The sequence below is a fragment of the Gemmatimonas sp. genome, from assembly GCF_044344655.1.
Classification (GTDB): domain Bacteria; phylum Gemmatimonadota; class Gemmatimonadetes; order Gemmatimonadales; family Gemmatimonadaceae; genus Gemmatimonas.
Genome location: NZ_JBIJCN010000021.1, coordinates 1 through 50,071, shown reverse-complemented (window position 1 = coordinate 50,071; position 50,071 = coordinate 1). Strand labels below are relative to the sequence as shown.

35 protein-coding genes are annotated in these 50,071 nt (G+C 67.2%); 23 read left to right on the top strand and 12 right to left on the bottom strand.

All coding sequences use genetic code 11. The features are described from left to right. From ACIQ51_RS07700 to ACIQ51_RS07680, 5 genes are all read left to right on the top strand, one after another. Positions 1-2,356 (top strand): TonB-dependent receptor domain-containing protein (locus ACIQ51_RS07700; RefSeq protein WP_396204450.1); only part of this gene is annotated, 2,356 nt, incomplete at its 5' end. A gap of 11 nt (positions 2,357-2,367) precedes the next feature. Next, positions 2,368-3,759 (top strand): hypothetical protein, encoded by a 1,392-nt coding sequence (locus ACIQ51_RS07695; protein ID WP_396204449.1) that lies wholly within the window; start codon positions 2,368-2,370, stop codon positions 3,757-3,759. Between the two features lie 394 nt (positions 3,760-4,153). Beyond that, complete coding sequence (locus ACIQ51_RS07690; protein ID WP_396204448.1) at positions 4,154-4,687, top strand: SH3 domain-containing protein; 534 nt, start codon at positions 4,154-4,156, stop codon at positions 4,685-4,687. A 2-nt stretch (positions 4,688-4,689) separates the two neighbouring features. Continuing rightward, entirely contained in the window at positions 4,690-5,187 is a 498-nt protein-coding gene (gene gspG / locus ACIQ51_RS07685; protein ID WP_396204447.1) for a type II secretion system major pseudopilin GspG, read from the top strand. Positions 5,188-5,478: 291 nt separating this feature from the next. Further along, positions 5,479-6,432 (top strand): glutamate--tRNA ligase family protein, encoded by a 954-nt coding sequence (locus ACIQ51_RS07680; RefSeq protein ID WP_396204446.1) that lies wholly within the window; start codon positions 5,479-5,481, stop codon positions 6,430-6,432. A gap of 18 nt (positions 6,433-6,450) precedes the next feature. Here ACIQ51_RS07680 and ACIQ51_RS07675 read toward each other — a convergent pair whose 3' ends face one another. The 5 genes from ACIQ51_RS07675 to ACIQ51_RS07655 form a co-directional block, all read right to left on the bottom strand. Further along, positions 6,451-7,767, bottom strand: coding sequence for a M20/M25/M40 family metallo-hydrolase (locus ACIQ51_RS07675; protein WP_396204445.1), 1,317 nt, complete (start codon positions 7,765-7,767; stop codon positions 6,451-6,453). A gap of 5 nt (positions 7,768-7,772) precedes the next feature. Next, entirely contained in the window at positions 7,773-8,201 is a 429-nt protein-coding gene (locus tag ACIQ51_RS07670) for a Rieske (2Fe-2S) protein (RefSeq protein WP_396204444.1), read from the bottom strand. Positions 8,202-8,218: 17 nt separating this feature from the next. Next, a complete protein-coding gene (locus tag ACIQ51_RS07665; RefSeq protein WP_396204443.1) occupies positions 8,219-8,695 on the bottom strand; it encodes a ubiquinol-cytochrome c reductase iron-sulfur subunit in 477 nt (158 codons plus the stop codon). Between the two features lie 66 nt (positions 8,696-8,761). Next, positions 8,762-9,283: a hypothetical protein gene (locus tag ACIQ51_RS07660; protein WP_396204442.1), complete on the bottom strand. Its 522-nt coding sequence runs from the start codon at positions 9,281-9,283 to the stop codon at positions 8,762-8,764. Position 9,284: 1 nt separating this feature from the next. Further along, positions 9,285-9,902 (bottom strand): hypothetical protein, encoded by a 618-nt coding sequence (locus ACIQ51_RS07655; protein ID WP_396204441.1) that lies wholly within the window; start codon positions 9,900-9,902, stop codon positions 9,285-9,287. Between the two features lie 208 nt (positions 9,903-10,110). On the opposite strand from ACIQ51_RS07655, the gene ACIQ51_RS07650 reads away from it, so the two are divergent. Together ACIQ51_RS07650 and ACIQ51_RS07645 are read left to right on the top strand one after the other, a co-directional pair. Continuing rightward, positions 10,111-12,393 carry an autotransporter assembly complex family protein gene (locus ACIQ51_RS07650; RefSeq protein ID WP_396204440.1) on the top strand — a complete coding sequence of 761 codons (2,283 nt, stop codon included), beginning with the start codon at positions 10,111-10,113 and terminating at the stop codon, positions 12,391-12,393. An 11-nt stretch (positions 12,394-12,404) separates the two neighbouring features. Further along, positions 12,405-17,036 carry a translocation/assembly module TamB domain-containing protein gene (locus ACIQ51_RS07645; protein ID WP_396204439.1) on the top strand — a complete coding sequence of 1,544 codons (4,632 nt, stop codon included), beginning with the start codon at positions 12,405-12,407 and terminating at the stop codon, positions 17,034-17,036. A 23-nt stretch (positions 17,037-17,059) separates the two neighbouring features. Here the strand turns inward: ACIQ51_RS07645 and ACIQ51_RS07640 are convergent, their stop codons facing one another. Both ACIQ51_RS07640 and ACIQ51_RS07635 read right to left on the bottom strand, forming a co-directional pair. Then, complete coding sequence (locus ACIQ51_RS07640; protein WP_396204438.1) at positions 17,060-18,490, bottom strand: ABC1 kinase family protein; 1,431 nt, start codon at positions 18,488-18,490, stop codon at positions 17,060-17,062. Continuing rightward, positions 18,477-19,412 (bottom strand): SDR family NAD(P)-dependent oxidoreductase, encoded by a 936-nt coding sequence (locus ACIQ51_RS07635; RefSeq protein ID WP_396204437.1) that lies wholly within the window; start codon positions 19,410-19,412, stop codon positions 18,477-18,479. Before ACIQ51_RS07635 ends, ACIQ51_RS07640 begins: the two co-directional genes overlap by 14 nt. 175 nt (positions 19,413-19,587) lie before the next feature. On the opposite strand from ACIQ51_RS07635, the gene deoC reads away from it, so the two are divergent. The 4 genes from deoC to ACIQ51_RS07615 all read left to right on the top strand — a co-directional run bounded on the left by deoC (position 19,588) and on the right by ACIQ51_RS07615 (position 25,681). Continuing rightward, on the top strand, positions 19,588-20,637 hold the full coding sequence (gene deoC, locus ACIQ51_RS07630) for a deoxyribose-phosphate aldolase (protein WP_396204436.1): 1,050 nt from the start codon (positions 19,588-19,590) through the stop codon (positions 20,635-20,637). Between the two features lie 11 nt (positions 20,638-20,648). After that, on the top strand, positions 20,649-23,078 hold the full coding sequence (locus ACIQ51_RS07625) for an aldehyde dehydrogenase family protein (protein WP_396204435.1): 2,430 nt from the start codon (positions 20,649-20,651) through the stop codon (positions 23,076-23,078). Between the two features lie 28 nt (positions 23,079-23,106). Next, positions 23,107-24,840, top strand: a complete 1,734-nt coding sequence (locus tag ACIQ51_RS07620) for a M3 family oligoendopeptidase (protein WP_396204434.1) — start codon at positions 23,107-23,109, stop codon at positions 24,838-24,840. Positions 24,841-24,979: 139 nt separating this feature from the next. After that, positions 24,980-25,681: a hypothetical protein gene (locus ACIQ51_RS07615; protein WP_396204433.1), complete on the top strand. Its 702-nt coding sequence runs from the start codon at positions 24,980-24,982 to the stop codon at positions 25,679-25,681. A gap of 51 nt (positions 25,682-25,732) precedes the next feature. Here the strand turns inward: ACIQ51_RS07615 and ACIQ51_RS07610 are convergent, their stop codons facing one another. Genes ACIQ51_RS07610 through ACIQ51_RS07600 form a run of 3 tightly spaced genes read right to left on the bottom strand, consistent with a single transcriptional unit; the run spans position 25,733 to position 30,090 of the window. Continuing rightward, entirely contained in the window at positions 25,733-28,096 is a 2,364-nt protein-coding gene (locus ACIQ51_RS07610) for an FAD-dependent oxidoreductase (RefSeq protein WP_396204432.1), read from the bottom strand. 54 nt (positions 28,097-28,150) lie between these two features. After that, positions 28,151-29,500 carry an amidohydrolase family protein gene (locus ACIQ51_RS07605; RefSeq protein WP_396204431.1) on the bottom strand — a complete coding sequence of 450 codons (1,350 nt, stop codon included), beginning with the start codon at positions 29,498-29,500 and terminating at the stop codon, positions 28,151-28,153. Next, positions 29,497-30,090 (bottom strand): DUF502 domain-containing protein, encoded by a 594-nt coding sequence (locus ACIQ51_RS07600; protein WP_396204429.1) that lies wholly within the window; start codon positions 30,088-30,090, stop codon positions 29,497-29,499. Before ACIQ51_RS07600 ends, ACIQ51_RS07605 begins: the two co-directional genes overlap by 4 nt. A 121-nt stretch (positions 30,091-30,211) precedes the next feature. Between ACIQ51_RS07600 and ACIQ51_RS07595 the strand changes: the two genes are divergently transcribed. From ACIQ51_RS07595 to ACIQ51_RS07575, 5 genes are all read left to right on the top strand, one after another. Continuing rightward, positions 30,212-33,178 carry an alpha/beta hydrolase family protein gene (locus ACIQ51_RS07595; RefSeq protein WP_396204427.1) on the top strand — a complete coding sequence of 989 codons (2,967 nt, stop codon included), beginning with the start codon at positions 30,212-30,214 and terminating at the stop codon, positions 33,176-33,178. Continuing rightward, a complete protein-coding gene (locus tag ACIQ51_RS07590) occupies positions 33,179-33,970 on the top strand; it encodes a TIGR00266 family protein (protein ID WP_396204426.1) in 792 nt (263 codons plus the stop codon). Positions 33,971-34,085: 115 nt separating this feature from the next. Continuing rightward, positions 34,086-36,044 carry a biosynthetic arginine decarboxylase gene (gene speA, locus ACIQ51_RS07585; protein ID WP_396204425.1) on the top strand — a complete coding sequence of 653 codons (1,959 nt, stop codon included), beginning with the start codon at positions 34,086-34,088 and terminating at the stop codon, positions 36,042-36,044. Beyond that, on the top strand, positions 36,041-36,766 hold the full coding sequence (locus ACIQ51_RS07580; protein ID WP_396204424.1) for a hypothetical protein: 726 nt from the start codon (positions 36,041-36,043) through the stop codon (positions 36,764-36,766). Before speA ends, ACIQ51_RS07580 begins: the two co-directional genes overlap by 4 nt. Positions 36,767-36,857: 91 nt before the next feature. Beyond that, positions 36,858-37,733 carry a permease gene (locus ACIQ51_RS07575; protein ID WP_396204423.1) on the top strand — a complete coding sequence of 292 codons (876 nt, stop codon included), beginning with the start codon at positions 36,858-36,860 and terminating at the stop codon, positions 37,731-37,733. Between the two features lie 114 nt (positions 37,734-37,847). Here ACIQ51_RS07575 and ACIQ51_RS07570 read toward each other — a convergent pair whose 3' ends face one another. Both ACIQ51_RS07570 and ACIQ51_RS07565 read right to left on the bottom strand, forming a co-directional pair. After that, the gene (locus ACIQ51_RS07570) at positions 37,848-38,450 is read right to left on the bottom strand and encodes a superoxide dismutase (protein WP_396204422.1); all 603 of its coding nucleotides are present in this window, start codon (positions 38,448-38,450) and stop codon (positions 37,848-37,850) included. A gap of 69 nt (positions 38,451-38,519) precedes the next feature. After that, positions 38,520-39,158, bottom strand: a complete 639-nt coding sequence (locus ACIQ51_RS07565) for a VTT domain-containing protein (RefSeq protein WP_396204421.1) — start codon at positions 39,156-39,158, stop codon at positions 38,520-38,522. Between the two features lie 208 nt (positions 39,159-39,366). Here ACIQ51_RS07565 and ACIQ51_RS07560 point away from each other — a divergent pair, with 208 nt between their 5' ends. From ACIQ51_RS07560 to nrfD, 7 genes are all read left to right on the top strand, one after another. Beyond that, positions 39,367-42,306, top strand: a complete 2,940-nt coding sequence (locus ACIQ51_RS07560; RefSeq protein WP_396204420.1) for a heparinase II/III family protein — start codon at positions 39,367-39,369, stop codon at positions 42,304-42,306. Between the two features lie 27 nt (positions 42,307-42,333). Then, complete coding sequence (locus tag ACIQ51_RS07555; RefSeq protein ID WP_396204419.1) at positions 42,334-43,113, top strand: RNA methyltransferase; 780 nt, start codon at positions 42,334-42,336, stop codon at positions 43,111-43,113. Between the two features lie 127 nt (positions 43,114-43,240). Beyond that, on the top strand, positions 43,241-44,179 hold the full coding sequence (locus ACIQ51_RS07550; protein ID WP_396204418.1) for an amidohydrolase family protein: 939 nt from the start codon (positions 43,241-43,243) through the stop codon (positions 44,177-44,179). Continuing rightward, entirely contained in the window at positions 44,176-44,982 is an 807-nt protein-coding gene (locus ACIQ51_RS07545) for a hypothetical protein (protein WP_396204417.1), read from the top strand. The genes ACIQ51_RS07550 and ACIQ51_RS07545 overlap by 4 nt, the downstream gene beginning before the upstream one ends. 421 nt (positions 44,983-45,403) lie before the next feature. Continuing rightward, entirely contained in the window at positions 45,404-46,021 is a 618-nt protein-coding gene (locus tag ACIQ51_RS07540; protein ID WP_396204416.1) for a cytochrome c3 family protein, read from the top strand. A gap of 19 nt (positions 46,022-46,040) precedes the next feature. Beyond that, positions 46,041-49,082 (top strand): molybdopterin-dependent oxidoreductase, encoded by a 3,042-nt coding sequence (locus ACIQ51_RS07535; RefSeq protein ID WP_396204415.1) that lies wholly within the window; start codon positions 46,041-46,043, stop codon positions 49,080-49,082. 11 nt (positions 49,083-49,093) lie between these two features. Further along, a partial coding sequence (gene nrfD / locus ACIQ51_RS07530) for an NrfD/PsrC family molybdoenzyme membrane anchor subunit (protein WP_396204414.1) occupies positions 49,094-50,071 on the top strand: 978 nt, incomplete at its 3' end.

The window sequence follows — 50,071 nt, the reverse complement described above, 5'->3', positions numbered from 1 at the left end:
AAACGGCGTGATCCTCGTGACCACCAAGAAGGGACGCGCCGGTGCGGCGCGCTGGACCGTCTATGGCGAAGGGGGAACGGTCTACGACCGCAACTTCTATCCCGCCGCGTACTCACTCTGGGGCAAGCGTCCGGGCGAAACCGTCTCGTCGCGGACGTTCTGCAATCTCCAGCGCGTAGGGCTCGGGCAGTGCACCGCCGATTCCACCAGCTCGCTCAACATCTTCGACGAGAAGGACCTCACCCCGGTCTCCACCGGTAACCGCCGCCAGGCCGGTGTGCAGGTCTCCGGCGGGACCGAGGCCGTGCGCTACTTCCTCTCCGCCGAAGACGAAAACGAAATCGGCCTTCTCGAACTGCCCCAGTTCGAGCGCCAGCGTATGGATTCCACCGGCATCCCGATCCGCCCGTGGACGGAACGCCCCAACACCATGCTGCGTCGGTCGCTGCGCTCCAACGTCAACGCCCAGCTGAATCCCAAGCTCGACGTAGCGATGTCGACCAACTTCATCAACATCGCGCAGCGCTACTCGCTCGAGTCCAACGCCACGGCCGGTCTCGGCTCGCACCTCTTCGGTGGTCCGGGCACGCGCGACAACGGCAACGTCTCGGGCCTCGGCACGCCGCTCAACGGCTACCGCGCCTGGACGCCCGGCTACATGTGGGCGGAAAAGACGGAGCAGGCGGTCAATCGCTTCATCTGGTCGGGACAGGCCAACTATCGCCCCACGTCGTGGCTCGCCACGCGCGCGGCGGTCGGCAACGACTGGACCGGCCGCAATGACGAAAACCTGCTCTTCCGCGGTGAGGGGCCGCCGCTGACCGCCACCACCCGCTTCGGGTCGCGCGGCATCAATCGTGTCCTGCTCAACAACTTCACCGTCGACCTCGGCGCGACGGCCACGTACGAGAAGTTCGGGTTCCAGCACAAGACCACGGTCGGTGCGCAGTACATCGGCTTCCGCTCCTCGAGTGCGACGACGGGCTCGCAGCAGTTGGCCCCCGGCTCGCAGAACGTGAGCTCCGGCACGCAGCTCAGCGTGGGTGAGGGGACCACGGAAACCAAGACGTTCGGATCGTTCATCGAACAGTCGCTCGCGTGGCGTGACCGCCTGTTCCTCACGGCGGCTGTACGCAGCGATCAGAACTCCGCCTTCGGTACGAATTTCCAGAGCATCGTGTACCCCAAGGCGTCGCTGTCGTACCTGATCTCGCAGGAAGACTGGTGGAAGGCGCCGTCGTTCATCAACACCTTTCGGCTTCGCTACGCATACGGCCAGTCGGGCGTGCAGCCGGGCCCCAACGATGCCCTGTTCTTCTACAACGCGGACATCACCAGCATCGCCAACACCGAGCAGCCCACCGTGGTGCAGGGAGCGCTCGGTAATGCGAACCTCCGTCCGGAACGCTCGGCCGAACACGAGATGGGCTTCGAAACCCAGATGTTCAGCCAGCGCGTGAGCCTGGATTTCACGTACTACAACAAGATCACGACCGACGCGCTCATCAGCGCAGTGCTGCCGCCGTCGTTCGGCTCGGTGGCGTCGCAGCTGCGCAACCTCGGATCGGTGAAGAATGCCGGCGTCGAAGTCTCGCTCAATGCGCAGCTGGTGCAGCGCGAGCAGTTCGGGTGGGATGCCAACATCGCGTTCTCGTCGAACGACAACAAGGTCGTGTCGCTCGGCGACACGCCCCCTCAGCTCGGACTCCCGACCCGTACGGTGGCCGGCTATCCCATTGGCGGATACTGGGAGCGTCCGATCCTCGGATGGGACGACAAGAACGGTGACGGGCTGCTCACCTACTTCGCGGATGCCGCGCGCAACGAAGTGTTCGTGGGCGACTCGGTGATCTTCCGTGGTTACTCCACGCCGCGCTACATGACGACGCTGGTCAACGGCTTCGACCTGTTCAAGAAGCAGTTGCGCGTGCAGAGCATGTGGGACTGGCGGAGCGGCGGTCTCTGGTACAACAACACGGAGCGCATCCGGTGCACGCGCCCGAACTGCTCGGGGCGTCTCAACCTGAATGCCGAGTTCGTGGATCAGGCCACCAACATCGCCGCCAACGAACATCCGGCGCGTACGCTCGATGGGTTCCTGCAGTCCGGCGCCTTCGTGCGCCTGCGCGAAGTGTCGGCGCAGTGGACGTTCTCCAACTCGCTGGCCAAGCGCCTTGTGCGCGGCCGCTCGCTGTCGCTGGTGGTCTCCGCTCGTAACCTGAAGCTGTGGACCAACTACCGCGGGACCGATCCGGAGTCGGGCTTCAACACGACCAATGGTACCGACGCGCCAAGCGAGTTCCAGACCGTGGGCCCGCCGAGCTATTTCATCACGCGCATCAACATCGGATTCTGAGGAACCGACCCATGACACCTACACGATTCCTGGGCCGGCGCTCGCTGGGGCGTTCCGCGGCGATGCTTGCGGCTGGTGCCCTCTCGCTCACGGCATGCCAACAGGCGAATGACCGCCTGCTCGGCGTGACGGATCCCGACATCATCTTTCCCGCCGATCTCGAGCGGGCCGACGGTGCCATTGCCCTCGGCAACGGTACGATCGGCACCTTCCGGTCCATCACGGGCGGGGGTGAGAGCACCTGGCTCTTCGGCGGGCTGCTCGCGGATGAGTGGTCGACCAGTTCCACGTTCATCCAGAACGACGAGACCGATCAGCGGCAGATCCAGCTGATCAACTCGTCGGTGACGGGCATGCTGCGCAATCTGTACCGCACACGCACCCGTGCCTACGAAGCGATCGAATCACTCCGCAAGTTCAGCCCCAATTCGCGGGCGCTGATCGCGGAGATGTACCTGGCGCGTGGATTTGCTGAGATGCAGCTGGCACTCGATTTCTGCAACGGTATCCCGATCCCCAATAATCCGTTGTCGAATCCGCCGGAGAACGGTCAGCCCAAGAACACCACGCAGGTGTTCCAGCTGGCGGCGGCTTCGCTCGATAGCGGGTTGGCGTTCGCCAACGGGGCCGATGCGCAGAGCGTGCTGATGAATCGGTCGATTCGCGTCGTACGTGCACGCGTGGCGCTGGCGCTCGGCGACTTCAGCGGGGCCGGCACGCTGGTCGCGGGGCTGCCCACCAGCTTCACCTACGCGCACACCTTCTCGCTCACCACGAGCTCCAACACCCTGTGGGGACAGGGGCTCAGCTCCCGCCGCTACAGCGTGGGAGACAGTGTGGAAGGCAACTCGCGCAACATCCGCGTCACCAACGCCATTCCGTTCGCGTCGGCGCGTGATCCGCGACTGCCCGTAACGATCCCCACCAGCGGGGCGATCAACGGACAGGACGGGCAGACCTACACGCGCACGACCGGCATGTGGCAGCAGCTGACGGCGGTCGATGTGGTGAACGGCGTCGATGCGCGGATGATCGAAGCGGAAGTAGCACTGCGCGCCGGTAACGTCACACAGTGGTTGGCCATTCACAACGCGCTCCGGTTGGCGCCGCCCAAGCTCGGCGAAATTCAGCCGGTGGCGATGCCCCAGCTCACCGATCCGGGTACGGACGAGGCGCGCGTGAACCTTCATTTCCGGGAGAAGGCGTTCTGGACCTTCAGCCGTGGCCAGCGTCTTGGTGACATGCGCCGCCTCATCCGGCAGTACGGCCGGACCGAAGCGACGGTGTTTCCGCAGGGGATCCATTACAAGGGCGGCAGCTACGGCCGCGACGTGAATCTTCCGGTCACGCAGCCCGAGCAGAACAATCCGAACTTCACGGGGTGCACGGATCGCAACCCGTAAGCCCTTTGGGTCTTCGGCTGGAGTGACCACGCGCCCCTGCATCGTAACCGGTGCAGGGGCGCGTGGCTGTTTGCGGGTGGCCTGGGCCGTTGGTTTCCAAAAAAAGGAAAACCAATCGTGGCTGTTTGCTCGCTGTCACGTAGCGCAAAGCTGGACCGCCACCAATCGTTACGCATCCCCCGCAGCGCCGTCAGTCCTCTGTCGGCGTCTGTCGGCCACCGACCACCACGCTCTCCCGCCCGGCCGTCACGTCATGGCCTTCATCCGTTGCACCGCGTGTGGGGCCAAGGCACTCGTCGCGTCGACGCAGTGCCCCAAGTGCTCGCACCCGTTCGACATGAAAGATGCGCGCGGAAACCGCGTGGCGCTCAGGCGTTGCCGATCGTGCGGCATCATGCACCGTATTGATGCGTCGTGTCATTGGTGTGGCGACGTGCCAAGCGGGATCACGTGGCCGACGGTGTCGACGAGCGTGCTGCGCCGTGCCGCCGCGGTGGCCTTGATGTTCACCGCGGTTGGCGGCGCCTGGCGCTACGCCCCGAAGATGCGGGACCTCGCTGGTGCTGACGGTTTCGGTGGGTATGGTGGAGGCCGGTCACCTGCCGCCCTGGCGATTGGCGACTCGCGCGACACAGACGCTGACGCATCGCCGCGGCCCGAGGCCGCGGTCGCCCCGTCTGGCGTCGACACCAGCGTGGCGCGCGTGGACCACAGCATCACCTGGGTGCCCGCCGTCGCGCGTACGTGGGTCAACGTGCGCAACAACGCCGGCCGCGCCGGCGAGGTGGTCGGGGTTATCAAACCGGCCACGCGGGCGATGCTGGGCACTGATCGCGCCGGCTGGCGGCAGGTGAGCGCCCCCGGTGTACGCGGGTGGGTGGATCCTCGGCTCTTCGAGTCCGACAGCCTGCGCAAGAGCGGGGAATAAGCGTGGGATGTTCGCCTTCCGCGACGCCCGCCACGCGGACGCCCTCCATACGCGCGCACCGTAGGTGTGTCGGCAGACGGCGCCGGATCACCGGCTTCACGTTGCTCGAAGTCATGGTGGTAATCGTGGTGATCGCCCTGCTCGCCACGTTCGTTGCGCCCAGTCTCTTCCGCAATGTCGACGATGCGAAGGTGGCCACCGCCCGCGCCCAGATTGAAAGTCTGGCCACGTCGCTCGACGGTTATCGTCTGGACAACGGACGCTATCCCACCAGCGCGCAGGGGCTGAACGCGCTCTGGGAGAAGCCCACGATCGATCCGCCCGGCAACTGGCGTGAGCCGTACGTGCGCAAGGCGATCCCGGACGATCCGTGGGGTCGCCCCTATGTGTACGTCTCGCCGGGGAAGGCCAATCCCACCGGCTTCGATCTCGCGAGTTACGGTGCCGACGGGCAGCCCGGCGGCGACGGCGACAACACGGATATCCTGAGTTGGAAGTAGGGTCGCTCCGGGTGGCAGGCGCCGTCCGCTAGGGGAACATCGGACGCAGGTGTCGGGTGCGGAAAGGGAAGTGCCTCCGAATCCCCGACGTGCTTCGTGAAAGAACACCGCGAATCTCAGGGCGTCATGCGGTGTGGTTGAGCGTCGTTCCGACCCTGCCATGCTCTCAGCCACGGCTGAACATGCCGCGGCGCGGTTCGAGCAGACGACGATCGCCCAGCTGCTGGCAACGTCCGGTGCTGCAGGGCTGTCGACGGTTGAAGCGAATCGGTGAGCGCGCTAGCGTGAGGGATGATGCTCTCGCCGGACCGTGCTGTCCCCCATTGGCGCACCACGCTCGCGCAGTCGTTGCCCCGCCGTCGCTGGCGCACGCGGTTTGCGCCGGCGCCGACGGGGCTGCTCCACCTTGGCCACCTGGTCAACGCGATGCATGTGTGGGGGATCGCCCGCGCACACGGCGGTGAGGTATTGCTGCGTATCGAGGATCACGATCGCACGCGCTGCCGCCCCGAGTACGAGCAGGCACTCCTTGATGATCTCGATTGGCTGGGGTTCGCGCCCGACTGTTTCGAGACGGATTCCTTTCGCCGCGCGGGGCCGCACGCCGCTCGGCAGTCGGATCAGGAGGCGCGCTATGTCGCGGCACTCGGGCAGCTCGATGCCCGTGGTCTAGCGTACCCCTGCCGCTGCACCCGACGCGACATCGCGCGCCTCGTGCCCCACGCGGCCGGTGACGAGCCACGCTACCCCGGCACGTGCGCGCAGCAGTCGGTATCGCCGCTTGAGTCGTTCGCCCAGCGCGTGCGACTGGCGGAGAGCACCGTGTCGTTCCACGATCTCCGGTTGGGGGCACTGCAGCACACACCGGCACAGCAGTGCGGCGATTTGCTCGTGCGTGATCGCCATGCGCAGTGGACGTATCAGTTCGCCGTCACCGTCGACGATCTGACGCACGCGATCGACGTGGTGATTCGCGGCGAGGATCTGTTGGCCAGCACGGGGCGCCAGCTGCAGCTCGCCGCGCTGCTGGGACGTACGGAGGCGCCACAGTACCTCCATCACACGCTGCTCGTGCATCCCGACGGGAGCAAGTTGAGCAAGGCCGGGCAGGACACGGCACTGCGTGAGTTACGGGCCGCCGGGGCGACGGCTCCCGCCCTGCTGGGGGAGGCGGCGTATCGCGCCGGGCTGCAGCGCGAGCCGCGAAGCATTGCCGCCAACGACGTGGCGGCAATGTTCACGTGAGCGGGGTACTCGTGTCGCTTACTTCACACCCAGCAAGCCCATCACGACCAGCAGGACGTACTGCGGGCCCTTGTAGCCGTCTGCGCGATCATCGTACGACTCGTCGAGTGAATGCGCGCCGGTGCCGCGTCCGCCGCCGTCGAGCGTGACTGCGGGAATCCGGAGATTCATGGGCACGTTGGCGTCGGTGCTCGAGATCGTGAGCGGCGTGTAGATGCTCATCGTGCGCGCTGCCGCGAGCGACGTGCGCACGATCAGCGACGAGTCAGGCGTGCTGCCGGCGGGGCGCAGGCCGATCGTATCGATCACGACAGAGAGTGCGGCCTTGCTCTGCGGCCAGCGCGCCTTCTCCTCGGTGACCGCCTCGCGGAGCGCCTTCTGCAGCCGCGCGTCGATCTCGGCAAGCGCCGCGGCCGTTTCGCTGCGCAGGTCCACTTCCATGATCGCTTCGAACGGGATCGAGTTCACGGACGTGCCGCCCGACACGATCCCCACGTTGAACGTGACCTTGGGGGTCGTGCTGGCCTCGAGGTCGGCGATCTTGGCGATGGCACGCCCCATCGCGTGCATGGGGTTCGGCATGCCGAACGCGCCGTAGCTGTGGCCCCCCGGGCCCTTGTAGTGCACGCGATACCGGTTGCTGCCAACGCCACCGTTGGTGATGCCGAACCCGGTGCCATCGACCGAGATGAACATGTCGATCGAGTCACGCATCGGGCCGCCGAAGATCGCCCGCATGCCGCGCAGGTTGCCCGGCCCTTCTTCTCCCACGTTGCCGACCACGAGCAGCTTTCCGGCGAACGGGATCTTCTGCGTGATCACCTGTCGCGCCACTGAGAGCACGACCGCGAGCCCGCGGCAGTCGTCGCCGATACCGGGCGCGGTGAGCTTGGTCCCCTCGCGCTTCACGCGGACATCCGTCCCCTCGGGGAACACCGTGTCGAGATGGCCCGCCAGCAGCAGCGTCGGGCCCGGGCGATTGCCGCGGATTTCGCCGATCACGTTGCCTTCCTTGTCGATGCGCACGTTCTGCACACCGAGCTCGCGGAAGCGCTTCGCGTATTCCGCGGCGCGCGCCTGTTCCTTGAACGGCGGGGCCGGGATCTGGCAGATCGACGCCTGCTGATCGAGGGTCCACGCATTGTCGTTTTGCAGCGCGATGAACGCAGTGGCGACGGTGGCGTGCTTGGCCAGCTTGTCGACGGACGCCTCGAGCGCGGTGGGTTTGGCGGGCGTGGCCTGAGCCGCGGCGGTGGCGGGCGCCGCGGCGAGGAGTGATACACACAACGCCGGGAGCATGCCCCCGGCGTTCGACGCGAAACGGGTGGAACGCATGACGGTCAACTCGTGATCGTGATGGTACCGGCGGTCGTGTTGGAGGCCACAGTGAACTCGAACAGGCCGGAGGTGCGCTCCCCTCCGGTCCATGCGCCGTTGCCATTGAACGTGGCGCCGTGATTGGGACAGCGGAAGCCCGTCCCGCTGATGCTGATGGTGGTCCCCTGGTGCGGGCAGGCCATCGAAAACGCGCGGTAGCTGCTGGCGGTGGCACGCACCACGGCGATCGGGGTGCCGCTGGTGGTGACTTGAGCGATTCCACCCACGGCCCCGAGGGCCGGGAAGCTGGCCAGCGTGACCGTGAGGTTTACCTTCGACGGTCCCGTGGCGCTCTCCCCGTCTCCGCCACAGGCGGCAAGGAAGACGCCGACCGCGGCCACGGTCCCGGCAGCCAGAAATTCACGACGGGTGCAGGCAAGGCATTCGGACATGTGACGTGGGCTGAGGGTCAGAGCTTGAGCACGGCCGCGGCCCACTTGCCCGGGTCGGTGTCGCTCTCAAAGGCGATATCCGGGTCGACCACGATATTGGCCCCGTCGCGACTGATCTGGAGACGGTCCATGTTGCGCGTGGCGCGGCCGCTCACGAAGGTGCCATTGGGCTGGTACTTGGACTTGTGACGCGGGCACTGAAACCCGGTCCCCTTGGGCATCACCTTGAGCGCCGTGTTCTGGTGCGGACACGACAGCGCGAAGGCGAACACCTCGCCCGCATGGCGGCAGAGGATCACCTCGTTGGAGCTATCGATCGAGACCCCGTCCGCGGCCGGCAGCGGGTACCGCACGGGAGAGCGCGGGGCACGCGGCTCGAGCGCCGCAATGCTCGAGACGGGACCGAAAACGGACAAGCCGGCCAGCGCAGCAGTCGTCGTGACGGCCTCGCGCAGGAAGTCACGACGCGCCGTGCAGCTATCGCACGCGGGCACGCTAGGGCCTGGAAATCCGGAGGAAGATGACGACATGGACAGGGTTCGTAGGACGGAGAATCGACCTCAGACGTTGGCTACCACGACACCGAGCAGCACCACCACGAACCAGCCCGCGAGGCTCACCCACGCATGGCGGCGGAGCCCTTGCCACGCTGCGGTGACGTCGGGGCCGGCAACCGGCAGGGCGAGCGCCTCGCGCGCCACGGCAAGAAGCCGCGCTTCGACGGAGCGCATCATGACGCCGTTACCGATCAACAGTGCGAACGCCCCCATCTTTGTCCAGAACACCACAGACCCGGCAAAAGTGCCGATGTCGGCGGTCGCCAATGCCGTGCCGGAGAGCACCATGACGACCAGCGCACGGATCACCACGCCGTGGGTGGCCTGTAGCTCGTCGGCCGCCGCCACGAATCCGTCGCTGCGGTCGGGTCGCGCCAGCAACACCCGGCGATCGGCGGCGATGGCGATGCCACCGCCGGCAAACAGCGCCAGCACATGGGTTGCGATCACCATCGTCGGCAACCACGCGCTGGCCGAGTACAGGTCGGCCCACGGCTGGAGCAGGGTCGTCAACGTGTCCAGCACGTTAGTTCCCGATCAGCATGATGAGCCAGCTCGCCGTTGAGGCACTCATCGAGGCGATGGCCACGTTGCGATGGCGCTCGCGAATGGCACCGTTCTCCTCGGCGTCGTCGGCGATGCTGCCGGCGTAGGCGAATCCGCCGCTCGCCGCGAGGAACAGCACACTGTGCAGGACGCGCCGAGTGCGGCCGTTCGGGTCCTTGCGCCCCTCCCAGAGATTCCATGTGCCGGTCACGGCGTTGGCACCGAAGAGCACAGCGCTGCCGGTTGCGGCAATGGGGTGTACGGTCTCTGCCCAGTCAGGCGCATCGCTCCCCTTGTCGAGCAGTTGATTGCCCGAGACATAGGACGCGGCAAAGAGCGGGAGCATCGCCCAGCTCAACGCCTTGTGGACCGCGACCCGCTTGGCATAGCCGTCGCTGTACGTCACCGCGCGGGCACGGCGGCGGGGGACGGTGTCCTGATCCAGGCGGCGCGACGACACCATGGTGAGTGCCACCGGTGCGCTGCGCGGGCCAGCCACGGCACCCGTGCTGTCGGCGAGAGTGATGGGGATCGACGGCGCATCGGCCGGACCCGCCGCCAGCACGGTGGCAAGAATCATCGCGGATACAAGAGACATGCAGATTTCCCCAAAAAAAGGAGGCAGGCAGCGTCGGCTCGATACCGGCTGTGGCAATCTACAGAACCGGGCGCTGCCGCGTACCTCGAACCTCGTTTCTGGTAGGGACGCAACACCCGAGGTCGTCGGGCCGCCAGAGCGACCAGTCGCAGGGTGGCCCGCTACGAGGAATCCCGTGGCGAGGCTGTCGCGTTACATTCCCAAGCGCATGTCTGGATTGACCGTGGATCGCTCCTGTTCGCCCGCTTCGGTGCCGTCGCCACGGCGCAGGCGGATGCGCGCCGTGTGGTCCATGGTGACGCGGCTCACCATCGCCGTGGCCGCGATCAGCACCGTGCCCATGGCGGCGGATGCCCAGCGGGTGGCACGCTGCAATGCGGTCGAGCGGGTGCGCGGGGTGAGCTTCGAAGGGAGTCCCGCCTTTGATGTGCTGACGCTCGCCTCCAGCATCTTCACGCACGAACCGGGGTTCGTGACGCGCGTGTTCCGCATTGGCACGCCGCCGTGCATGGACACGCTGGAGGTCCAGCGCGATGCCTTGCGTCTGGCCATTCTCCATCGGCAAGCCGGCTGGTTTCAGGCGACGGCCGCCGCCACGATCACCCGGCGTCACGACGGCGTGCGCATTCGCTTCGTCATCACGCCGGGGCGGGAGGCCCTGCTCGATACGGTGCGCGTGACGGGGCTGCCCGAGGCAGTGGACTCCCGGCGCGGCTTTGATGCCCCCCTTCGCGCGCTCGAGGGGAAGCGGTTCGACCGCACGCGCGTCGACACGACGGTGGCGTCGGTACTGAATCAGCTGCGCGATGCCGGCTTTGCTCGCGCGCGCATGCCCGACAGTCGCATGGCGATCGATACGGTGACGGCGCTGGCCACCCTCGACCTGACCTTCGCCGCGGGGCCGCCCCTCTCCATCGGTGAGGTGCGGATCGACGTGCGTCCGCTGCGCCCGGGCCATCCGCGGGTGGACTCCGCCGATGTGGCGCGTCTCGTACGCATCGATCGCGGCGACCGCTTCAGTGCCGCCGCCATTCTTGATGCGCAGCGTGCGCTCTACCGGTCGGAGGCGTTCCGGCTGGTGCTGATGGATACCGTCACCCCCGCCACGCACGCCGACAGTGTGCTCGATCTGCGGGTATCGGTTGCGGAAGCACGAACACGCGCGGCCCGTGTGGGGTTGGGATGGGCCACACAGGACTGCGGGCGCGCCCAGGGGCGCATCAGCGATCGCGGGTTTCTCGGACTTGGCCGGCGCGTGGAACTGTCGGTGCGCGCCTCGAAGCTCGGCGTGGGGGCCCCCACCGATGTGGCGCCGGCACTCTGTTCACAGGCGCTGCGCAACGATCCGTTCAGTCAGCGGGTGAACTACTACGTCGGCGCCACCCTCACCAATCCCAGGCTCTTCGGCCTCCCCTTCGTACCGCTGGTCTCGGTCTACAGCGAACGACGCGGTGAACCGTTCGCCTTCCTGCGAGAAACGTCGGTCGGTGCCCTGGTGGAAGTATCGCGGCAGTTCTCGCTGCGGACGGCGGGGACCGCCGGCTTTCAGTACGAGAACGGCAAGACCACCACCGATCCCGTCGTCTCCTGTACGCGCTTCGGGCTCTGTCGCCCCGAGGAGCTGCTGCTGTCAGCCTTCGGTCGTGGGGTAGGGATCCTCAGCACATCGGTCTCGCACGACCGCACCAACGACCTCACCGACCCGTCGCGTGGCTGGCGGGCACGCAGCGAGGTGCGACTGGGGGAGACCGTGTCCGAGCTGGTCTCCACGGTCCGCTTCGCGCGGACCACGGGCGAGGTGGCCGCCTTCCGGCGGCTGCTCGGCGGCGTGATTGGCGTCCGCGCGCAGGCCGCAGGGGCGTTCGCCCCCCGCGCCGACTTGGTGGATGGCACGCCGCTCATTCCGCAGCAGGAGCGGCTGTTCGTGGGCGGGCAGAACTCGGTGCGCGGCTATCAACAGAATCTGCTCGGTCCCGTGGATTACGTGGTAACCGCGGTGGAGCAAGTGGGTGCCGCGGACGACGACCAGTTTGCCGTGGTCCCGGGTGCCAACGGCCGCGCCGTCCCGCGCGGGGGCACCGCGATGCTGGTCGGGAATCTCGAGTGGCGCCGCGGCTTCCGGTTCATCGCCGAGCAGCTGCAGCTTGCTGCGTTCGTGGACGGCGGCACGCTCTGGGAGACGCGTTCGAGTCGCTTCAGCTGGCGCGACGTGCGCTATACGCCGGGGCTGGGGCTGCGCGTGGTGACTCCGCTCGGTCCGTTTCGCGTGGATATCGGGTATCGTCCCTACGGACCGCGTACCGGCCGAGCGCTGTACTTCGCACCGCCGCGCGATGGCGTGGCCGGCATCTACTGCGCCAGCCCGCGCGTGGACGGCGCGACTGGGGATTACGCCGACGTGTTCTCGTGTCCCGCCACGTACACGCCACCCACGTCGCGCAGCATGCTCTCGCGGCTCGTGTTTCACTTCGGCCTCGGCCAGGCGTTCTGATGGCGCCCGCCATGTCGACCGCCATGTCGACCGCCATGTCGCCCCGTCAGCGTCGCTTCTGGTGGGCGGCCGCCATCGTGCTGGGCCTGGGCGGTGGCATGCGCCTCGGCTATCACCTTGCGACCGGTACCGAGGCCGGGCGACGCTGGCTGCTGGCCACACTCGTCGCCCGCGCCAATGCGGTGTTCGGTGGCCGCGGGGCGCTGCGTATCGGTGTGCTCAGGGAGATCAGCCCGGGGCGTGTGGTGGCCGACGAGGTGACCCTTGTGGATACCGCCGGCGTGCCGGTGGTCACCGCCCAGCGGCTCGTGGGCACGCTCGATACGCGCGGGCTGTTCAGTCGCCGCATTCACATCCGCCGACTCGCGCTAGATGGTGTGGTGATGACGCTGCGGCAGGAGGCGCCCGGCCGCTCGTGGAACATCGCCCATATCATCACGGGCGACACCACGAAGGCCACGCCCCTCACTGACGTGCGCTTCGGTGACGATGTGCGCATCGACTCGCTGTCGATCAACGGCGGCGTGGTGACCACGCGCGCGCCATGGGCGCCGCATCCGGTGTTTACCGGTCGCGCCCGCGACAGCGTGATCGTCGTGCGCGACAGCCTGCACGACCTTGAGCGTTTGGCCGACGGGCAGATCTTCGAGAACCGGCGGATTACCCTCGATCGCGTGACCGCGCACGATGTGGTCCTCGTCGACGGGAAGAAGCGCCCGGCATCGTTGCAGCTCGACTCCCTGCGCGGTGTACTCTCCGACCCGCCGGTCCCGGTCCGTCAGGCGAGCGGGCGGATTACCTGGACCTCCGATTCACTGCAGCTGGATCTGCGGGACGTGCAGCTTCCCGCATCGCACGGGACGGCCACAGGCATGGTGGCGTGGAACGCGCCGGGTCCCGTGCGCTTCGATGTGCTGGTGAAGGCGGAGGCCGGCCTCTCCGACCTCGCGTGGATCTGGGATGTCATGCCGCGGGAAGGGCGGGGGACGGCCACGGTGCGCCTGCGCACGCTCACCGACGCGAACGACGCCGAGTACGACCTGCAGCACCTCGACGTGCAGAGTGGCGCCTCTCGCGTGCGCGGCGGTATTGCCGTCACCGTGCGCCCCGCCGATCTGCTGTTGCGCAAGGTCGATCTGTCGTTCACGCCATTGACCAGCGACCTGCTGCGCCGACTGAGCTACGACGCCGTGCCAGCTGCCGTGCGCGGGCTGTTCTCCGGCCGCCTGCTTGCCGCTGATGGCGGTGCACTCACGGCGTTCAAGGTGGACCGCCTCGACGCGCACTTCGTGGACGCAGCAGTGCAAGGCGGCGATGCCGTGTCGAGCCTTCGGCTCGCGGGGACGCTGGCCTTCGGGGCACGGCCGCGTGTTTCGGGACTTACGGCAGAAGCGCTGCGTCTGGATCTGCGGTCCGTTCGGCTGCTGCTCGCCGACGCCCCCGCGATCGACGGCATTGTGACGGGAGCTGGACTCGTGCGGCATGCGGATCTCTCGGAGGCTGACCTCGGCATGCTGCGGCTCACCTGGACCGATGGCGTGGGCAACGTGTCGCGGGTGCGGGGGAACGCGCGCGTGCGCTTCGGTGGCGCGGTCCCCGACATGCGCGCGTCACTGGTGCTCGATCCGCTCTCGATGCGCGCGCTTGCCCGGGTGGATACTACCCTGGTGTTGCGCTCGGATATCGCCGGGACGGTGCAACTCGATGGCTCGCTCGACGACCTCCGCTGGGGTGGGCAGCTGGTGGCGCTCAACTCGCCCGCCACCGGCAGAGCGCTCACGCTCGATTCGCTCGGGCAGCTGAGCGCACCGTCGGTGGCTCTCCACGGTACGGCGTCGATCCAGCGCGCCGCCTGGCGCGGCACGGCCGCGGGCACACTCGCCAACTTCGATGCGCGTATCTGGCTTGGTCAGGACGGGATGCCCTCCACGGCTCTGAGTGGACGCGTGCGTCTGTCGGGGCGCGGACCGCTCGATACGACGGCCGTCGCTGCCGGTGATACCACGGGGGTACGGGCGGTCGAAGGCAGTGGCGAGGTGCTGCTGATGCAACCTGCGTCGGCGGAACGGCCGGCATTCGATCTGGTGGCTAGTGCCACACTCGGGCGCGAACGGCTCGTCGTGGACTCGGCGCTCGCACACATGGGTGGGGTGACGCTGGAAGCGCGCGGTGCACTCGCGCGGGATACGACGCAGGTGGATACGCTGCAGATCGCCATGCACGCCGATACCCTCGACACTGTGCGCGGAGAGCTCGACCGACTGGCTGCGATGCTGCAACCGGTCGACACGGCACTGGCGGCATCCGTACGTGCTGTGGCTGCCGATACACTGAGCGGTGACGCCTCGCTCTCAGGCTACCTCTATGGCAGTCTGCGCAAGGCCGACGCGACCGCGGCGCTCGGTGCTCGCACGCTGCAGGTGGGAGCGATCCGGGCTGGTCGCATCTTCGGATCGGCGCGCGCGACGGACGTGTTGCGCCGTCCCGCCTTCGAGGGGACGGCCAATGCCGACAACGTCACCGGTATCGGCGCTGTACGCTTGCAGACCGTCACATTTCGGGTGGTCGACGCCAGCCCCGACAGCGGACGGCTGGTGCTCGATGTGAGCACCGACGAGGACGCCCATTTGATCGTGCGCGGCGGCTACGCCATACGCGGGCCAGCCACCGCCGTGCACCTCGATTCGCTGCGCCTCAACTACGACGACGTCACGTGGCGTGCGGCCCAGCCCATTGTGGTCGTGAGCGACAGCGGCGGGCTGCGCCTACGCCCAGCAGAACTCCGGTCGTCGGTGGGCGGTGTGCTGACGGTAGGGGCTGACATTCCCACCCGTGGTGCCGTGCAAGGCACACTTCGCGTGGAGCGGTTCCCGTTCGGTGAGGTCGCTGCGCTGCTCGCCGGCGCGCCGCTGGTCGCCGGGACCGTGACCGGGCGTGCGGAACTCTCTGGCACGCGCGCCGCGCCGCTCATGACGTGGGACATCACGGCCGACTCGATCGGGCTTGATGGTGTACGCCTGCCGCCGGTCACCAGCACCGGTGCGTACGCCGACAAGCGCCTCACCGCGCGTGCTCAGGTTCGCGATACGCTGGGCGGCAGTGTCCGCGCCGAGGGGAGCGTGCCACTGGACCTCACCTTGCGCTCGGTCGTGAAGCGGCGGCTGTCCGATGCGGTCGAGGGCGAGGTTGTGGCTGATTCCCTGAGCCTCGGCGCGTTGCCTCTGGCAATTGATGGGATCAGCCGGCTTCGCGGCATCCTCTCAGGTCGGCTGGCCGTGGGTGGCACGGTCGAGCGCCCCGCCGCAAGCGGCGTTGTGATGTTGGAGCAGGCCGGCGCACGGGTCGATGACTTGGGCATCGAGCCGACCGACGGGCGCATCGTGCTACGCGCCGCCGCCGATTCGCTCACCCTCGAGACGTTCCGGCTACGCAGCGGCGGCGGCAACGATACCGTTGGTGCGCAGGGTGTGCTGCGCTTCGCCGCAGGCGAACTGCCGGCACGCGTGGCCCTGCAGGTGGTCGCGCGCAACTTTATCGTCTCGCGGCAGCGCGATGGCACCGATCTCGATGTGGGGGGGGACGTTCGCCTTGAGGGCTCGCTCTCGCGGCCGGTGGTGAGCGGCAGCCTCTTCGTGCCGCGGGCCAATCTGGTGGTCGATCCACTGGGCGCGCGCACCGCGCTCGACCTGTCGAGCGATGCCGCCCGCGCGCTGCTCGGCGCCGATGAGGTCCCCGTTGCGGAAAGCGCTGCACAGTCGCTGTCGCGCCTTGGCAGCTATCTGCGCGTGGAGAATACACGCGTGGAGCTCGGCAACGACGTGTGGGTGCAGACGCCCGAGTCGCGCGTGAAACTCTCGGGGGGGCTCACCGTGACAATGAGCGGCGATCGGTTGGGGCTCGACGGTGAAATTCTGGCGAACCGAGGGCAGTACCGCCTCGAGCTTGGCGTGGTCAACCGCAGTTTCAGTGTAGACTCCGGCCGCGTACGCTTCTTCGGAAATAACGCGATTGCTCCCACCCTCGACATCAGCGCCACCAACGTGGTGCGTGTGGCTGGTGGCAGTGAAATCCCTGTCCGCGTGAACATTGGTGGCAACTACGACCGGCCCGTGCTCACGCTCTCCAGCCCCGATCCGCTCTACGCCAGTGCGCCGGAAAGCGAGATCATCTCGCTGCTCATCTTCGGCGCCCCCACATTTGCGCTCGACGGTCAGAGTCAGAGCACGGTGCGTGCCGTGACCGGCGTGTTGCTCCCCTCCGTTGGCGGGGCCGTGGAAGGAGCCTTGCAACGGCTCCTGCCAGTGTTCAACACGGTGCAGGTGACCACGGCCGGCAGTAATGCCGAAGCTGCGTTCTCACCGACCGCGCTGCTCGACAACCTCAATTTCAGCATCAGCGCGGGCAAGCAGTTCGGCGAGCGGACGTTTCTTCGCCTCAATACCGGCGTCTGCCGCGGCACCAGCCAAGCCACCTCGCGCGGGGCCACGCTCTGGGGCGGTGTGGCCGCCGAGTATCGCATTGCGCGCAACTGGTGGGGACAGGTGGGTGTGGATCCCGGGTCTGCGCCGTGCACACGACCGGCCGGCGACGTGTTCCCCCGCCTGCAGTTCGGTTTTGATTTATTTCGGGAGTGGATTTTCTAGTCGCGACGGAACAGTGCCGGCGGTCAGTTGACCTGTGCTGCTTCCTTCGGACGCTCTCCGGGCCACCACCGTTGCACCATCGTGTACGCCGTACCGGCGAGTGCGCCGAGTGTGGCGGCCCAGGTCACGAGCGGCTCACGCTTCCCGCTGTCGCCGAGCAGAGCGGCCAGCAGTTCCTTGCGCAGCCGCAGCATGATTGGTGATGCCACGCGAATGCTGTTGAAATGCCGGTCGTAGCGGGCGCCGACGCCTTCGATCAGGGCTGCCGTCCGCGCAAAGTACACCAGTTCGCCCGGCAGGATGATGGGCCAGTTGAACAGCTCCTGCAGCACCCGGTCGGCCACCACGCGCGCCCGTTCGATGGTGGCCGTGTCGCTATAGGCGATGTCGAGCAGCGTGGCCACGAGGGCGCGCATGGTGTCCGGTGGCGTGCCAGGGGCGACCATACCCAGCGCGTACATGCCGCGGACCGTGCCCTCGGCATCGCGCCGGATCGCCGAGAGGATCGTGTCGAGCAAGGCTTTGCGCGTGGCCACCGGCACGTCGATGACCATGCCGAAGTCGAGCAGCACAAGGCGCCCACGCCGGTCCACCAGCAGATTGCCCGGGTGCGGATCGGCATGAAAGACGCCGTCGCGCAGCATCATGCGGGCGTAGGTCTCGATCAGCGTTTCCGTGAGGGTCTCTGCGCGTACGACCCCTCGTGCCAGCTGCTCGTCCAGGCGGTCGATGCGGGTGCCCTCGAGGAACTCCAGGACCAGCACCGTGCGCCGCGTGAGTGCCGTCTCGACGGTCGGAATGCGGAGCCGCGGCTCGTCAGCGAAGCGTTCGCGCATGCGCAGGCACTGCATGGCCTCACGCTCGAAGTCCATCTCTTCGCGTACATGGCGGTCGAACTCGTCGAGCACCACGCGGAAGCCCAGCACGTGCACGTGTGTCCACCGTGCGTAGACCGCGTTGACGATCTTGCGCGACAGGCGAACGTCGCGGTCCACGATCGCTTCCACCCCGGGGCGCAGCACCTTCACTACCACATCGCGCCCTTCGTAGCGGGCGCGGTGCACCTGACCCAGTGAGCCGGCCGCCATCGGCTCGGGATCGAGGGCCGTGACGATCGTATCCGGGTCGGCCTGCCAGGCATCGGCGAGGGCCGCTCGCAGGGTGGGCCACGGCACCGGGGGCACGCGATCAGTGAGCGTGCCCAAGGCGTGCAGATAGGGCTCGGGGATGAGGTCGGCGCGGCTTGCGAAAATCTGCGCCAGCTTCACGAAGGTTGGCCCGAGGGTCGCTACCTGATGCACGATCGCGTGTGCCCGACGCTCATGGAATGCAGGGCTGCGCTGAAGAGGCGCGCCAAACCAGAGCCATCGCCGCCGGTCGCGGATGAACGATAGCACGAGCGGTGTGAGCCGCCGCAGGATCGTCCAGAGCCGAGTGAGGTCACGAATGGGCATCGGGCCTCACGGCATTGGTTAGCAGCGCCTCCGCATCCAGCCGCGTCAGGGCCACAGACTGCGTCCAAAGCTGCTCAGCGCGCTGATCGTCGCGTGCCGTGCGTGACGGCGTACGCGGCGTGCGTTTGACCCAATAGCGACCGCTCTCGGTCAGCGGCTCGGAGGCGGTCGAGAGCCAGACGAGCGTGTCCGCCCCCTCGTCGGGGGTGATAGATACCACGTCCATGAGCCGACGCAGCGCGCGCCCCATCCGCCCGTTGTTGGTGGCGAAGCGGGTACTCACCACGCCTGGGTGCAACGCCTGCACGTTCACGCGTGCGGGATCGAGACGTCGCGCGAGGGCACGGGTGAACCAGATGTTGTAGAGCTTCGAATTGGCATAGGCTCGCCAGCCTCCGAAGTCACGCGTCATCTGCAGATCGTCAAGGGCGGGCTTCGCGTTCTCGTGCGCACGGCTGGACACGTTCACGATGCGCGCGGGTGCGTCGGGCGCGCTGGCATGCACCAGTGCCGGCATCAGCAGCAGCGACAGCGTGAAGTAGCTCAGGTGATTGAGCGCGAAGGTCTGCTCGAGACCGTCCACCGTGACATGCCGATCGAGGAACATCGCACCGGCGTTGTTGGCCAGTACGTGGATGCGTGGGTAGCGGGTGCGGAGCCGTCGGGCCAGGTCGTGCACCGCATCTTGGCGAGAGAGATCGGCGATGTCCCACTCGAGATCACGGCGACCACTCTGTGACATCATCGCGTTGGCCGCTGCTGCCGTCTTTGCTTCGTTGCGCCCCACCATCACCACGCGGGCGCCACCTTGCAGGTAGCGCCGAACCGCCGCCCGGCCGATGCCGTCGCTGGCGCCCGTGACAACTACCACCTTACCGGCAAACGGGGCGTCGGGAGCGGCTGTCGTCGGGTGCGCGTGCATCGCGAACAACTAAGGGAGCGCCCCCCGCGGGAGAAGGGGCTATGGATGAATGACGGACGCGCCGCCGGGTGACGCCTCCAACGTTCCCGCGTGGGTGACGTCGGATGGCAGGGATTGCCTGCCAGTCAGCGCAGGTTGAGCGCAACGTGCCCCTTCCTTCTAGATTGCAAGGGCCATGACTGTGACTCCCCTGCATGCGCCCAGACCCTCCCGCTCAGCGGGACCGGCCGACCATGGCGCCATTCGCTGGCCCTCGGGGCTAGCCCCCGACACTCCCCCCTCCCGGAACCCGGGTACGGCGCTTGATCTCTCGGTCGTGCGGAGCCTTCGGGTGAATCGCAGCGCCGTGGAGCGGCGGGTTACGGCGCTTCCCGGTCGCCGTACCGTGAAGAAGGACTGGCAGGCGGCCTGGCTACTGCGGGCCATCAGCTGCATGGACCTCACCACCTTGGCGGGCGATGACACCGCCGGCAACGTGCGGCGACTCTGCGCCAAGGCGGCGCATCCGCTGCGGGCCGATCTGGTCGATGCTCTCGGCATTGCCGATCTACGGCTCACCACTGGCGCGGTCTGCGTGTACCACCAGCATGTGGCAACGGCGGTGGCGGCGCTCGCGGGGACGGGTATCCCTGTGGCTGCCGTCAGCACGGGCTTCCCGGCGGGATTGTCCCCCTTTGCGCAGCGCCTCGCGGAGATCCACGCCAGCGTGGCCGCCGGCGCCACCGAGATCGACGTGGTGATCACGCGCGGTCATGTGCTGACCGGCAACTGGGCGGCGCTGTACGACGAGGTACGTGCGTTCCGCGACGCCTGCGGCGAGGCGCATCTCAAGACGATCCTCGGCGTAGGCGAACTTGCGACCCTCACCAACGTGGCACGGGCCAGCATGGTCGCCATGATGGCGGGCTCCGACTTCATCAAGACCAGTACGGGCAAGGAAACATCCAACGCAACGCTGCCAGTGGGGCTCGTGATGACGCGCATGATCCGCGAGTATGGAGCGCGCACCGGTCATGAGGTGGGCTTCAAGCCCGCCGGTGGTATCCGCACCGCCAAGCAGGCGCTCGACTGGCTCATCCTGATGAAGGAAGAACTCGGTGACCGCTGGTTGCGCCCGCACCTGTTCCGTTTCGGCGCGAGCGGTCTGCTCACCGATGTCGAGCGGCAACTTGAGCACTTCGTGACGGGCCGCTACGCCGCGGCCTATCGCCAACCGATGGTCTGAGGAGACGACCCATGGCTACAACCACGCCGCCCTCCACCGGTACATTGGTGCGCGAGCTCTTCGACGCCATGAGCTACGGCCCTGCTCCCGAAGGCGATGCCCCGGTCCGGCAGTGGATCGCAGCGCACGGCGGAACGTTCGGGCACTACATCGACGGCGCATGGGTTGCCGGCGCCGACACCTTCGAGGTGCTCGAGCCCGCAACCGGCAAGCCGCTCGCCCGCGTGGCGCAGGGCACCGCGGCCGACGTGGCCGCCGCGGTGGCCGCAGCCCGTGCGGCCCTCCCCGCGTGGCAAGCGCTCGACGATCATGCCCGGGCGCGCTGGCTCTATGCCATCGCCCGCGGCGTGCAGAAGCACGCTCGTCACTTTGCCGTGCTCGAGACGCTCGACAACGGCAAGCCGGTGCGCGAAACGCGCGATATCGACGTGCCACTCGTGGCGCGTCATTTCTACCACCACGCCGGCTGGGCGCAGCTGCTCGAGCAGGAGTTCGCTGGCCACCACGCGTACGGCGTGGTGGGGCAGGTCATTCCCTGGAACTTTCCGCTGCTGATGCTGGCGTGGAAGGTGGCGCCCGCGCTTGCCGCCGGAAACACGGTGGTCCTCAAGCCCGCCGAATACACGCCGCTTACCGCCCTTCGCTTCGCTGAACTGCTGCACGAGATCGGCCTCCCGAAGGGTGTGTTCAATCTGGTGACGGGCGATGGTGCGACCGGGGCCGCGATCGTCGAGCACCCCGACGTAGACAAGGTGGCCTTCACCGGCAGCACCGACGTGGGCCGCCACATCCGCAAGGTCACGGCGGGTACTGGCAAGGGCCTGTCCCTCGAACTTGGCGGCAAGAGCCCGTTCATCGTGTTCGAGGACGCGGACCTCGACAGCGTGGTTGAGGGCGTGGTGGACGCGATCTGGTTCAATCAGGGGCAGGTCTGCTGCGCGGGGTCACGCCTGCTCGTCCAGGAGGGGGTGGCCGATCGGCTGCACGACAAGCTGCGTGAGCGGATGGAGCACCTGCGGGTAGGATCGCCGCTCGACAAGGCGATCGACATGGGGGCGATCATCGCCCCCGTGCAGCTCGAGCGCATTCGTGCGTTGTGCCAGCAAGGCGTGGAGGAGGGGGCGACCTGCTGGCAGCCGTCGTGGGCGGAGCCGAAGGACGGGTGGTTCCACCCACCGACACTCTTCACCAACGTGGCCCCCAGCGCCACCATCGCGCAGGTCGAGATCTTCGGCCCGGTGCTGGTCAGCATGACCTTCCGCACCCCCGAAGAGGCGGTCGCCCTCGCCAACAACACCCCCTTCGGCCTCGCCGCCAGTGTTTGGAGCGAGAATATCAATCAGGCCCTCGATGTTGCGCCCAAGCTCAAGTGCGGCGTGGTGTGGATCAACAGCACCAACCTGTTCGATGCCGCCGCCGGCTTTGGAGGCTACCGCGAATCCGGCTTTGGTCGTGAAGGCGGGCGGGAAGGCATGTGGGAGTACCTCAAGCCCAATCGTGTGCACGAAGCGGCCCCGCATCCCGTCATTCCGGCATCGGCTGCGCCGCACGAACGTACTGACGCGTCCGATCATCGGGATGTGCCCGATGGCATGCCCGCTATCGATCGGACGGCCAAGCTGTTTATCGGCGGCAAGCAGGCGCGCCCGGATTCCGGCTATACGCTCACCGTGCGCTCCCTGCATGGTACCCGCGTGGGGGACGTCGGTGAGGGGAATCGCAAGGACATCCGCAACGCCGTGGAAGCGGCGCACGCTGCGGGTGCGTGGAGCAAGCTGTCGGGGCACCAGCGGGCGCAGGTTCTGTACTACCTCGCCGAAAATCTCTCGGCTCGCGCCGACGAATTCGCGGCCCGCATCGTCAGCATGACCGGCGACCCGCTCGCCGCGGGTGAGGTGGAAGTGAACGCGGCGGTGTCGCGCTTGTTCACCTATGCGGCGTGGGCCGATAAACACGACGGCGCGGTGCACGATGTGCCCCTTCGGGGGGTGGCGCTGGCCATGCACGAGCCGATCGGGGTGGTGGGCGTGGCCTGTCCCGATCCCTATCCGCTCCTCGGGCTGGTGTCGCTCGTGGCACCGTTGATCGCCACTGGCAACCGGGTGGTCGCCGTGCCGTCGGAGCGTTTCCCGCTGGCCGCCACGGATTTCTACAGCGTGATCGAGACCTCCGACCTGCCCGCTGGCGTCGTCAACCTGGTTACGGGTGCTCGTGACGGTCTCGCCCGGACGCTGGCCGAGCATGACGACGTTGATGCCGTGTGGTACGTGGGTACGCAGGAGGGCGCGACGATGGTGGAGCGGACCTCGGCGGCGAACCTCAAGCGCACGTGGACGGAGTGGACCGGGCGTGAATGGCTCGATCCTCGCGCCGGCGAGGGACGTGAGTTCCTCCGGCGAGCCGTGCAGGTGAAGAACATTTGGATTCCCTATGGCGAATGACGCCGGTATGGCAAACACCGTCGCTCCGATGATCGCGCTGCCTGACTCCCCCGACGCGTTCCGTGACGCCGCCTGGGACGACGTGGTCCCGTACTACGATGCCCTCGCTGCCGTCCCTCTCGACGCAACCTCGGCGACGGTGGAACCGTGGCTTGCCGTCTGGTCCCGCCTCGACACGCTGATCGGCGAAGCGGGGACGCTCGCGATGATCGCGTACACGGGCAACACGGCGGATGCCGCCAAGGAGCAGGCGTACCTGCGCTTCTCCATGGACATCTTCCCCAAACTCGAAGAGCAGCAGGTGCGGTTGGCCCGGCGCCTGCTCGATCTGGGGTGGACGCGTGACGATCTGGAGACCACGCTGCGCCGCTTTCGCACCGATATCGAGATCTTCCGGGAGGCCAACGTCGAACGGTTCTCGCAGATCGAGGAGCTGTCGGCCGGGTACCAGAAGATCACCGGCGGCCTGAGTGTAGAGTGGGATGGCGAGGCCAAGACCATTCCGCAGCTGCAGCCGTATCTCAAGGCGGCCGATCGCGCCGTGCGCGAGCGCGCGTTCCGCCTTGGGGCCAACGCCTACCTCGCGCAGCGCGACGAACTGGCCGACGGCTTCGACCGCATGTACGCGTTGCGCGTGGCCGTGGCGAAGGAGGCCGGGTTCGCCGACTACCAACAGTACTGCTTCGCCGCCAAGCACCGTTTCGATTACACCCCCGCCGACACCGCGGGCTTCCATGATGCGGTACGTCGTACGGTCACCCCCGCCGTGGCGAAGCTCTTGGAGCATCGCCGACGGACGCTCGGCGTGGATGTGCTGCGCCCGTGGGATGTGGGGGTCGACCTCGATGCCAAGGAGCCGCTCAAGCCGTTCAGCACCGTTGAGCAGTTTGTGGGCAGGGCACGCACGATCTTCTCACGGGTTGATGGTGAGCTGGGGCAGCAGTTCGCGCTCATGGCCGACGAGCAGTTGCTTGACCTCGAGAGCCGTCCCGGGAAGGCGCCCGGCGGCTATTGCACCGATCTGTCGTTCCGCGGTCGGCCGTTCATCTTCATGAATGCCGTCGGCGTGCCCGACGATGTGAACACCCTCGTGCACGAGGCAGGGCACTGCTTCCACGATTTCGCAACGCATTCGCTACCGTACACCTGGATGCGCAAGACGGGGCACGAAGCCGCTGAACTGGCGTCGATGAGCATGGAATTGCTGGCCATGCCGTATCTGGTGCAGCCTGATGGCTACTACACGCCAGAGGAGGCACGCGTGGCGTGGCTCGAGCATCTCGAAGACGTGCTCAGTGCTCTCGTGCATATCGCCAGTGTGGATGCCTTTCAGGCATGGATTTATACGAACCCCGGCGGCGCCGATCGTGATGCCCGCGACAGGCAGTGGCTCGCCTTGCGCGCCGAGTTCGAGCAGGGCGTCGACTGGACCGGGCTCGAACGGGAACGTGTGGCTCGCTGGTATCGTCAGCTCCACATCTTCGAGCTGCCGTTCTATTACATCGAGTACGGGATCGCGCAGCTGGGTGCGCTGCAGGTGTTCCGCAATGCCGTGCAGGACGCGGGCAACGCGGTGGCAATGTACAAGCAGTTCCTCGCGCTCGGCGGTACACGTACGCTCCCCGAGTTGTACGCCGCGGCCGGTGCCACGCTCGTATTCGACGCGCCCACGATGAAGGAGCTGGTCGACTTCACCATGGAACGCATCGACGCGTTGCGTGCGGGGGCGGACGCGCCGTTTGCCGGGATCGTCCCGCGGTAACCGCACAGAACCGAGGGGCGGGGGGACGGCTTCCGCGCCTCCACGAGCGCAGCCCCCGATCGTTGCTCTGAAACCTACGGGGCCCTCGCGCAGTATTGATGCGCGAGGGTTCTCTTCTTCCCGTCACCTTGGAGTCTTGATGCGTCGTATTGCGTCGGCAGCCGTCGCTGCCGTGATGATGGTCGGTGGAGCCGTTCGCGCTGAAGCGCAGCAGCCCACGGTGCAGCAGGTTTACGACAAGTTCGCGGATGCCGTGGGCGGTCGCGCAGCATGGAAATCGGTGGTCGGCCGCTCGGACAAGGGCACGGCCAACATCACCTTTGCCGGGATCTCCGGTTCGTACGAACGTCACGAGACGCTCCCGAATAAGGTGCGTATGATCATCGATCTCGGGGTCGCGCGCATCGATCAGGGCTTCGACGGCGAGAAGGGCTGGGTCGACCAGGGCGGCGGTCCGCAGCCGATGCCGGCGGAGCAGGCCAAGGACATGGCCGAGCCACGCGCCGATGGAGCGACGTTCCTCGATCCCGCGCGCTTCACCAAGGCGGCGGTCGTCGGTAAGGAAACGTTCGAAGGGGCCGAGGCGTGGAAAGTCGAAGCCAGCACGAAGAGCGGCCGCACCGTCACCGAGTTCTTTGATGTGAACACCGGCCTGCGCCTCGCTACGGTCAACATGACGCCGATGGGACCGCAGACGGCCATCTACAAGGATTACAAGGAGTTCGAAGGCAAGAAGGTCGCCACCACGCTCATCCAGCGAAGTGGACAGGGTGACGTAATCCTCACCAGCCAGATCGTCACCTTTGGTGTCCCCGACGCAGCCTACTTCAAGCAGCCGTAACGCATCCGGTCGAAGGGTGTCGCGCTCGTTCTGGGTGGGTGAGCCTCGTGCTCATCCACCCAGAATGCGTCCGGCCATCGCCACGCCGCTGAGCCATGCGCGCTCCACCTCGCTCGCGGCGTTCGGGAACGCCAGCGCGAAGTCGCCACAGGCACCTACGCGCGCGCCCGTATCCCAAAGGCAGGTGGCATCCACACCGGCCTCGGTGCGCGCATAGCGCCAGCGATGGCTCGCTGCATGCCGCACAGCACCGGCGATCGCGAGCTGCGCGCGCACGAGCGGCACGAGCTCGGCGCATATCTCGTCGGGAGTGCGTTCGAGGTGGTCGCGGCTCCAGGTGGCACCCGACTGGACCACCCACGCTTCCGCGGTGGGACGCCCCGGCAATTCCGGCTGGCGAATGCAACGCGCCACGCGGTCGTCGTCCGTCTGTAGCTCACCGTGTAGCAGGCGCTCGGTGACGCGCACCGGGGGTGGGGCATCGAAGACCACCATGGTGCTCCAGCACGGCGCCATGGTCACACCGCGCAGCGCGCCCGCGACCGTTGGTGCGGCATCGCCCAGCAGCGTCATCGCCTGCGGCGCGGGCATCGCCAGCACCAGCACATCGGCGCGGTGTTGCTCGCCCTGCTGATCGAGCAGCTCCCACTGCGCCCCGGAGCGCATCGCGCGCTGCACCTGCACACTGGTCTTCACCGGGACATCCGACGCCAGGTGCTTGGGCCATGTGGACATGGCGCCACGTCCCGTATGCATGTCGCCCACGCGCGCAAGATAGCCGTCCGGTTCCCACGACGCCGCATACAGCGACGTCCGCGGGTCACCGAACTGCATCAGCGGCGCCCCGTGATCGAACCGCCACTCGCCCTCGCGCCGCGTGCTCAGGCGCCCACCGACGCCGCGTCCCTTCTCCAGTACGGTCACGGAGAAGCCGTGGTCCAGAAGCGTGCGCGCACAGGCGAGCCCAGACACGCCGGCGCCCACCACGATCACGCTGGGCGCGGCCTCGCGCGCCGGACGCTGCACCCGTCGGCGATACGCCGCGAGATCGAGGCGCTTGAGATGTTCGCCCGTGGGCCGTGGCCGCACCGTGCCGAGCACGCGCACCGGTGGGGTGAAGGGGCGGTCGAATTGCCCGAGACACCAGAGCAATCCCCCGTACGACGCCGGATCACGCCCGTCGAGCGCGTACCGATGGTTGAGGTCGACGAGACGCTCCAGCGCCTGCTCGGCATTGTCCGACCACGCCGGAATGGCCTTGCCCCACGTCATGCGTACGTTGTTGTGTAACTCGCCATGCCGCACGAGCGAACGCTGCGTGGCATCCCACAGCGCGTCACCGGTACGCGCGCGCGCGAGCACCTCCCACGAGTACACCGTGCGGGAATCGCGCTCGTGCGCGGCGAGGGTATCACGCGCCCACCCCGGTACGGCTTCGAGCGTTGTGGGAGACGGATGCCAGTAGCAGAACGCGTAGGCGAGCTCGCGCCACACAAGGAGTTCGTCGAGATACTTCTCCGGCCCGTCGCCGGTCATCGCGTGGCACTCACGCGCGAGGCGGAACGGCGACACCATGCCGTAGTGCAGGTACGCCGACATGCGGCTCACGCCGTCGATCGTGGCGTCGTTGCGCTTGGCGGCGTACCGAGCGAGTCCACCATCGCGTACGAAGGCGTCCCATCGGGCGTAACCCGCGGTCGTGCCGCCGGGAGAGTGCCCCACCGGGCCCACCCCGTGGTCGATTTCGCAACGTGCGACCAGCGCGGGGATGTCTGCCGTGGCCAGCACGACGGGCGTGAACGGCAGCACGGGCGGCACGAAGGGTGCGCCGTGCGCGGGCTGATCGCGCCATGGTGCGCCCACGCGCTCACGGCGGATGGCCGCCGTGTCGTCGCGGTACGCGAACGCGCGAGTGTGCGCCTTCCCCACCAGCGGCATCGGCACTACGCACGCAGTGTCCACGCTCCACACAGGGCACGGTGCGCCTTCGGCGAGGCTGTCCGTCAACCAGTCGAGCGGCGGCACCGGCATGGTCTCGGTGATCACCAGCGCGGCGCGCTGCGTCAGCGCCGCCAGCGCCCGTTCGCGATGTCCCGGGCGTTCGAGGTGAAACGCGTATCCCACGCCTCGGCGCGCGCACTCGGCCTCTACGTCGCGCGCCCCTTCGAGGATGAACGTGTGATGGCGATCGGAGGCGTACGGATACCGCTCGCTGAGCGCATGGTAGACGAAGACCGGTAGCTGCAGGGCGCGGCCGGCGCAGAGCGCCACGTCGAGCGCGGGGTTCTCGTGCGCGCGCACTGCCGTGCGCATCCAATACAGCACGAATTCGGCACGCGCATTGGGGCGCGGGCCGGCCGAGTGGTCGGTGACGCGCTCGGCGAGATGGTCGGGAAGCGAATCGGGTCGGAACACGATGGACAACGCGTTCCGACCCAGACTGGTGCCCACCTCCGGGAGATGCGCGCGTTAGCGTCGCACCACCGTCCCGCCTTTCATCACGAACTGCACGGCGCGCAGCGCACCGATGGTCTTCGTGGGATCGCCCTTGACCGCCACCAGATCGGCGAGCAGGCCGGGGGCCACACGGCCAAACTCCCCCTCGCGGTGCATGATGCGGGCGTTCACGCTGGTGGCGGCCTTGAGCGCCTGCACGGGCGTCATGCCGTACTCCACCATCAGTTCGAGTTCCAAGGCGTTGGTGCCATGCGCAAACACCCCCACGTCGCTGCCGTTGCAGATCGTCACGCCCGAGGCGAGCGCGTGACGGAACATCTGCTTCTTCTGCGTGATGCCGGCCGGATCGGGGTCGACGCCCTTCTTCCATCCACGGTAGCGCGTGGTGCTTTCGGTGGCGGCCAGCGTGGGGCAGAACGCGACCCCCTTGGCCTTCATGAGCGCGAACACGTCGGGCGTCGCGGCGTCGCCGTGCTCGATCACTTCCACGCCGGCCACCACGGCACGGGTGATTCCCTCGATCGTACTGGCGTGAGCGACCACCGGTCGGCCGCTCGACGAGGCGCTTGTCACGATCGCCCGCCACTCGTCCGCCGTAAAGGTGGGGCGCGCCTCGCCACGCGGCCCCCACCGATAGTCCGCATAAATTTTGATCCAGTCGGCGCCGTGCCCGATCTGATCGCGCACCACGCGTGTCACCCCTTCCACGCCATCCGCTTCCTCGGCGCCCTGGGGCACACCGATTTCGGCGCCGAATCCCTTGGGACCGTACGACCCCGTGGCCACGATGGCTTTGGTGGTCACGAACAACCGCGGCCCCGGAATGATCCCTTGCTCGACCGCCTCCTTGAGCCCCACGTCGGCGTAGTCGGCCCCTTCGGTCCCGAGGTCGCGCAGCACCGTGAAGCCGGCATCGAGGGTCGCCCTCAGGTGATTCACGGCGCGCGCCGTGCGCAGCGCCAGTGATTCGCGCAGGACCTGATCGTTCCACGGGGTCTCGTCGTACGGATGCAGCAGGACATGGCTGTGCAGGTCGCTGAGCCCCGGCAGCAGCGTGGTCCCCGGCAAGGCGATGCGCTCCGCATTACCCGGCACCGGCAGCGACGCCAGCGGCCCGACCGCCGTAATGCGCTGCCCCGTGACTACGACGGCCCACCCGGGTTGCGCCTGATCGTTCGTGCCGTCGAAGACGGCGTCGGGGACGAGCAGCACCGGACGCGGTGCCGCCGCCGCGCCGCGTGCCGGGGACTGGGCGGGCAGGGGTGTTGGTCCCGAGGCGAGCGGTATCGCGAGAACGAGCCCCAGCAACGTCGAGGCGGTGCCGATGGACGTCGTGCGAGGGCGGGGAATGCGTGCGCTCATGAGATGGGGCCGATGGCGGCGTGCTCGCCGGTCGATTGTGCGGAGGGAACGATGCCGGCCACTCCGCCCGACACCACGAAAGCCATCACGTCGGCGCTGGCCACGTCGACCGGCTGCACCTTCGAGGCGCTCACCACGTACAGCTGCCCCGAGAAGTTGTACGAGTGCGGGCAGTACACCGCCACATACTCGGCCAGCCCCAGATGCCGGAGCGATTCCTGCGTGACAAACCCCATGAGCCGCACGCTGTCGTCGGGGGTGATGCTCACGATCACCGGCTTGTCGAAGCGCCGCTTCTCGCCCACGAAGGCATTGAGCAGATCCTTCGTGGAGCCATAGAGCAGGCGGACGAAGGGCAACCGGGTCATGATCGCTTCCAGCGCCGCCACCGCCGACCGCGTAAGCAGGTTGGAGCCCAGGAAGCCGAAGATCGTGATCAGGACGAGCGTGGCAACGAATCCGGCACCCGGAATCGGCAGCCCCAACCAGCCGTCCACGTTCGTGAATACGATCCAGCACACCCATACCGTTACGGCCAGAGGCGCGAGCAGAACCAGCCCACGGGCGAAGTAGCCGAGTAAACGTCTCATCGATGTCCTCGCGCGGCCGGTCGGGCCGTGCAGTAAGCTGAATGGGTCGCGCAACTCCCCGGACCAACTTGGGGCCACGGGCAGCGCGCGACCAGTCCACTTTCCACCGAACTCCTCAGGTATGCGTCGCCCACTCATTCTCGCCGTCTCCGTGTCGGCCCGGCTGCTTACGCTCGTCGCCGCTGGTATCCCCGTCCTCGCCGGGGCCCAGAATGCGCCGGCCATCCCGCACACGACGGTGAGCCGCTACACGCCGCCGCCGCTTCCCGCGGGCAAGAAGGCCATCACGCAGGACACCTACGACGAGTGGCGTACCATCACCGGCGCCGCCATCTCCAACGACGGCAAGTGGGTCGCGTACACGGTCAGCCCAGTCGTCGGCGAAGGGGCCCTCGTGGTACGGGCCACGGCAGGCGCCACGGAGTATGGCGGCATCGCCCGGGGCTTCACCGGTCGTCCCCAGTTGCAGCCGGCCGCCGATTCGGCGGCGCAGTTTAGCGCCCAGCCCGCGCAGTTCAGCGCTGACTCGCGGTTCGTGGCCTTCACGATCTATCCGTCCCGGGCCGAGGTAGAGCGGGCCCGGGGGCGCCGCGGGGTCCCGCAGCCACGCACGGGGCTAGGGCTCGTCAACGTGACCGATGGCGCCGTGACCCGCATCGCCAACGTGCGCTCCTACCGGCTCGCGAGGAATGGCGGCCGCTTCATTGCCTACCTGCTCGACGACACCACGACGGCGCGGCCCAACGGCGCCGCGGGACAGGCGCCCGCACCGGGAGCGGCGGTGGCGCCGCGCCGTGAGTACGGCACCACGCTGGTGCTCCGCGAACTCGCCACCGGCACCGAACGCCGCATCGAGGGCGTCACCAGCTACGTCTTTGATGAAGGCGAAACGCTGCTGGGGTATACAGTGACCACGCGCAACGGGACCGGCAACGGCGCGTTCGTGCACACGCTCGCCACCGGGGCGGTCACCACGCTCGTGGCAGGACCGGCCACGTACCGCGGCTTCACCTTTGATCGCGCCGGCAAGCAGGTCGCCTTCGTGGCTGATGTGAACGACAGCACGCCGCGTCCGCGTTTCTCGGTGTACTACGCATCGCTGCGGCCGGCTAAGGGAAAGCCTGTGGCGGCGCGTCGGTTGGTGGATGCGACCGAGGCACCGGCCGGCCTGACGATCGCCGAGCGTGGGCCGTTGAGCTTCACCCGTGAAGGCAATGGGCTGCTCTTCTCCCTCGGCAACGTGCCGATGGACTCCATCCCGGCCGATTCGCTCGTCGACAAGGCGATCTACGACTTGTGGCACTGGAAGGATGCGTCGATCATGACGCAGCAGAAGGTCAGCGCCAACCGTGATCGCAATCGTACCTACACCGCGCTCTACACCCTGGCGAGCAGCAAGTGGACCCAGCTGGCCAACGATTCCATGCGCGTGGTCGTCAGCAACGACGGCACGCGTGTGCTCGGCCTCAATGCGCTCGAATATGCGATCCCCCAATTCTGGGGCGAAGGCGCGACCGATGCGTATCTGATTGATCCGCTGACCGGCACGCGTACACTGGTGGCCCGGAAGCTCGATGGACAGGCGCAGCTTTCCCCGGGCGCGAATTACGTCACGTGGTTCGAGGACGGGCAGTGGGTTGCGTACGCCACGGCCACCGGGAAGAAGACGGTGCTCACCGACAAGCTGCCGGTGAAATTCCAGGATGAGGAGTTCGATTCCCCCGACGTGCCGCCCCCGTACGGCCTCGGGGGCTGGACGGCCGGTGACAAGCGGGTGCTCGTGTACGATCGCTTCGACATCTGGGAGATCGATCCCTCGGGTGCCGCGGCGCCGAAGAATCTCACCGACGGCGAGGGACGTCGTACCGGTGTGACGTTCCGTGTGATTGATCTCGACCGCGAGGATCCCTTCCTCGATACCACCGCGCCGGTGCTGCTGCGTGCGGTCGATACCCTCACGAAAGCCAGCGGCTTCTGGCGCGACCGCATCGGTGCGGTCGGTCTGCCCGAAAAGATCGTGATGGGTGACCGCAACTACGCGGGGCTGCAGAAGGCCCGTCACGCCGAGCAGTACCTCCTGACCCAGAGCACCTTCCGCGAGTTTCCCGATCTGTGGACGGGGAGCGCCCTCGCGTCGACCACGAAGATCTCCAATGCCAACCCGCAGGAGTCCGAGTATCCGCGCGGCTCCGTGGAGCTGGTGTCGTGGCTCAACGGCGATGGGATTCCGCTCCGCGGCCTGCTGTACAAGCCGGAGAACTTCGACCCCACGCGGCAGTACCCGATGATCGTCTACTTCTATGAGAAGCTGACGGACGGGCTACACAACTATCAGGCGCCAAGTGGCCGCAACACCGTCAACCCGCTGGTCTACAACTCGCTCGGCTACCTGGTGTTCATGCCCGACATCGTGTACACCGATGGGCAGCCCGGACCGAGTGCGGCGAAGTCGATCGTTCCCGGCGTGCAGGCGCTGATCCAGAAGGGGTTTGTGGACCCTCGGCGCGTGGGCATCACCGGTCAGTCGTGGGGCGGCTACCAATCGGCGTATCTCATCACCGTGACCAACATGTTCGCGGCGGCCGTACCCAACGCGACCGTGGTGAACATGACCAGCGCCTACGGGGGTATCCGGTGGCAGTCCGGATTGGCCCGCACGTTCCAATACGAGCACACGCAGAGCCGGATCGGGGGCTCGCTCTGGCAGTACCCCGAGCGCTACATTGAGAATTCGCCCCTGTTCCGCCTCGATCGTGTAACTACGCCGGTGCTGTTCATGGCGAACGACAACGATGGGGCAGTACCTTGGTACCAGGGGATCGAGTTCTACGTGGCCATGAGGCGCCTGCAGAAGGAGGCATACATGGTCGTCTACAACGGTGACGAGCATAACCCGACCAAGCGCGCCAACCAGAAGGACATCGACCGGAAGATGCAGGAATTCTTCGCGGTGAAACTTCTGGGGGCCGAACCGCCGTCGTGGATGGTGCGTGGCATCCCGTTCCTCGAGAAGGGTCGCGACCAGGTCAAGATGTCCAACTCGAATGCGGCCGGCTCCGCGCCGGCTCGCGCTTCCGGAGGCAAGTAAGTGGCGGCAGACGAAATCGATTACCAGATCATTGGCGATGACCTGCAGGCGGTCATTGTGACGCTCGACCCGGGCGAGGCGGTGTTCGCTGAAGCCGGCGCCATGATGTTCATGCGCGAAGGCATCACGATGGCCACCACGCTCGATCCCAACTTCAAGTCGGGGTCCCTCTTCGACAAGCTGATCGGCGCCGGCAAGCGCGTGCTGTCCGGCGAGTCGTTCTTCGTCACGCTCTTCGGCAACAGCGGGGCGCGGCGCGCCGAGGTGGCGTTCGCGGCGCCGTATCCCGGCCGCATCGTGCCACTCAACCTTCGGGACTGGGGCGGCACGGTGCTGGCGCAGAAGGACTCCTTCCTCTGCGCGGCGCGCGGCATCGACCTCTCGGTGGCGTTCACCCGCAGGATCGGCGCCGGCTTCTTCGGTGGGGAGGGCTTCATCCTGCAGAAGCTGCAGGGGGACGGGCTGGCCTTCCTCCACGCGTCGGGGTCGCTCCACGCCATCGACCTGGCGCCCGGCGAGAAGCTCCGCGTCGATACTGGCTGTCTCGTGGCCTTCCAACCCTCGGTCGAATACGACATCCAGACGGTGCCGGGGATCAAGACGGCTCTGTTCGGTGGCGAAGGGTTGTTCTTCGTCCAGATGACCGGTCCCGGTCGCGTGATCCTGCAGACGCTGCCGTTCTCGCGCTTGGCCGACCGGATTATTGCCTCGGCTCCGTCGGCCGGTGGCCGCCGTGTGGGCGAGGGATCGGTGCTGGGCGGCCTGGGTGGCCTCCTCGACGGCGACAACTGACCCTGAGCGTAGGGGCGAGCCGGTCCTCCTGACCGGTCACATTTCTTGTCACAATCTGGGCGGTTCGTGCTGATGGCTCCCTCCATCGGCGCGAACCGTCTAGCTTTCCGCCCCTATGGCTACTCGAATCCAGCCCATCTCCGAGCCGGCGCCTGCCGCGCCGTGGTCCATTGACGCCGCCCGCGCCCTCTACAATGTGGAGGGCTGGGGCGCCGGCTACTTCGACATTAACGCGCGCGGGCACGTCGTCGTGCGTCCCGATCCCTCGCGTCCGCAGCACGCGCTCGATTTGCGCGATCTCGCGGCCGATCTCGAAGGGCAGGGCATTCAGCTGCCTATCCTCCTCCGCTTCTCCGACATCCTGCGGTCGCGCATCGAAACGCTCTCCGAGCGCTTCGCGCAGGCGATCAAGGAGTTCGAGTACACCGGCGGCTACACGACCGTGTATCCGATCAAGGTGAATCAGCAGCGGCACGTGGTCGAGGAGATCGTGCAGTTCGGCAAGACGCACGGGGTCGGCCTCGAGGCGGGCTCCAAGCCCGAGTTGCAGGCGGTGCTGGGGCTCTCGGAATCCACCGAGCACCTCATTGTGTGCAACGGCTATAAGGACCATGAGTTCATGCGGCTCGCGCTCATGGGCCAGAAGCTCGGGCATAAGGTGTTCATCGTGCTCGAGCAGGTGAGCGAGCTCGATGTACTACTCGAGGTGGCGGAGGAGCTCGGCGTGCAGCCCACCTGCGGCGTGCGCATCAAGCTGGCGAGTGAAGGCGCGGGACGGTGGGCTCAAAGCGGCGGGGAGAAGAGCAAGTTCGGCCTTAGCTCGGCCGAGCTCATCAAGCTTATCGACAAGCTGCAGAGCGCCGGGCGTCTCGACATGCTCAAGCTCATCCACTTTCACCTCGGCAGCCAGATCACCGACATCCGTTTCATCAAGTCGGGGCTCGCCGAAGTGGCGCGTTTCTATCTTGAACTGCGCGCGCTCGGCGTAGACATCACGCACGTGGACGTGGGCGGTGGCCTCGGGATCGACTACGACGGCACCAACTCCACCAACAATGCGAGCGTGAATTACACGCTGCAGGAGTACGCCAACGACGTGATCTACACGATCGCCGAGGCGTGCCGTGAGGCGGAGTTGCCCATGCCGCACATCATCAGCGAGTCGGGACGAGCGCTCACGGCCCACCACGCGCTGCTGCTGCTCAAGGTGATCGACGTGGAGTCGCAGGCCGCACAGCCGGTGCCGCCGCTCGACGACGAGGACCACTCGCTACTGCACGAGATGCACGAGGACTGGCGCACGCTCAACGAGCGGGAGCCCAAGCCACGCAAGGTGCTTGAGGTGTACCACGATGCGTCGTTCGATAAGGAACGCGCGCGTCAGTACTTCAATTCGGGCGTGCTCAACCTCCGCGGCCTCGCCAAGGCGGAGGTGCTGTGGCTGGCCACAATGAATGCGATCTATCGCATCGCGAAGGCCGACCCCGATACGTACGAGGATATCCTGCCGGAGCTCGAGCTGTCACTCGTTGACCGGTACTTCTGCAACTTCTCGCTATTCCAATCGCTGCCGGACAGCTGGGCTATCGATCAGCTCTTCCCGATCATGCCCATTCACCGCCTCACCGAGGAGCCGGTGCGCCGCGGCACGTTGCAGGACGTCACCTGCGACTCCGACGGGAAGATTGATCGCTTCGTGGGAGACAAGAACGGCCGGCCGAGTCTCGAGCTGCACGAATTCCGCGACGGGGAAGACTACATCCTCGGCATTTTCCTCACGGGCGCCTATCAGGAGATTCTGGGCGACCTGCACAACCTGTTCGGTGATACCAACGCCGTCCACGTGCGTATGAACGAACACGGTGGCTACGACATCACCGATCTGGTGGAAGGCGACACCGTCACGGAAGTGCTCAACTACGTGCAGTTCGGCGCCTCACAGCTGCTGGCCACGTTCCGCCGCAAGGTGAATTCGTCCAAGGGGCTCACGCGCGACGAGATGAACGCATTCATCGCGGACTTCGTGGCTGGGCTGGAAGGCTACACATACCTCGAAGGAGAAGCCGCGCGATGAGCGAAGCGACCATGGGATCTGGCAAGAAGGGCAGTGTCTGGGAGGATGTACTCGAGGTGCTGTGGGCTCCGTCGACCGTGTTCGAGCGCTCGGCGGGCGCGGGGGTGGGCCTGTACATGCTGGTGCTTACGGCCATCCTTGCCATCATCGTGTTTGCCACGAAGGGGCTGCTCCAGCCCTACATCGATGCCAACTACGATTTGCAGATGATCCAGCTGGCGAAGCGCGGAGGGAAGCCGATTCCTGCCGAGGCGGTCGCCGCCGGACGCACCGTGGCCGGCTACGTCTTTCTCGGCTTCTCCGTGCTCACACCGGTCATCGGTGGCTTCTTCGGCGGTCTCACCACATGGGGGGGAGCGAAGATCCTCGGTGTTCCCCTCACGGTGGGGCGTGCCATCTTCATCGCCACGCTGTCCACCGTCCCACGCATCGTGGCGGTCCTCGCCACGGCAGTGCAGGGCGCGGTGCTCGATAGCGCCGGCGCGACGTCGTTCTTCTCCGCCTCGCTGGGCCCCGCGCGCTTCCTCGATGCCACTACCGCCTCACCGGCGGTGCTGGCGCTCCTCGGCAGCCTCGATCTTTTCGCGGTCTGGGGGGTGGTGATCACCGCGGTCGGCATCTCGGTCGTGGCGCGCGTGTCCCGGGGCACCGGCTGGGCGGCATCTGTGGTGGCCTGGGGTATTGCCATGGCGCTGACCCTCATTCCCACGGCATTCAGCTGAGAACGGGCGCCCGCCGGGCGGGACAACGGCGCGTCGGGGCGGTACGTTGTAGCGGCAACGGTCTTCCCACCTGTCCCTCCCGCCGCATCCGATGCAATTCGACGCCAAGCTGCTCCTGCTCGTCGGCCTCGCCCTGGTCGCCGTCTACCACATCGTCTCGCTCGTTCGTGGACTCCCCAAGCTCGGGCCACTCACGCCCACCCCGGGACTGATCCTCAGCGGCACCGTCACCGACTTCTTCGATACGCTTGGTATCGGGTCGTTTGCGACGAACACCACGATCTACCGCGCGACCAAGTGGGTGAAGGATGCGCTCATTCCCGGCACGCTCAACGCCGGGCACACGATGTCCACGCTCGCGCAAGCGTTCATCTACACGCAGGTGGTCGAGGTCGAGCCGATCACGCTGATCGGCATGATCGCCGCCGCCGTGATCGGTTCGTGGGTCGGCGCAGGACTGGTGGCGAAGTGGCCCACGCAACGCATCCAGCTGGGGATGGGGCTGTGTCTCGGTGCCGCGGCACTCCTCACCGTGGCCCAGGCGGCGGGCAAGATTCCCGGTGGAGGCGAGGCGATCGGCTTGTCCGGCGCCAAGCTGGCGATCGCCCTCGTCGGTAACTTCGGTCTCGGCATTCTCATGACGATCGGCATCGGCCTCTACGGGCCCTGCCTGCTGCTCGTCAGCGTGCTCGGCATGAACCCCGCCGCCGGTTTCCCGATCATGATGGGCAGCTGCGCCTTCCTCATGCCGTTCGCGAGCGATCGCTTCATCCGGCTCGGCAAGGTCGATCCGCGCGCGGTGGTGGGCAACATCATCGGCGGCGTCCCCGCCGTGCTGGTCGCGGCCTACATCGTGAAGTCGCTGCCGCTCACCGCACTGCGCTGGCTCGTCGCCGTCGTGGTCGCCTACACCGCTATCACGCTGCTCATGTCGGCGCGACGGAAGACGGTGGAGGCGGCGGCGTAGGACGCACTGCGCACGGACACCTGCGACTGAAAACTCCCCCGGACATCACGCGATGCCCGGGGGAGTTCTCCGTTTTCAGTGAACCTGCTCAGTGCGCAGTGCGCAGTGGCAGGCTCAGCGACCGTACCGCTTCGACACTTCCGCCCAGTTCACCACGTTCCAGAAGGCTCCGAGGTAATCGGCGCGGCGGTTCTGGTACTTGAGGTAGTAGGCGTGCTCCCACACATCCGCGCCGAGGATGGCATGCTTGCCGTCCATGAGCGGGTTGTCCTGATTGGGCGTGCTCATGATCGACAGCTCGCCGTTGTTGGACACCAGCCAGGCCCAGCCCGAGCCGAAACGACCCATGCCGGCGGCCTGGAACTGCTCCTTGAACGCGGCGAACGACCCGAAGGCCTTGGTGATCGCGTCGGCCAGGGCGCCCGTGGGCTCACCGCCAGCATTCGGCGCCATCAGCTGCCAGAACAACGAGTGGTTCCAGTGGCCGCCGCCGTTGTTGCGTACCGCGGTCCGTACGGCCTCCGGCACGTCGTTGATCTTGCGGCACAGGTCATCAAGCGACCACGACGCGATCTCGGGCGCCTTCTCGATGGCGGCGTTGAGGTTCGTGACGTACGCCTGGTGATGCTTGCCATGATGGATGTTCATGGTCTGGGCATCGATGTGCGGCTCGAGCGCTTCGGGCGCGTACGGCAGCGGTGGCAGAGTATGAGCCATGTTCAGCGTCTCCGGATGGATGAGAATGCGAATGACGGACGATACGGACGATGATGCAGCGCGCGCGAATCAGGCCTTCCCGGTCTTCTTCCCGCGCTCGCGAATCCACGCGATGATTCCCGGCAGAATCGACAGGAACACCACCAGCAGAATGATCTTCTCCACGTGCTTGGCCACGCCCGGCACCGTGCGCGCCAGCACCCAGCCGGTGAGCAGCATGCTCCAGATCCAGAGCACGCCCCCCGCCACGTTGTACATCAGGAACGAACGGTACTCCATGCGTCCCACGCCCGCCACGACGGGGGCGAAGGTGCGCACGATCGGCATGAAGCGCGCGATGATGATGGTCTTGCCGCCGTGCTTCTCGTAGAACGCCTGCGCCCTCAGCAGGTGATCCTTGTGGAAGAAGAGGGAGTCCTCTCGTGTGAAAATGCGGGGGCCCGTGGCCTTCCCCACGTTGTACCCCACGGTATCGCCCACGATGGCGGCCACCGTCAGGATGCCGCCCAAGAGCCACACGTTGAGCCCGAAGCTCGGATCGGCGGCCAGCAGCCCCGCGGTCACCAACAGGGAGTCGCCGGGGAGGAAGAACCCCACCAGGAGGCCGGTTTCGGCGAAAATGATCAGCGTAAGCCCCACATAGCCTGCCCACTGCACGAGGGCCGGCAGGTCGCGGAGACGCTCGAAGAACTGGGTAAGAAATTCCAAACCGGCATCCGGTACACGTGAGGCCGGCGCCACCTGCTCGTGGCGCCCGACGAGCAGGAAAGCTCAATGGGCTTGCCGTTGGGGTCAACCGCACGCGAGCTTCGAGTCGTATCTGCATCACCCGTCCGTCCCGCCCACGACGCGCTCCCGACGCCTCGGGCATCAGGAGATGGACCTAGGCGGCGAACGGGTCTCCGCGGCGCGCTGGATGCATCGCGACGACCCCCGTCGCCTCCTCGCCGCGCTGTCTTGCTCTCGCCGACCGTTCAGCGACCATCTCGTGCTGCTTCCGATCGACCTCACCGCCCGTCGTATCGCGACCGCCCCCGGCACGTCACTGGGGGCGCTGGCCGATGCCCTCACGGGTGAGCTCACGCCGCTCCTGCACGCTGCCCTTCCCATTCCTGCCCAGAAGGCGCGGCTGACCCGTGGTGGTGGACGGTGCCCGGAGCACGGACGACGGCTCGACTTCAATCCCTGGCGCCCACAGGCGCACCATTGTCCCCGGTGCGCACGCGACTACGGAGGACCGGAACACGATCAGTGGTGGGCCATGGGGGCCCAGCTCTGGACCGCCGAGCGGGCCGTTCACGCCGCGGCACTCCACGCGGTGCGCGGCGACGCATGCCATCGGGATCTCGCGGTGCGCATCCTCGATACGTTCGCCGCGCGATACCTCACGTGGCCGAACGCCAACAACGCACTCGGCCCATCGCACCCGTTCTTCAGCACCTCTCTCGAGTCCATCTGGCTGATCAACATCGCGCACGCACTGGCGCTGCTTGAGGCCGCACCGGGGGGCGGCGCGGCGCAGGTCCGCACACTCGGCGGCATCGTGCGCGACCGTTTGCTGTCCCCGAGCAGTGCACTCATCGCGTCCTTCCACGAGGGACACTCCAGTCGTCAGGTGTGGAACGAGGTGGCCGTGCTCAGCGCGCTGACGATGCTGGAGCGCACGCCCGACGCGCTCGCGCGTGCGCACGCCCCGAGCTCGTTGCTTTCCCTGCTACAGGACGGGGTGCTCCCGGACGGCAGCTGGTACGAAGGAGAGCACTCCCACCAGTTCGCGCATCGGGGACTCTGGTACGGCGTGCAGTGGCTGGCTGCCGTCGGCGCGCCCTTGCCTCGTGAACTCGATGCGCGCTTTCACGAGGGCTTTGTGACGCCGTTCGCGGGACTGCTCCCCGACGACACACTCCCCGCTCGTCGCGACGCACCGTACGCCGTCTCCGTGCGGCAGTGGCACTGGGCCGAATGGTGCGAGCTTGGCTACGCGCATCGCGCCGACGTGCGCCTCGCCGGGTTGCTGTCGCGCCTCTACGATCACACCACGGCATCGCAGCCAGTGGAGACGCACGCGGTTGCCCGCGCTTGTTCCACCGCCGATGCCGCACGGAATGGACCGCCCACCCAACTTTCGCGCGCCGACTGCTCGTGGCGTGCGCTGCTTGTCGCAGCGGCAGCGCCGGTGCCAGCCGGTGCGTGGGCACCGACCAGCCTGGTGCAACCGGCGCAGGGCCTGGCCGTGCTCCGGCGCGAACAGGCGCAGGTGTACGTGGCGCTCGAAGGTGGCGTGACCGGTGGTGGCCACGGGCACCCGGATCGGCTCGGACTGACCCTGCAGATCGGTGCACAGCGGATCCTCGACGACCCCGGCACCGGCAGCTCCGTGGAGCGCGTGTCGCATTGGGATCGGAGCACCCTCGCGCCCCACGCACTGTTCGTGGACGGTGCGCCGCAGGCCTGTACCCCTGCCGCGCTGGTCGCCTTCGAGGATCGCGGCGGCGCCGGATGGATCGTCAAGCAGGTCGATGGCCTCGCACCAGGCGTGCGTGCCACGCGCCGCGTCATCGTGTGTGACGGCTATCTCGTCGACGTGCTCGATTGGGAGAGTGAGCGCGAGGTGTCGTTCTCGTTGGCCGTCGCGGCGGGCGCGTGGGACACCACCATCCCCGCGTGGAGGGCCTCCGTCCGTGCCAGTGCGGGCGGGCTCGAGGACGGTGGGGATTCTCTCGCCAACGTCGAAGACGCTGACGGGGCACCCGGCACCGTGGCCTTCGAGTCACTAGGGAACGAGGCACAGCGGCTGGTGCGTGCGTGGTACACCACCCTCACCCCCGCCAGATGGACACGGGCGCTCGCCCCCAGTGCGCCCGGCACCGCGCCGGTCACCCGGTACCTCGTGACCGAACGGGGCACGGCCGGTCGCATGGTGGGAGTGTGGAGTTGGGCCGTGCCGGAGGCGTCACACGAGGCGCGCACCACCACCGTGGCCACCAGCGTCAGCCTCGACGCCGGCGGCACGCCGGTCGCGATCGTCACGACCGCTGACGGGACCACGGCCTCGCACGAGCCGGCGCCGCACGGCTGGCATATCAGCCTCCTGGCGCGGCATGCCCGCAGCAGCATCGATCTCGAAGGGTGGTGCACCGGCGCACCGCCCATCGACCCCGCGGCCACCCGTCCAGCCCTGCCCGCGCTCCCAATCGTGGCGGTCCCGCTCGTGGCCCCCGCGGTCATCGAACACGACGGTCCCGTCATCGAGGGGAGTGCGATGTACCAACTCAGCGCGGCGTCATACGTGGCCACTGAAGAGGCGTTTGGCGGCACCAATAGCCCCGAGGCGCTGGTGTCGCTCGCCGCCGATCCTGCGCGTTTCGTGATCCGCGTCGCCGTGCGCCTGTCACGCGCGCCACACCCGGGGGGCGGCGGTACGGCGGAGCAGGCACCCGACAATCCGCTCGACAACGAACGTGCCGACATCAACGCGGACGGGCTCCAGCTTCGGTGGGGAGATCCCGCGTCGACCGCATGGCGTGGCGGCGTGTTGGTGGTACCCACCCACGGGACCGCGGCCCGTGTGACCGCGCTTGTTCCGGGTGCGCCGCGTCCCGACGTGACGAGTCGCAGCTCGGATGACGGCTGGACCATGCAGCTGACATGGCCTCGCACGGTGCTGCTCGGACACGCCATCCGTCTCGCATTGGCCGTGAACGAGTGCCCACCGTGGCGCGAGCGCCGGCGCGGGCAATTACTCCTTCAGGGGGGCGGCGGCTTCGGGTACCTGCGCGGCGATCGCTTCGAGCCTTCGCAGGAAGTCATCGTGCACCTTCCCGTCACCGGGTCGCCCCCGCCCTCGGCAGACTGAACGCCACGGACCGGCTATCTTCCGGCCATGTCCGAATCCATTCTCCATCAGGTCACCGTCGTCCTTTACGAGTCGCAGGACTCGATCAACATCGGCGGCGTCGTGCGCGCCATGAAGAACATGGGGGTACGCGACCTGCGGCTGATCCGGCCGTGCCCGTACGATCCCAATCGTATCGAGCAGGTCGCGCACGACACGCGCGACATCGTGGAGCGGATCCGCCACTTCGACACCATCGACGAGGCGCTGGCCGACTGCGTGTACGTGGTCGGCTACTCCGGGCGGCGACAGGCGGCACGGTGGCCGCGCCACACGCCGCGCTCCGCTGCCGTCGACATGCTCGAGCACGCGCGGACCGGACGGGTGGCGATCATGATGGGGCGCGAGGATCATGGCCTCCCCAACGAAGCACTCGACCGCTCCAACGCCATCTGCACCATTCCCACCACCGAGCACTTCTCGCTCAACGTGGCGCAAGCCTGCCTGCTCGGGCTCTATGAGCTGCACGTCCTCGCGGATGATGCCACCAAGGCCATCCCTGCGCCGCGCCACAGGTCGCCCGCGCCGACCAAGGACGAGTACGAGATGACCTTCGCCGACATGCAGCGCGCGCTCGAAGGCATCGCCTATTTCAAGACGCGAAACGAGGAGCTCATGATGCGGAGCTTCCGCTCGTTGGTGTTCCGGGCTGCCCCCGATTCGCGGGAATTGCTGCTGCTGCGTACCGCCAGCATCGAGGTCTTGCGCACCATCGAGCGCGAGTCGCGACTGGCCGTGCAGCGCGCGCTCGCAGCCCCCGACGCATGACCCATGGTAGCTCCATCGGGAGCAAACGCCCCGATGCGCGCGATATCCGCGGCGGTGGAATCGCGCAGGTCGCGTGCCCGGCGCGATGGCCACGGATCAGGCGTTCCTTGCTGCCGGAGTGATGCCCATGAGTGCCCCTGACAACACCGCATCCATTGCGTCCACTGGTCATGGCTGTGTCGACCCACTCGGTGGGCCGGACCTGCTCATCGATCCGCATGCGCATTTCCATACGCCGCTCAGCAATCGTACCGACTGGATGCGCTACAATGCCTCGCGCCTCGACTTTGGTGAGCGCATCGGCATCCGCTGTCACGTGGCGTCGATCCTCGGGGCGTGGGGCCACACGTCGCCGACCGACTTCACATCGCCGCACGATCAGACCCTCGCCAACGATTGCATGTTCGACCTCGCGGAGCGCGAGGCCCCGCGGGTCAAGGCGTTTGTGGCGGTCAATCCCAACTTTACGGCGCATGCGCTGACGGAGATCACGCGCGGTATGGCACGCGGGGCGGTGGGGATCACGCTCGCGGCGGGGCGGCGCACCACCGACTTCGCCTTGCTCGATGACATTGCCTCAGCGGCGGCGCAGTATGGCGTGCCGGTGCTGCAGCACATCTGGCAGCATCGGCGCCGGGAATGGCCCAATCAGGAGGCGTTCGATGGGGTGGAACTGGCGCAACTCGCGGTGCGCCACCCGCGCGTCACCTTCTTGCTCGCGCCGATCGGCGGTGGTGATTGGGGGCACACCATCCCGGCCGTGCGCGACGTGCCCAACATCGCGATGGCGCTCTCGGGGAGCGGCATCGACCGCGGCATGATCGACGAGGCCCTGCGCTGGGTCGGTGCCTCTCGGCTACTGTGGGCGTGCGATCTCACGTTGTGCGCCGGCCTTACCAAGCTGCGCGCGCTCGCGTACACCGGCGCCTCGCCGGAGGAGATCGCCGCCATGCGCTGGCGCAACGCGGTGCGGATCTTTCCGGCTGGTACCTTCGACGCCGCGCTGGCTCGCCCGCTCGCGCTGCCGCTGGCCCAAGCCGTGGCACCGACCACGGAGGCCGCATGACCGCCCCCGGGACGACGCTGGTGTCGGGCGGGCCCGTCGACGTGACCGCCTGGATCGGCGGCTATCCATTTCGCGACCTTCCGCATCCGGAGCCGGCCGTCCTCGCTCGCGTGCTTGAGCGGGAGGGGTTCGCCGCGGCGTGGGTGGGGCATCTCCCCGGCGCATTCCATCGCGATCCGGTCCCGAGCAACCGCGCCCTCTACGAGGCCCTCGCCCCGCACCGTAGCGTGCTGCAGCCGGCCCCGATCATCCGGCCGGACTGGCCGGGGTGGGAGGAGCAGCTACGGCTGGCCCACGATGAGGGGGCGCCCGCCATTCGCGCCTATCCCACGCTGTGGGGGCTCGGGCCGGGGCACGGGGGGATGGCGGAGCTCGCGCTGGCCTGCGGCGAGGCCGGGCTGGTCCTGCACCTCACGGTGCGCTTCGAGGATCTGCGGCAGGGCCATCACCTCGACTCGGCTAGCGATCTCTCCGCGGCGCATGTGCGGCCGCTGGCCCGTCTGTCTGGGTCACGGGCACGCCTCGTGGTGGCCGGCGCCGGCCGCGACCTGATCGAGGAAATCCACGGGGGGCTTACCCCGACGGAACAGGAGCGGGTGTGGTATGACTGGCACTGGATCTGGGGGCCGCCGGAGGACCACTTCGCGCACCTGGTCGCCACGATCGGCCCGGAGCGCCTCGCGTGGAGCTCCTGGTGGCCCTTGCGACTCACGCAGCAGGCCAGGGCGCTGGTGGACCTGCTGCCCGATGGTGGGGCAGGCACGGCCAATCGGTTTGCGCACGGCGGCACCATCCGTCCCTGAGCTCCTGCGGCCAGTCGCCGTGTCCGAAAGGCGGCGGAGTCGACCACATCGTGTCTCGGGTTTTGCCCGCACACACGTCGGAAAATTTGCGGGAACCGAACGGAAATCCGTCCGTTATGGCTCCGGGCGCGTAGATGTCCAAACCTGTCGGCCCGCAAGGGGCGCAAATGCCTTACGTGATGCTACGTCATGCACTTGCGTACAAATACGGCCACGGTAATACTTCGCGCTTGCAAAAATTTGGGTGACACCGACTTACACGGTTGGATCCGGTTCGTTCCAGAGCCCGTCTGACCGCGTGGTCCCATGATCGCATGACACGCGCCACGCCCTGCACCGCGGCAGGGGAGGAGCGACGTCATGCATGTCGTGTGTGCTCCCATCACCTACGCCTAACCGGCATTCCTTACCGGCACACGAGATGACGGTCAAGAAGAAGTGGACGGTGATCCCCGGGTTCCTCGCTCTTGCCGCAGCGGCCACGCTGCTGTCGGCGTACAGCGGCGCGTCGTCGTCGCAGGGCAAGGCCGTCGAGCAGCCCGTCAAGTTCGTCCATGCACCGCACGTGCAGAAGGCAGGCATGAACTGCCTGTACTGCCACAGCGCCGCGAACAAGGCGCCCGACCCGGGTAATGCGTCGGTTTCGACGTGCATGGGCTGTCACACGCTCGTGAAGCCCCAGTCTGCCGAGATCAAGAAGATCGCGGCGTTCTACCAGAAGGGGCAGCCGATCCCGTGGAACCGTGTGCACAAGGTGCCGGACTACGTCCAGTTCCCGCACATGCGCCACGTGAATGCCGGTGTGACCTGCCAGACCTGCCACGGCCAGATCCAGAATCAGGGCGCGCAGGGGCCGGACACCAACTACGTACCCGTGCAGCAAGTGAACTCGCTCAACATGGGCTGGTGCATCAACTGTCACGTGCAGGGCTACAAGCCCGCGGAAGGTGCTCGCCTTGCGGGTCAGAAGGTGACGCCCGAGCTGGAAGCGATGCCCGCCAAGAAGGCGCGCTACGATTGCGCCGTCTGCCACTACTGATCATCGACCCTCGATCACGATGAGCACAGAAGCGGGGACCGGCGTCAAGCGCCGCGAGTTCCTCAAGATCCTGGGCGCCACGGGCGCCACGACGGCGGTAGTGGGTTGCTCCTCCGAAAAGGTGGGCAAGCTCATCCCGTACGTCGCCTCTCCCGACAACACCGTTCCGGGTGTGTCGCAGTACTACGCAACGACTTGCCGCGAATGCGCAGCGGCCTGCGGCGTGCTCGCCGAGGTCCGTGACGGTCGCCCCATCAAGCTCGAGGGGAACCCCGAGCACCCCATGAACCGTGGCGCGATCTGCGCGACCGGGCTCTCGGCGGTGCAGGGGCTCTACAACCCCGACCGCTATCGCTCCCCCATGGTGCGCGAGGGCAACGCCCTCAAGCCCACCACGTGGGACAAGGCGCTGGAGCTGCTCGCCCAGAAGCTGGGCGAAGTGAAGTCCAAGGGGCAGGCCGGCAGCGTCGTGTTCATCAATCAGCACGAGTCCGGCACCTTCTCCGGCTTCCTCGATCAGTGGCTCTCGGCGAATGGGATGCCGAACCACCTGTCGGTCGATAGCACCGCGCCGATCGCCACGATCGCGGCCAACCAGAAGGCCTATGGGGCCGCCTGGCCGCAGCTCGCCTTCGGTGCGGCCAAGCTTGTGGTCAGCTTCGGTGCCGACTTCCTCGATAACTGGGGCCAGAGCGTTCCGCAGCAGCTCGACTGGGCCGACGCGCGCGCCAAGGTCGACGGCGCGCCGCGCCTCGTCTATGTGGGCCCGCGTCGTTCGCTGACCGGCCTCAACGCCGACCAGTGGATCCCGGCCAAGGCCGGCTCCGAGATGGCGGTGTGCGCCGCGATCGCCGGGCAGGGCACCGCGCAGGCGGCGGCCGATGCCGCCGGCGTGCCGGTCGCCACGATCGAAGCGCTCGTGAAGGCCGTCGCCGAGGCCGGCAACGGCCTCATGGCGCTCTGCGGCACCACCGGCCCTGACGCCGTCGAGTGCGCCACCATGGTCGCCTCGATCAATCAGAAGGCGGGCGCGGTCGGCACGACCATCAAGCCGGCGGCCGGCCACGCGGGTTACGCGGGCCTCGCCTCCTACGCGGATCTCGCGGCGGCGGTGAAGAGCATGGACGCCGGTTCGGTGCCCCTCGCCTTTGTGCGCGGCGCCAACCCGGCGCACACCATGCCCAAGTCGGCCGGGTTCGCGGCGGCGTTCGCCAAGGTGGGCTTCAAGGTCTCCTTCTCGGCCATGCCCGACGAGACCACGCAGCTCGCCGACCTCGTGCTCCCCGACAACCACTGGCTCGAGAGCTGGGGGGACGCCGCGGGCGCCAACGGGCAGCTTGGCCTGCAGCAGCCGACCCTCGAGCCCGTGTTCGACACGCGCTCCACGGCCGACGTGCTCATCACGCTCGCCAAGAAGGATCAGGCGCTGGCGGCGCGCTACAACGTGGCCGACTACCGCACCTGGTACATCAGCAAGTTCCCGGGCGGCGGCTCGGCGTTCACCACCGCGCTGAGCAAGGCGCAGGTGAGCAGCGGTCCGCTCGTGCCCACCAGTGCCCGCTCGCTGGCGGCCGCCGCTCAGGCGCCCGCCGCCGGTGCCGGCGACTTCTTCGTGCACGTCTATGCCTCGTCCACCCTCGGTGACGGCGCCGGCGCGAACAAGCCCTGGCTGCAGGAACTGCCCGACCCCGTCACCAAGATCGCGTGGCAGTCGTGGGTCGAGGTGCACCCCTCCACCGCCAAGAAGCTTGGCATCAAGGAAGGCGCGCACCTCACCGTCGAAACCACCGCGGGCAAGGTCACGGCGCCGGCCTATATCTACATGGGCGTGCGTCCCGACACCGTCGCCATCGCGCTCGGTCAGGGGCACACCGCCTACGGCCGCTTCGCCCAGAACATCGGCGTGAATGCCTACGACCTCGTGCCCTCGGGCTGGGATGCCGCCGGCGCCTTGGCGCTCGGCGCCCTCAAGGGCAAGGTCACGGTGTCGACCGATACGTCGGCGCTCGTCACCACCGAAGGCTCGGCGCGCCAGCACGGCCGCGGTATCGGTCAGGCCATCCCCGTTGGGGTGTTGCTTGGTACCGCGACGGAGAATGAAGAGCATCACCACGAGATCCCCGGCCTGCCGTCGCAGGACTTCAAGGCCGGTCTCAAGTCGCCCGTTGCGGCCGACGCGCAGGGTGAGTTCGCCAACCCCGAGTCCAAGGACAAGGGGATGTACGACCCGAACCACGTGCAGAAGATGGAGAAGCGCCGCTGGGCGATGACCATCGACCTCGCGCGGTGCACGGGCTGCTCGGCGTGCGTGACGGCGTGCTACAGCGAAAACAACATCCCCACCGTGGGAGCGCCGTATCAGGGTCGTGCGCTCAGCCCCACGCAGTGGGACGAGCGTCCGGGTGCGAACATCATCAAGGGCCGCGAAATGGCCTGGATTCGCCTCGAGCGCTACTACGAAGGCAACGACAACACGGAAAACGAGTTCTCGCCGGACTTCGACACCCGTTTCGTGCCGATGATGTGCCAGCACTGCGGCAATGCGCCGTGCGAGCCGGTGTGCCCCGTGTACGCCACGTATCACTCGCCCGACGGCCTCAACGTGCAGGTCTACAACCGTTGCGTCGGTACCCGCTACTGCAGCAACAACTGCCCGTACAAGGTCCGCTACTTCAACTGGTTCGGCTACGGTGAGCCCGAGCGTCGCCAGTATGCGTGGCCGGAGCCGATGCACTGGTCGCTCAACCCCGACGTGACCGTCCGCGGCAAGGGTGTCATGGAGAAGTGCACGTTCTGCGTGCAGCGTATCCGTGAAGCCGAGCACCGCGCGAAGGCGGAAGGCCGCGAGGTCAACGCCGACGAGTTCACGACGGCCTGCGCCCAGGCCTGCCCGTCGCGCGCCATCGTCTTCGGTGACGCGGCCGACGAGAACTGGACTGTTTCGAAGCTCGCGTATGACCGCCGCGCCTACCACGTGTTCGAGGAACTGAACACGTACACGGCCGTGGTCTATCTCAAGAAGGTCACCTATCCGTCGCCGGCTGCACCGGCGAAGGGCTGAGGAGAGCGCGCATGGCATCCGTCGCACATCCGGTGCGAGAGGGCATTCGTGGGCCGAACATTGCGTCGGCCGACGTCCAGCTCCCCGCAGTCCGTGATTACGAGCAGGTCGATCGCGACATCATCGCGACGTTGGGTTTCACCAAGAAGTGGTTCATGGGGCTGGCCGCCGCTATCGTGGCCATGCTCTGCGGCGCCTCGGCCTGGCTCTACCAGATCTACTGGGGGCTGGGGCAGGCGGGCTACGAACCGCCGGTGATGTGGGGCAACTACATCATCACCTTCGTTTTCTGGGTTGGTATCGGTCACGCCGGAACGCTCATCTCGGCCATCCTGTACCTCTTTCGCGCCGGCTTCCGCACGTCGATCTATCGCGCTGCAGAAGCCATGACGGTGTTCGCCGTCATGACGGCCGGGCTGTTCCCGATCATTCACATCGGGCGTCCGTGGAAGTTCTTCTGGCTGATTCCGTATCCGAACTGGCGCCTCCTGTGGCCGAACTTCAAGTCGCCGCTGGTGTGGGACGTCTTTGCCATCTCGACGTACCTCACCATCTCGACCACGTTCCTTTTCATCGGTCTCATTCCTGACTTCGCGGTCCTCCGCGACAAGGAAACCAACCCCACGCGCAAGCGGATCTACTCGATCCTCTCGCTGGGGTGGCGCAACAGCGACCGTGAATGGCGTCACTTCGCGAAGGCGTACCTGTTCCTCGCCGCCTTCTCGACGCCGCTCGTGTTGTCCGTGCACTCGGTCGTTTCCTTCGACTTCGCCATGGCGCTCACGCCGGGCTGGCACGCGTCGATCTTCCCGCCGTATTTCGTCGCCGGTGCCATCTTCTCCGGCTTCGCGATGGTGTGGACGATCGCCATCCCGATGCGCAAGTGGTTCAAGCTCGAGCACTACATCACGCTCAACCACCTCGACGCGACCGCCAAGGTCGTGCTCTTCACCTCGATGGTGGTCGGCTGCGCGTACCTGATCGAATTC

What these genes read in the sequence shown, in the direction of transcription:
- ACIQ51_RS07695 (WP_396204449.1), top strand. Translation starts at nt 2,368, where the DNA reads ATGACACCTACACGATTCCTGGGCCGGCGCTCGCTGGGGCGTTCCGCG.
- ACIQ51_RS07690 (WP_396204448.1), top strand. Translation starts at nt 4,154, where the DNA reads ATGCACCGTATTGATGCGTCGTGTCATTGGTGTGGCGACGTGCCAAGC.
- ACIQ51_RS07680 (WP_396204446.1), top strand. Translation starts at nt 5,479, where the DNA reads ATGATGCTCTCGCCGGACCGTGCTGTCCCCCATTGGCGCACCACGCTC.
- ACIQ51_RS07675 (WP_396204445.1), bottom strand. Translation starts at nt 7,767, where the DNA reads ATGCGTTCCACCCGTTTCGCGTCGAACGCCGGGGGCATGCTCCCGGCG.
- ACIQ51_RS07670 (WP_396204444.1), bottom strand. Translation starts at nt 8,201, where the DNA reads ATGTCCGAATGCCTTGCCTGCACCCGTCGTGAATTTCTGGCTGCCGGG.
- ACIQ51_RS07655 (WP_396204441.1), bottom strand. Translation starts at nt 9,902, where the DNA reads ATGTCTCTTGTATCCGCGATGATTCTTGCCACCGTGCTGGCGGCGGGT.
- ACIQ51_RS07650 (WP_396204440.1), top strand. Translation starts at nt 10,111, where the DNA reads ATGTCTGGATTGACCGTGGATCGCTCCTGTTCGCCCGCTTCGGTGCCG.
- ACIQ51_RS07645 (WP_396204439.1), top strand. Translation starts at nt 12,405, where the DNA reads ATGTCGACCGCCATGTCGACCGCCATGTCGCCCCGTCAGCGTCGCTTC.
- ACIQ51_RS07640 (WP_396204438.1), bottom strand. Translation starts at nt 18,490, where the DNA reads ATGCCCATTCGTGACCTCACTCGGCTCTGGACGATCCTGCGGCGGCTC.
- ACIQ51_RS07635 (WP_396204437.1), bottom strand. Translation starts at nt 19,412, where the DNA reads ATGCACGCGCACCCGACGACAGCCGCTCCCGACGCCCCGTTTGCCGGT.
- deoC (WP_396204436.1), top strand. Translation starts at nt 19,588, where the DNA reads ATGACTGTGACTCCCCTGCATGCGCCCAGACCCTCCCGCTCAGCGGGA.
- ACIQ51_RS07625 (WP_396204435.1), top strand. Translation starts at nt 20,649, where the DNA reads ATGGCTACAACCACGCCGCCCTCCACCGGTACATTGGTGCGCGAGCTC.
- ACIQ51_RS07620 (WP_396204434.1), top strand. Translation starts at nt 23,107, where the DNA reads ATGATCGCGCTGCCTGACTCCCCCGACGCGTTCCGTGACGCCGCCTGG.
- ACIQ51_RS07615 (WP_396204433.1), top strand. Translation starts at nt 24,980, where the DNA reads ATGCGTCGTATTGCGTCGGCAGCCGTCGCTGCCGTGATGATGGTCGGT.
- ACIQ51_RS07605 (WP_396204431.1), bottom strand. Translation starts at nt 29,500, where the DNA reads ATGAGCGCACGCATTCCCCGCCCTCGCACGACGTCCATCGGCACCGCC.
- ACIQ51_RS07600 (WP_396204429.1), bottom strand. Translation starts at nt 30,090, where the DNA reads ATGAGACGTTTACTCGGCTACTTCGCCCGTGGGCTGGTTCTGCTCGCG.
- ACIQ51_RS07595 (WP_396204427.1), top strand. Translation starts at nt 30,212, where the DNA reads ATGCGTCGCCCACTCATTCTCGCCGTCTCCGTGTCGGCCCGGCTGCTT.
- speA (WP_396204425.1), top strand. Translation starts at nt 34,086, where the DNA reads ATGGCTACTCGAATCCAGCCCATCTCCGAGCCGGCGCCTGCCGCGCCG.
- ACIQ51_RS07580 (WP_396204424.1), top strand. Translation starts at nt 36,041, where the DNA reads ATGAGCGAAGCGACCATGGGATCTGGCAAGAAGGGCAGTGTCTGGGAG.
- ACIQ51_RS07575 (WP_396204423.1), top strand. Translation starts at nt 36,858, where the DNA reads ATGCAATTCGACGCCAAGCTGCTCCTGCTCGTCGGCCTCGCCCTGGTC.
- ACIQ51_RS07570 (WP_396204422.1), bottom strand. Translation starts at nt 38,450, where the DNA reads ATGGCTCATACTCTGCCACCGCTGCCGTACGCGCCCGAAGCGCTCGAG.
- ACIQ51_RS07560 (WP_396204420.1), top strand. Translation starts at nt 39,367, where the DNA reads ATGCATCGCGACGACCCCCGTCGCCTCCTCGCCGCGCTGTCTTGCTCT.
- ACIQ51_RS07555 (WP_396204419.1), top strand. Translation starts at nt 42,334, where the DNA reads ATGTCCGAATCCATTCTCCATCAGGTCACCGTCGTCCTTTACGAGTCG.
- ACIQ51_RS07550 (WP_396204418.1), top strand. Translation starts at nt 43,241, where the DNA reads ATGAGTGCCCCTGACAACACCGCATCCATTGCGTCCACTGGTCATGGC.
- ACIQ51_RS07545 (WP_396204417.1), top strand. Translation starts at nt 44,176, where the DNA reads ATGACCGCCCCCGGGACGACGCTGGTGTCGGGCGGGCCCGTCGACGTG.
- ACIQ51_RS07540 (WP_396204416.1), top strand. Translation starts at nt 45,404, where the DNA reads ATGACGGTCAAGAAGAAGTGGACGGTGATCCCCGGGTTCCTCGCTCTT.
- ACIQ51_RS07535 (WP_396204415.1), top strand. Translation starts at nt 46,041, where the DNA reads ATGAGCACAGAAGCGGGGACCGGCGTCAAGCGCCGCGAGTTCCTCAAG.